Here is a 57,541-nt window from a genome sequence, read left to right as displayed (position 1 = left end):
GCCTGGCCGGCCACTCCGGTTCCATGCCGGGCTTCCTGGCCACGGTGTGGGCCGACCCGGCCGACCGGGTGGGCGTGCTGTTCATGGCCAACACCACCTCCGGGGTGAGCCGCACCCTGCTGACCGAGCTGCTGGCCGTCCTCGACGAGCACGAGCCGCGCCTGCCGGCCGAGTGGGAGCCCGTCGCGGCGGACGCCGACCTGCTGGAGCTGACCGGCCCGTGGCACTGGGGGCCCAGCGCCTACACGCTGCGGCTGCTGCCGGAGCGCGGCATCTCCCTCGACCCGATCGGCGGCACCGGCCGGGCCTCCCGGTTCGCCGCCCAGGCCGACGGCACCTGGCTCGGGCTGGACGGCTACTACGCCGGTGAGACGCTGCGCCTGGTCCGCCGGGCCGACGGCTCGCCCGGCCACCTCGACCTCAACACCTTCGTCTTCACCCGCACCCCCTACGACCCCACCGCCGAGGTCCCGGGCGGGGTGGACGGCGGCGGCTGGCGCGGCTGAGCCGGTCCGGGAGACCGCCGCCTCGCCACGGCGGTCTCCCGGACCGTACCCCGCTCCCCCGGCGACACCGAAGACAGCGGGGATCAGGGACAGGAGGTGACCGTGGAGGGGATCGTCCCGGTGCCGTACGCCGGGGCGCCGGTGTCGTTGACGACGTGGTCGTAGCGGCCCTTGCCGCCGAGTGAGACGACCAGGAGGCTGTGGAACCTCACGCCGGGCTTCACCGGGACCTCGAAGCCGTGGTCCACCTCGATGGTCGGGTCGGAGGTGAAGACGCAGTAGCTGCCCAGGCCCCAGCCCTCGTGGACGTTCACCGAATCGGCGACCTTGCAGGCGGCCCAGCCCTTGATGTTCCCGTTCATGAACGCGGCCTGGTCGGGCGGGTCGTAGGGCAGCTCGTTCCGGAAGAAGGTCGTCCGGCCTCGCTCGCCGGACCACTCCACGCCGTACTTCTTGAAGTGCTCGACGGACAGGCCCGTGGCCGGCACGTCGTCCCCGGCAGCCCGCTCTCGGTCCGGGTACGGCTGCGCAACACCGGCGGGCGGGCCGGGCGCGAGACCGTCCAGGTCTACCTGTCCCGGCCGGAGACGGCCGTGGCCCGGCCCGAGCGCTGGCTGGCCGGCTACGCCCCGGTCGAGATCGAGGTCGACCTCCCAGCACGGGCCTTCCAGCACTGGTCGGCCGGGCGGCGCGCCTGGCACGCCGAGGAGGGCGCCTTCATGGTGCTCGCCGGACGCTCGGCCGCCGACCTGCCGTTGAACGCCACCGTGCGCCTCGCCGCGCGGGCGCCGATCGGGTGAACGGTGGCCGGCCTGCCCGGCGCGCGCGTCCCGCTCACCGCCGGCCCGCGTCGACGTGGTAGAGCGTGGTGAACAGCGGCCAGGTCAGGGCGGCCATCTCGGCCGGAGACCGCGGGCATCCGCGCTGCAGCCAGTCGGCGGCCACGCCGATGAGCGCCCCGGCGGTGAACGCGGCCGGGACGTCGTGCGGGATGTCCAGCGGCGGACCGGTCCGCTCCGGGAGGTCGCCGCCGGCGGTGGCCCGGCGCAGGTGGTCGTGGACGGTCGCGGCGATACGGCGGCGGATGTGGTCGACGACACGCGCGCTGCCCTGCGGCCCCAGCAGGCCGCGGTAGAGCCCGGTGTGCTCGGCGAGGCTGGCGAAGAACGCCTCCAGCGACCGGGTCGCCTCCGGCTCCGGGTCCGCCGAGCCGGGGTCAGGGCCGGGCAAGGACTCGATCAAGTCGTCGATCATCGCGGTGCAGGCGACCTCGGCCAGCTCGTGGACGTCCCGATAGTGGTCGTAGAAGGTCGAGCGGCTCACGCCGGCGCGTTCGGCGACGTCGGCGACGCCGATCCGGGACAGGTCCTGCTCCTCGACGAGCTGGATCAGCGCGTGCGCGAGGGCCGCGTGGGTGCGGCGCACGCGCCGGTCGCCCGATGGGGTGCTGCCGTCTTTTGTCGTGGCCACGCCTCTCACCCTACCGTCAACCTACACATGTACGATTACCTACACGTGTAGGTTAACCTGGTGACGTGGGACGATCGGAAGGACCACGACATATGCGGATACGTTTGGGGCGGCCCGCCGCCCTCCACCTGAGCGACGTCCCGTGACCCCGCCCGGGAGCGTCCTGATCGTCGGCGCGTCGGCCGCCGGTCTGAGCACGGCGGAGGCACTGCGGCGGCACGGCTACCAGGGCAGGCTGACGTTTCTGGACGCCGAACCCCATCTCCCCTACGACCGGCCGCCGCTGTCGAAGCAGGTCCTGGCCGGCGCCTGGGAACCGTCCCGCGCCCGGCTCCGCAGCCAGGCGCAGCTGGAGGCCCTGCACGCCGAGTCCGTGCCGGGTGAGGCCGCCGTCGAGCTGGACGCCGCCGCCCGCGAGGTGCGCACGGCCTCCGGCCGCGTGCTACATGGCGACGCGCTGGTCGTCGCCACCGGCCTGACCCCCCGCCGGCTGCCCGGCCAGGAGGGGCTGGCGGGCGTGCACGTACTGCGTGCCCTGGACGACGCGCTCGCGCTCCGCCGCGACCTGGCCGCCGCCGAGCGGCTCGTGGTCGTGGGCGAGGGGGTGCTGGGCGCGGAGATCGCCGCCACCGCCCGCGGCATGGGCCTCGACGTCACCCTCGCCGGGATGGGCCCGGCCCCCCTGGCCGACCAGCTCGGCGGCGTGGTCGGCGCGATGCTCGCCCGGGTGCACGCCGAGCGCGGGGTCCGGCTGCGGCTCGGCGTCACGGTCGAAGGGCTGACGGGCGCCGGCGGACAGGTCACGGGAGTACGGCTGGTCACCGGCGAGCTCCTGCCCGCCGACGCGGTCGTGGTGGCCATCGGTTCCCGCCCGGCGACCGGCTGGCTGGAGGGCAGCGGGCTCACCGTGGGCGACGGGGTGGAGTGCGACTCGCGCTGCCGCGCCGCCGAGGGCGTCTACGCCGTCGGGGACGTCGCCTCCTGGGATCATGAGGGGCTCGGCAGGCGGCTGCGCCTGGAGAACCGCACCAACGCCACCGAACAGGCCCAGGTGGTGGCGGCCAACATCCTCGGCGCCGACCGCCCCTACACGCCGGTCCCCTACTTCTGGACAGACCAGTACGACGTCAAGATCCAGGCCCACGGCCTGCCGTCGCCGGCGGCCGAGGTGACCATCGCCGAAGGCGACCCCGCGCAGCACCGCTTCGCCGCCCTCTACCGCGAGGGCGGCCGGGTCACCGGCGTGCTCGGCTGGAACATGGCCAAGCAGGCCCGCCTGCTGAGGCAGCGGGCCCTCGGCAGCCGGCAGGACGCCCAGCCCCTCGCGCCGGCGTGACGGCGGCGGGGACGAACCGACCAGCCGCCTGTCCGCAGGCGGCCGACCATCCGTTCAAAGCCGACCATCCGTTCAAAGGAGATGCCGAATGAGTCTCGACGAGCAGGTCCTGAACTACCCGATCCCCAACGACACGGCGCTGGAGCCGCCCGCCGAATGGGCGCGGCTGCGCGGCGAGTGTCCGGCGGCCCGGGTGACGCTGCCCAGCGGTGACCAGGCGACGCTGCTGACCCGCTACGAGGACGTCAAGCGGGTCCTCGCCGACCCGCGCTTCACCCGCCAGCTCACCGCGCCCGACGCGGCCCGGCTGTCGGCCGAGGGGGGCGGGGTGTTCAACAGCGAGATGTCGCAGATCATCCCCGACGGAGGCGAGGAGCACCAGCACTGGCGGCGCCTGGTGGGCAAGTGGTTCACCGCCAAGCGGATGGCCGCGCTGCGGCCCACGATGGCGGAGATCGCCGAGCGGCTCATCGACGACATGGTCAAGCGCGGCCGGCCCGGCGACCTCAGGGCCGACCTGGGCTTCCCGCTGCCGGTCTACGTCATCTGCGACATGCTCGGCGTGCCGGCCGCGGATCGGGACCGGTTCTCCTACTGGTCCGACACCATGCTCAACCTCACCCGCTACAGCCAGGCCGAGATCGAGGCCGCCCAGGGCGAGTTCGTCCAGTACATGTCCGGTCACATCGCCGCCAAGCGCGCCGAGCCGGGCGAGGACCTGCTCAGCGAGCTGATCGCGGCCGGCGGCCCCGAGGACGGCGGGCTGTCCGACATCCAGATCCTGGTCACCGGCATGGCTCTGCTGGTGGCCGGGCACGAGACCACCGCCAACATGATCGGCAAGATGGTCTCCATGCTGCTGGCCGACCGCAGCCGGTGGGAGCGGCTGCTGACCGACCCGTCGCTGATCCGCACGGCGGTGGAGGAGACGCTGCGGCTCGACGCCAACTCCGGCTTCGGCCTGCCCCGCTACCTGCGCGAGCAGACCGAGGTCAGCGGCACGGTCCTGCCCCGCGGCACCACCGTGGTGTGCAGCATGGCCGCGGCCAACCGCGACGAGAGCGCTTTCGAGGCCGCCGCCGAGATGGACCTGGGCCGCAGCCCGAACCCGCACCTGGCCTTCGGCTCCGGGGCCCACTCCTGCCTGGGCCAGGCGCTGGCCCGCACCGAGCTGCAGGTCGTGCTCGAGGTGCTGCTGCGCAGACTCCCGTCCCTGGAGCTGGCCGTCCCCGTGGCGGAGCTGGAACGCGTGGAAGGGCTGGCCGTCGGCGGCCTGCGCAAGGTCCCGGTCCGCTGGTGACCCGGCACCGCCACACCCGACAGAGAGGAACCCGGTATGAAAGTCACCGTTGACGAGGCCAAGTGCTGCGGCGCGGGCCAGTGCGTGCTGATCGCGCCGGAGGTCTTCGACCAGCGGGAGGAGGACGGCATCGTCATCCTGCTCGATCCCGAGCCGGGCGAGGACCAGCACGTCCTGGTCCGCGAGGCCGCCGCCGTCTGTCCCGCCGCCGCCATCGAGCTGAGCGCCTGACCCCGGCCGGGCCGGTCGGCCGCCGCCCACGGCGCGACGCCCGCCGTCGGACCGCCGCCTCCGGGGTCGCTCGCCCCCGGAGGCGGCGGTCCGGCACTTCCGGCCCTCCCCCGCCGATCTCCGCCCTCGGCCTCCCCGAAGGCCCGCCGGCGCCCGGCCGGTCACAGACCCCGGATGAGTGAGCGCTCCCTCATGTCGCCGGCATCGGGATGGGCCGCCACGTTGCCGCCGGAGAGGACGGCCACCACGGGTCCGGCCGGCAGCGTGGCCCGGTGGGCGAAGTAGGCCGCGGTGGTCACCGCGCCGCTGGGCTCGGCGCGTTCCCCCAGCTCCTGCCAGAGCAGGTCGGCGGCGGCCCCGATGTCGTCCTCGCTCACGGTCACCATGTCGTCCACGTACCGGTGGATGTGCTCCCAGGCCAGGGCGCCCAGGACCGGGGCGCGCAGCCCGTCGGCCCGGGTGCGATAGGTCTGCTGCACCGGCCACGCGGTGCGCCGGCCGGAGCGGAAGCTGGCCACGCCGTCGGCGGCCAGCTCGGGCTCGACGCCGATCACCCTGATCGCCGGGTCGACGGCCTTGGCCGCGACCGCGACGCCGGCCAGCAGGCCGCCGTTGCAGACCGGCACCAGGATCGTGCCCGCGCGGGGCAGATCCCGGCAGATCTCGGTCCCGGCGCTGCCGTGCCCGGCGATGATGTCGAAATCGTCGGAGCGGACCACCGTGGCCGCGAGCCGGTCGGCCAGGGCCAGGCAGGTGACCTCCCGCAGGGCCGGCGGTGCGATCACCACCTCGGCGCCGAGCCTGCGGGCGGCCAGCACCTTCAGCTCCGGCGCGGTGTCGGGCAGGACCACGGTCGCCCGCAGGCCGTGCTCGCCGGCGGCGTAGGCGATGGCCTGGGCGTGGTTGCCGGAGGACTGGGCGATGACGTGCCCGACGCCCCGCTCGGCCAGCAGTCCCACGGCGTTCACCGCGCCCCGCACCTTGAACGAGCGGGTGGGCTGCCGGTTCTCCGGTTTGACCCAGAGCCGTTCGCCGGGCAGGCGCAGCAGCGGTGTGCGCAGCACGGAGGGCGCGATCCGGGCCGTGGCAGCGGCCACGTCGGCCGCCGTTACCAGGCTCATCTGCTCAGCACCCCGTCCTGGATGGCGTCCAGGTCGGCCTCGGCCTCGGGCGGCGGCGCGCTGTCGGGGACCAGGTCCTCCAGGTGGTGCAGCGGGCGGTAGCGCAGCCCGAGCAGCCCCCAGATCGCCAGGAACACGCCGCTGACCAGCAGCACCGCCGCCGCGCCCCGGCCGGGGCCCGAGGTGTACGACTGTGCCCAGTCGGCCAGCGGACCGGCGGTCAGGAAGCCCAGCGGCTGCATGGCCGTGGCCAGCATGACGTTGACGGCCAGGACCCGGCCCTGCAGCTCCGGCCCCACCTTCACCTGGATGATGGACAGCCAGTGCGCGTTGCCGATGCTCATGCAGGCCAGCCGGAGGAACAGGCCGGCCGCGACCAGCCACACCGCCGGCCACGCGCCCATCAGCACCACGCCGATCCCGGACCCGACCACGAAGCCGATCATGCCGGTGGCCCGGCGCCGGGTCCCGCCCCACACCAGCACCACCGCGGTGCCCACGGCCGCGCCGAGGCCGCCGACCGCGGTCACCGTACCCAGGGCGGCCGGGGAGCCGATGGCCAGCACGACCGGGGTGACCAGTACCCACATCAGCGCGGTGCAGAAGTTGACCACCGCGAAGTAGACCGCCATCACCAGCAGCGGCCGGCGCCGACGGAGGAACCGCCAGCCGCCGGTCAGCGCCGCCCGGAACGTCTCCTCCTGCCGGTGGAACAGCCGGTCGGGGAACCGGACCGCCAGCAGGGTCACCACCCCGATCCCGAACGAGACCACGTCGATGGCCACCACCGCGGACAGCCCGAACATGCCGATCAACGCGCCGCCGGCGAGCGGGGCCACCACGTTGCCGACCCCGAAACCCAGGTTGGCCACGGCGTTGGCCTGCGGCAGGTACGGCTTGGGCACCAGCTGCGCGATCGCGGCCAGATAGGCGGGCTGCTGGAAGGCGGTGGTCAGTGAGGTGAGGCCGACGATGAGGCACACGTTCCACAGCGCCAGCCGGTCGGTGACCAGCAGCAGGACCAGCGCCGCCATGGCCAGCCCGGAGACCGCGTCGCTGACCAGCATGATCCGGCGCCGGTCCACCCGGTCGGCCAGCGCGCCGCCCAGCGGGGTGAGCAGCACGGCCGGGATCTGGGACAGCATCACGACCAGGGCCAGATCCAGGATCCGGCCGCTGCCCTGGTAGGCCCAGACGCCGAGGGCGAACGAGCTCAGCGCCGTGCCCACCGCCGAGACGAACTGCCCGCCCGCGACGGCGTAGAAGGGGCGCAGGCCGGTCCGGTCGGGTGGGCGCACCGGGCCGGGCAGCCGCCCGGACGCCCAGCTCCGCAGGTGTTCGATCATCAGGGCGGCCAGCGGCTCGGCCTGGTGCCGCAGGAAGTAGTGGCCGGCGCGGGGCAGCACGGCCACCTCGGCCCTGGGCGCGAAGGCCGCCCACTCGGCGTACCGCTCCTGGTACAGCTCGGTGGCCCGGTCCCGCTCCCCCACCACGCACAGGATCGGGGCGCGCAGCGGCGTTCCCGCGCCGGCCAGCTCGCGGCCGAACCACTCCCGCGCCTGGCCGGCGTCGTGGCGCATCGCCCGCACCGCGACCTGCTTGGCAGCCTCGTCCATGTCCTCCAGCAGCCCGCCCGTGGCCCGCAGCGCGTCCCGGAACATCCGGTCGGAGACCAGGCGGTCACCGCGGAAGAGCCGCCGGCCGATGCCGGGCAGCTGGGCGGTGGGGAAGCTCGCGGCGGCGATCACGCCCAGCACGGGGACCCCGTCCGCCTCCAGCCTGCGGGCCAGGGCGACTGCGGGGGCGGAACCCACGCAGTGACCGTAGATCGCGATCGGGCCGGACGCGGTCTTGGCCACCTCCGCGGCCAGCACCTCCACCAGCTCCTCCAGCGGCAGCGGCAGCTCCTCCGGCCGGGCCGGGTCGTGGCCCGGCAACTCCACCGAAAGCACCTCCACCCGCTCGCCCAGCGCCCAGGCCAGCGGCTGGTAGACCGCCGCCGATCCGCCGCCGTACGGCACGCACACCAGAGTGAACTCGCTGGTACGGCCACCGCCCAGGCGGTGCAGCAGCCCGCCGCCGTCCTCGCGCTCCAGGAACGCGGCCAGCTCGGCGACCGTGGGCCGGGTGAACAGGTCGATCACCCGCAGGCCGCAGCCGATCTCCTTGACCGCGCGCACCGCGGCGAAGGAGTCCCCACCCAGGGCGAAGAAGTCGTCGTGCGCCCCGACCTCGGCCACGCCGAGCACCTGGGCCCAGGCCCGGGCGACCAGCTCCTCGCCGGCGGTGGAGGGCGGCACGAACTCGGTGGTCTCCGGCTGCGGCGCGGGCAGGGCGGCCCGGTCGATCTTCCCGTTCGGGTTGAGCGGGAGCCGGTCGAGCACGACGAGCTGGGCCGGGACCATGTAGTCGGGCAGCCGCTCCCGCAGCGCGGACCGGACCGCCGAGGTGTCCACGGTGGACGGTGTCACCCAGGCGGCGAGCTGCCGGGCCTTCCCCTCGCCCACCGGAAGCACCACGGCCTCGGCGACCTGGGGCAGGGCCCGCAGCGCGGTGGTGACCTCGCCCAGCTCGACCCGGTAGCCGCGCACCTTGACCTGGTCGTCCACCCGGCCGCGGAACTCCACCCGCCCGTCGGCCGTGACCCGCAGCAGGTCGCCGCTGCGGTAGCAGCGTCCCTGCCCGGTCAGCGGGTCGGGCACGAACCGTTCCGCGGTCAGCTCGGGCAGGCCGATGTAGCCGCGGGTGACCCCCGGGCCGCCGACCACCAGCTCGCCCGGCACCCCGACCGGCACCGGCCGCATGTCCGCGTCCACCAGGTGCCCGTACACCCCGGGCAGGGGCCGGCCCAGCGGCACGATCCCGGTCCGGTGCTCGACCGGGATCTCCTCGGTGTCGCAGACCAGGCAGATCATCGTGGACTCGGTGTGCCCGTAGTGGCTCTGGATCCGCAGTCCCGGCCGCGCGGCCCTGGCCCGCTCCACCAGATCCCAGGGACAGGCCTCTCCCGCCAGGATCAGCAGCTTGTCCGGCAGCACCGCGGCCAGGTCACCGCCGGAGGCCAGCAGCTCCAGGTGGCTGGGCACGCACTTGACCACGTCGATGTGGTGCGCGCTCAGGTATCCGGCGAACGCGTCGGGGTCCATCGCGGTCTCCCGCGCCACCAGGTGCACCGTCCCGCCCGTGGTCAGGGCGCCGAACACGCAGGTGAGCCCGAAGTCGGCGGCGGGAGTGGACACCACCGCGTACGATCCGCCCGGCACGTTGATCCGCGGCAGCATGCCGCCCAGGTAGCCCACCACGCTGCGGTGCTCGGCGGCCACGGCCTTGGGCGTGCCGGTGGAGCCCGAGGTGAAGATCACGTGGTGCAGGTGCTCCGGCCGCACGTCGACCTCCGGCCTGGTCGGCGGCAGGGACGGGAGCCGGTCGAGCGCCAGCACCCGGCGGCCGGGACCGATCAGGCCGACGAACTCGGCCGTGGTGACCACCGCGCGCACCCCGGCGGCGTCGAGCATGGTGGCGATCCTCACGGCCGGATAGGCCGGATCCAGGGGCAGGTAGCCACCGCCCGACTTCTGGATCCCGAACAGGGCGCAGGCCAGGTCGGCCCCCGGCTCCAGAAGGACGCCGACCGGCTCGTCGGCGCCGACCCCCGCGTCCAGCAGCCAGTGGGCGATCCGGTTGGCGGCCGTCTCCAGCTCGGCGTAGGTCAGGCTCCGGTCCGCGCTCACCACGGCCGGCGCGTCGGGGCTGGCGTCCACCCAGCGCTCGATCAGCCGGTGCACCGGAGTGTCCGCCGTGGACAGCAGCGGGTCACCGGCCAGGAGCGGGCCGGTCACCGGCTCCAGCGGCACCGCGCCCACGGGCGCGTCCAGCTCGGCCAGCATCCCGTCGAGCAGGGTCAGGTACCAGCGGGTGAACCGGGCCGCGGTGGCCGCCTCGAACAGGTCGGTGCGGTAGCTGAGCCCGCCGCGCAGCGGCCGGCCGGGCCCGCTGTCGACCACATGCCAGTTCAGGTCGAACTTCGCCGTCTGTTCGGTCAGGCCGATCTCGGCCGCCTCGAGGCCGGGCAGCTGCGGCCGGCCCGCGTCGGGGACGTAGTTCAGCATCACCTGGAACAGCGGGGTCGCGGCCAGGTTCCGCTCCGGCCGCAGCAGGTCCACCACCCGGTCGAACGGCGCGCTCGCGTGTGCCAGGGCGCCCAGCGCCGCCTCCCGGACCCGGGCCAGCAGTTCGTGGCCGGTCGGTCCGCCGCCCACGTCGGTCCGCACCACCACGGTGTTGAGGAAACAGCCCACCACGCCCTCGGTGTCGGGGTGGTCCCGGCCCGCGACCGGCACACCCACCGCGATGTCGGTGCCGGCCGACAGCCTCGCCAGCAGGGCCTGCAGAGCGGCCATCAGGACGATGAACGGCGTCGCCCGGTAGGCGGTGGCCACCGCCCTGACCCGCTCGCTCAGCTCCGCCGGCAGCTCCAGCTCCACCGAGGCGCCGCCCGGGTCGGCCACCGCGGGGCGCGGCCTGTCGGTGGGCAGGTCCAGCACCGGCGGCAGGCCGCGCAGCTGCTCGGCCCACCAGTCCAGCTCGGCCAGGTCGGGGACCGGGGCCACCTCGGCGTACTGGGCCGGCGGCGGCTCCGGCGGTGGCCGCAGGCCGAGCCTGGCGGCGTACAGCGCCGACAGCTCGGACAGCAGCAGTCCACGGGTCCAGGCGTCGGTGGCGATGTGGTGGAAGGTGAGCGAGAGCACGTGCTCCCGGTCGCCGACCGTGAGCAGCACCGCCCGCATCGGCGGCTCCCGGTCCAGCGCGAACGGCGTGGCCAGGTGCGCGGCCAGCACGGCCTCGACTCCGGAGCCGTCGACGTCCGCGGTGGACACCGGCACCTCCGCGGCCGGCCGTACCACCAGGACCGGCTCGGCGCCGGAGTCGTCGATCACGCTGCGCAGCACCTGGTGCCGCTCGGCCAGGTCGCGTACCGCGCCCAGCAGCGCCTCCACCTGGAGCGGCCCGTCCAGCCGCAGCGCCACCGGCACGTTGTAGGCCGTGCTCTCCGGCTCCAGCTGCGCCAGGAACCACAGCCTGGCCTGCGCCCCGGACAGCGGGGCCGGGCCGTCCGCCCGTTCTCGCCGCGCCCTGGCCTCCGGTGCCTGGCGGGGCAGGTTCGCGGCCAGATCGGCGAGCACCGGATGCTCGAACAGCAGCCGCACCGCGACCGGCACGCCCAGCCGTTCGCGCAGCCGGCCGACCGTCCGGGTGGCGGCGAAGGAGTGCCCGCCCAGGGCGAAGAAGTCGTCGTCCGCCCAGACCTGCGGCAGGTCAAGCACCTCGGCCCAGATCCCGGCGACCAGGTGCTCCTGTGGCGTGCCCGGCGGCACCCGCACCGCGGGGGCGGTCTCGGGGACCGGCAGCGCCGCCCGGTCCACCTTGCCGTTCGGGGTGAGCGGCAACGTCTCCAGCGCGCCGATCGCGGCCGGCACCATGTAGTCGGGCAGCCGCTCCCGCAGCAGCGCCCGCACCTGCGCGACGTCCACCGCGGAGGGGGTCACCCAGGCGGCCAGGCGTCGCTGCGCCCCGGTGCCGACCGGCTGCACGAAGGCCTCCGCCACCTGCGGAAGGGCTCGCAGCGCCGCGGTGACCTCGCCGAGTTCCACCCGGAACCCGCGCACCTTCACCTGGTCGTCGACCCGGCCCAGGAACTCCACCAGCCCGGCCTGGTTCACCCGCACCCGGTCTCCGGTGCGGTACCAGCCGTCCACGAACCGCTGCGCCGTCAGGTCGGGCCGGCCCAGGTAACCGCGGGCCAGGCTGGGCCCGCCGATCCACAGCTCCCCCGGCACGCCGTACGGCAGCGGCCGGCCGGTGGGGTCCACCACCCGGCACTCCACGTCGGGCAGCGGCCGGCCCAGCGGCGCCACCCCGGCGGGCACCTCGTCCACGTCGCAGGTCAGCACCGACACCGTGGTCTCGGTGGGCCCGTAGTGGATCTGCACCGCCAGGTCGGGCCGGGCCAGCCGGACCCGTTCGAGCAGATCCGACGGCACGGCCTCACCGGCCAGGATCAGCAGTCTCCCCGGCAGGGCGTCCATGCCCAGCAGCTCCAACTGGCTGGGCACCATCTTGACCGCGTCCACCGGATGCGCGGCCAGGTAGGCGGCGTACGCGGCCGGGTCGGTGGCCGTCTCGTGGTTGATCAGGTGCAGGGTGGCGCCCGAGGTCAGCGCGCACAGCACGTTGGTCAGCCCCAGGTCGGCCGCGGCGGTCGACACCAGGGCGAAGGAGGCCGTCCCGGCGGGGATCCGTCCGGCCACCGCGCCCAGGTAGTGGGTGATCTGCCGGTGCTCGACCGCGACCCCCTTGGGCTCCCCGGTGGAGCCGGAGGTGTAGATCACGTACGCCAGGTGGTCGGGCGGCACGGCCACGTCCGGGCGGCGCTCCGGCCCGCCCTCGGCGGCGGTGATCTCGGACTCGGTGAGCACGATCCGGACACCCGCGCCGGCCAGAATGGCCTCGGTCCGCCGCGCCGGGTAGACCGGGTCCAGCGGCAGGTAGGCCGCGCCGGCCTTGAGCACCCCCAGCAGGGCGACCACCAGCTCGGGCCGCCGCTCCATCAGCACGCCGACCGGCTCCTGCGGCCGCACCCCGCGGGCCAGCAGCCAGTGCGCCACCTGGTTGGCCCGCCGGTCCAGCTCCGCGTAGCTGAGCGAGCCGACCGCGAGCGCGTCGGGGCCGGCGTCGGCCATCCGCTCGACCAGCGTGTGCAGCGGCACGTCCGTCGGCAGGTCCTCGGCCGGGCCGCGCAGGTCAGGGCCTACGGGCAGCCGGACCGGCGCGTCCTGGTCGGTGAGCATCCCCTCCAGCAGCGCCAGGTACCACTCCACCAGCTGCCGGGCGGTGACCTCGTCGAACAGATCGGTCCGGTAGCGCAGCTCGCCGGTGAACCGGTCCCCGTCGTCGCCGAGCGTCAGGTTCAGGTCGAACTTGGCCGTCGGCGAGGGCACCGGTTCGGTCCGGACGTCCACCCCGGGCAGGCTCACCGGCGCGCCGACGTCGTAGACGTTCAGCATCACCTGGAACAGCGGGGTCACCGACAGGTTCCGCTCCGGTCGCAGCCGTTCCACGATCCGCTCGAACGGCGTGCGGGAGTGGGCGAACGCCTCCAGCGCGGCCGTTCGGACCCTGTCCAGCAGCTCCGCGCCGGTGGGGTCACCGGAGGTGTCGGTCCGCACCACCAGGGTGTTGATGAAACAGCCCACCACCCGCTCGGCGTCCGGGTGGTGCCGTCCGGCGTGCGGTACCCCGACGGCGACGTCGTCGCCGCCGGACAGGCGGGCCAGCAGCGCCTGCAGGCCGGCCATGAACACCATGAACGGTGTCACGCCCGCCGCCGCGCGCACCCTGGCGGACAGGGACTCGGGCACCTCGACCTCGACCGCGGCCCCCTGCCAGGTGGGGACGGCCGGGCGGGGCCGGGCGGTGGGCAGGTCCAGCACCGGCGGCAGGCCGGCCAGGTGCTCGGTCCACCAGTCCAGATCGGCCTCGGGCCGCCCGGCCTCCCACGCGACCACGTCGGCGTAGTGCAGGGCCGGGGGCTCCGGCTGCGGCGCCAGGCCGAGCCGGGCCGCGTACAGGGCCGCGAGGTCCTGCAGCAGCAGCCGTTCGGACCAGGCGTCGGTGGCGATGTGGTGCAGGGTCAGCGCGAGTACGCACTCGTCCCCGTCGAGCCGGAACACCGTGGCCCGCATCGGAGGCTCGGCGTCCAACCGGAACGGGCGCCAGGCATGGTCGGCCAGCTCCCGCTCCAGCGCCGCGGGCTCCACGTCCACCACGGAGACGGGCACGCCGCCGGCCTGCCGTACCCTCGTCCCGTCGATGACGCCGCGCAGGATCCAGTGCCGGTCGGCCAGCTCGGCCACCGCGGCGGTAAGGGCGGCGACGTCCACCGGCCCGCTCAGCCGCAGTGCCAGCGGCACGTTGTAGGCGGGGGAGTCCGGCTCCAGCTGGGCCAGGAACCACAGCCGCTCCTGGGCGGGCGACAGCGGCATCTCCGCTGTGGACAGCGCCGGGATGCCCCCGGCGCCGGGGGTCTCCGCCGCGGCCCGGGCAGCGGCGAACCGGGACCGGACCAACTCGGCGATCCGGTCCTGACGAACTTCGGTCATGCGTCGTTCCCGCCCATCAGTTCGGCGATCAACAGTTCTTCCAGTCCGGCGGCGAAGTCGGCGAGTACCGGTCGCTCGAACAGCGACCGCACCGGGACGGCCAGATCCAACGTCTCCTTGAGCCGGCCGATCACGCGGGTCGCGGCGAAGGAGTGCCCACCCAGGGCGAAGAAATCGTCGTCGGCCCAGATCGTGGGCCGTTCAAGCACGTCGGCCCAGATGGTGGCCACCAGACCTTCGGCGTCGGTGCCGGGTGCGACCCGTTCGGCCTCCGGGCCGTCGACCGGCTCGGGCAGGGCCTCCCGATCCACCTTGCCGCTGGGCAGGGTGGGCAGGGCCGGCAGCGCGACCCACCGCCGGGGCACCATGTGGCCGGGCAGCCGCGACCGGACGTGCCGCTCGACCGCGGCCAGGTCGGTCGTTTCCGGGGCGACATAGCCGACCAGGTGCGCCTGCGCGCCCGAGCCGGCCACGGTCACCGCCCCGTCGGCCACCTCGCGCAGCACCGCCTCGATCTCGCCCGGCTCGATCCGGTATCCGCGCACCTTCACCTGGTGGTCCCTGCGGCCGTGGAACTCCAGCGTCCCGTCCGGCCGCCACCGCACCAGGTCGCCGGTCCGGTAACACCGGCCACCGGGGACGAACGGGTCGTCGACGAACGCGGTCGCGGTCAGGTCGGGCCGGCCCCGGTACCCCCGGGCCACACCGGCCCCGCCCAACAGCAGCTCGCCCACCGCGCCCGGCGGCGCCAGCCGCAGTTCGGAGTCGACCACGTAGGCCCGCTCCCCCGGCATCGGCAGCCCGATCGGCACCCGGCCGTCCTCGTGCGCGCGGACCCGATGCAGGGTCGAGGCAACGCTGGCCTCGGTGGGACCGTAGGCGTTCCACAGCTCGCCGACCCGGGCCAGGATCTGCCCGGCCAGGGCCGGATCCAGGCTCTCCCCGCCGATGACGGCCCGCAGTGCCGGGTCACCGGCCCAGCCGGCGGCCAGCAGCATCCGGTACGTGGTGGGCACCAGGAGGGCCACCGTGGCCTTGCTGGCCGCGATCAGCTCGGCCAGCGCGTGCCCGTCCACGGCCGTGGCCCGGTCCACCACTACGCAGGCGCCGCCATGGGCCAGAACGCTCCACAGCTCGTACGCGGAGGCGTCGAAGGTCAAGGGCGCCACGGCCGGCTGGATGTCCCCCGGGCCCAGCCGCAGCGCGGAGGCCATCCCGGCCACGAGGGCGGCCAGGCCGCCGTGGGTGACCTCCACGCCCTTGGGAGCTCCGGTGGAGCCGGAGGTGTAGAGCACATACGCCAGATCCTCGGCCCGCACCTCCGGCAGCTCCGCCTGTCCGCCGTGGACGGCCGCCAGGTGGTCCAGGTCCAGGGCGGGCAGGCCCGCGACGGCCACGCCGCCCCGGGTGAGCACCACGCGCGCCCCGGCGTCCTCGGCCAGCCAGCGCAGCCGCTCGACCGGGTGCTCCGGGTCCAGCGGCAGATACGCCGCGCCGGCCCGCCACACCGCCAGCAGGACCGCCGGCATCAGGTGGTCCCGCGGCAGGCAGACCCCGACCACCTCGCCCGGCGCCACCCCGTGTTCCAGCAGCGCCGCCGCCACCCGGCCGGACCAGTCGTTCAGTTCGGCGTAGTCGATCGAGGTGCCGTCCGGGCCGATCACGGCCGTTCCTTCGGTGTGGGCCGCCAGCGCCTCGGGCACCGTCCGGAGAACCTCCGGCAGCTCCGGCCCTGCCGCGGCGGCCAGCAGGGCCGCGCGTTCGTCCGGGGTGACCAGCTCGAACGCCGACAGCGGCCGGTCCGGGTCGGCCAGCGCGCAGCGCAGCAGCCACATCAGCCGGTCCAGGTACGCCTCGGCCTGCGGCGGATCGAGGCGGGCGGTGCCGTACTCCAGCTGCAGCTCGGTGCCGGCCACGGTCCGGTCGACGAGCACGCTGAACTCGTGGACCGCGGCGCCCGAGCCCAGGTCGGTGAGCAGTTCCAGGTTGCCCAGGCGCACCGGTACCTCGGCGTGCTGCATGGCCAGCAGCACCGGGGCGCGGGGGAGGTCGGCGTGCGGGATCTCCTGGTGGACCAGTGCCCGCGTGGTCGCTGCGGCGGCCTGCCGGACCAGATCCCGGAAGGTCAGCGTGCCGGTCGGCCGCAGCCGCGCCGGCACCGTGTCCACCAGCGGGCCGATGACCTCGGTCAGCTCCGGCCGGGCCCGCCGTGCCGCGACCACCCCGACCAGCGTGTCGGGCTCGCCGCTCGCCAGGGCCAGAGCGGCCAGGTACACCGCGAACGGGGTGGCACCGCAGTCCCGGGACAGCGCGGCCACGTCCGTCACGAACTCCTCGGGCAGCGGCCGGATCACCCTGCCCGACGTCAGGTCCGCGGGCGCGGGGTCCGCCACCGGAGCACCGGCCAGCTCGGCCTGCCAGAACTCCCGCAGCCGCGCCGGATCCGGCTGTTCCCGCTGCTGCACGGCCACATCGCCGACCTGGACCGCCGGCCCGGGGACCGGCTCGCCGGCCAGCTCGGCGGCCAGCTCGCCCATCAGCACCCCGACCGAGCCACCGTCGAAGGCGATGTGGTCCACCACGACCACCAGCTCGGCCTCCGCGTCGCCGAGCCAGCACAGCTCGGCCCGGAGCAGCGGCACCTCGGCCGTCACGTCGAACACGTGCGCCGCGGCGGCCCGGGCCACCTTCTCCGGGTCCTCCCCCACTGCGTGCTCGACCAGGGGCACCGCGGCCGGCGGGTGGACCACGGCGTACGGCACGCCGTCCTCGTCGACGGCCACGGTGCTGCGCAGCACCTCGTGCCGGCGCACGACCTCGTTCAGGGCCTTGCTCAGCGGCGCGGCCTCGGGCAGGTCGCGCACGCGCAGCCGGATCCCCAGCGTGGTGACCGGGCTGTCGGGGTGGAGCCGGCTCAGGGTCCAGAACTCGCGCTGCATGTCGGTGAGCGGATGCCGGGTCCGGCCGTCCTGCCGCACCAGCTCGGGCCCGGCCTGGCGTAACCGGGTGGCCAGGCCCGCCGCGGTGGGGGCGGTCAGGAAAGCCGCCAGCGGCACGGTGTGCCCCAGCCTGCGGGACAGCTCGGTGACCACTCTGGCCGCGGCCAGGGAGTGCCCGCCCAGGTCGGTGAATCGATCGTGCACGCCGACCTGCGGCAGGCCGAGAACGCCGGCGATCACCTCGGCCACCAGGCGTTCGTCGTCGGTGCGGGGCGCGACCAGTGCCGCGCCGGCCGACCGGGAGGCGCCGAGTCTGGGCAGGGCCGCCCGGTCCACCTTTCCGTTGGGGCCGAGCGGAAGCTCCTCGGCCACGCCGATCCGGGTCGGCACCAGGTGGTCGGGCAGGCGGGCGCGCAGCCAGTCCCGCAGCTCCTGCCCGCTCACCCCGGAGGCCGCCACATGGCCGACCAGGTAGGCGGCCCCGTCGTCGTCGGTCGCGGCCAGCACGGTGGCCCGGCGTACCTCGGGATGGCGGGCCAGCGTGGCCTCCACCTCGCCCAGCTCCACCCGGTAGCCGCGGATCTTGATCTGGTCGTCGGTCCGGCCGGCGAAGCGCAGCTCGCCGTCCACCCGGCGGACCAGGTCACCGCTGCGGTAGACCCGGCCGCCGTCCGGTCCGGTGCGGAAGGCGGACGACTCACGCCCCAGGTAGCCGCGGGTCACCACCGGCCCGCCGATCCACAGCTCGCCCGCTTCTCCGTCCGGGACGGGGTTGCCCGCCGCGTCGCGCACCGAGAACACCGCGCCGGCGATCGGTCCGCCCAGGGGCGGCTCACCCTCGTGGTCCCGGCCGACCTCGGCGACGGCGCAGGTGGTGGTGCACTCGGTCGGGCCGTACAGATTCAGCACCCGGCGCACGCCGGGATTGGCGTAGATCCGCCGGACCAGGGCGCCGGTCAGCGGCTCGCCGCCGGAGAACACCGCGCGCACCCCGCTCGGCAGCGGCTCACGCAGCAGCACCGCCAGCGCGGAGGGGACCCCGTAGACGGTGGTCACCTCCTCGCGGGCGGGCAGGCTCGGCAGCGCCAGCAGGTTGTCGGCCAGGATCACCGTCCCACCGGCGACCAGCGGCAGGAAGAGCTGGCTGATCGACGGGTCGAAACAGACCGAGGCGGTGGCCAGCATGCCGCTCAGTTCCTCGGCGGTGTACGCCGACGCCTCCCAGCGCAGCAGGTTCAGGGTGTTGCGGTGCTCCACCACCACGCCCTTGGGCGTTCCGGTGGAGCCGGAGGTGTAGATGACGTACGCCGCGTCGCCCGGGTCTCCGGCCACGTGGGGCGCCCCCTCGCCCGGCGCCACGTCGTCGACGAGGATGGGCTCGGCCCCGGTCAGGGTGGCGGTCCGGCGCAGCGCGGCCGAGGTGAGCACCGCGGTCACCGCGGAGTCCTCGGCCATGAACCGCAACCGCTCGGCCGGGTAGGCGGGGTCCAGCGGCACGTAGGCCGCCCCCGCCTTCCACACCCCCACCAGCGCGGGAACCAGCCACTCGTCGCGATCCAGGCAGACTCCGACCAGGTGGCCGCCTCCGATGCCCCGTCCGGCCAGGGTGCGCGCGATGTCGTCGGCCCGGCGGTCCAACTCGGCGTAGCTGAGCCGGCTGGTGCCCGCCACGACGGCGGTGCGTGCCGGGGTACGCCGGCTCTGGGCCTGTATCGCCTCGTGGACGCGACCTGCCGCGTCGAACCTCTCGGCCACCGTTCCGGGAAGGCGGCCTACCAGATCGACGCGTGTCACATCAACGGTCACTTCGTCCTCTTTCCCAGCCAAGATCACATCTTTCCCAGCCAAGATCACGTCTGATGACGGGAAGTTGTTCGGATTGCCCAAGATTGTCGTAATGATCAAAGTCTATGATCAAGAGCGTGGGCCACATGCCTTGCAGCCGTCTTGGAAGCGAGTTGGACGGCCTCCGGCGCTGCGCCCGCCCCGGCCCCGGCCCCGGCCCCGGCCCCGGCCCCGGCCCCGAAAAGCGTCTTCCGTTCCGGCATCGTCATGCGACTCTTTCCAGGCCGACCTGGCCGGACAAATAGTTCGTGCCACGAATCACAAGGCGGTCCGATGGTAGGCTGGCCGTATGAGCAAGGACGCCGGCGAGCAGCCGGGGATCGTGGCCGCACTGGTGCGTTCCTCGTTCCTGGTCAACGCCGTGTACGCCGAGGCGGCCCGGGAATACGGGCTGACCCCGCAGCAGGGGCAGCTGCTCTGCGTGCTGATGGCCCAGCCGTACGGCATGAGCGAGCTGGGCGCGATGCTGCGGCTGGCGAAGTCGAGCCTCACCGAGCTGGTGGACCGGACCACCCGGCGGGGCCTGGCCCGGCGGGAGCCCGACCCGCGAGACGGGCGCGTGGTCCGGGTCGCGCTCACCGCGCAGGGCGGCAAGCTGGCCGAGGCGTTCTACACCGAGACGTGCCGGCGGATCGAGGAGCTCCCGGCGGGCCTCGGCGGCGCCGATCGCGACACGCTCACCGAGCTGCTGGGCCGGGTGGTGCGGGACAACAAGGTGCCACCGGTCTTCGGCGAGCGGGACCAGAGCGCCGCACACGGGCGCTGACGGCGCCGCGGCGCGCCCCACGCCTTTCGCCCCCAGCGGCACGGTATGCACTTTGTTCGCCTCACGAATGATATTAGTTCGTGTGGCGAACTTTCAGTGGCCGGTCCCGGCCGGCTCGCGGGGCGGATGTCCGGCCCGCTGTCACGGGGTGGGGCCGGGACTCCAGCCGAGCCGCTCGGCGACGGCCCTGGCCGGGCCGGTGGCGAGGGGGTCGCACAGCATCTCCACCCGGTGCACCACGCGCGGCGCGGTCAGCGGCACCCCGGCCGTCACCGACGAGGGCAGCAGGGTCAGGCCGTGCCCGGCCGCGGCGAGGTTCAACACCGTGTGCAGGTCGTCGCCGTCGTAGCGGAACCCGATGCGGAACCCGCCCACGCCCGTCACCTCGCGCAACCGTTCCACCGGCACGGCGGCCGGGGCCTGCAGCCACAGCGCGTCGGCCAGGTCGGCCAGGGCCAGCCCGCGCCGGCCGGACAGCGGGTGGCCGGCGGGCAGGACCACCACCAGCCCGTCCTCGGCCACGCCGATACCGGTCGCCGCTCCCACGTCCGGCAGACGGAGTGGATCGCTGGGCGCGGCGATCCCGTCGACGAACCCCAGGTCGGCCGCGCCCGAGGCGACCTGCTCGGCGACGCGTTCGCGGCCGGCGGTGCTCAGCGTCACCGACAGCCGGGCCTGGGCCAGGCTCCGGGCGACCGCCGGGGTGCACGCCAGCGGGGAGGCGACCACGGTCAGCCGCTCGACCGGGTCGGCGGCGGCGCGCAGCACGTCGGCGCGGGCCGCCTGGTGGCGCAGCAGCAGCGGCGCGGCGTGTTCCAGCAGGCGCTCCCCGGCCGGGGTGGGCGCCACCGGCCGGCGGCGCAGCAGCGCCAGGCCCAGGTCCGCCTCAAGCGCGGCGATCTGCTGGGACACCGCCGACTGGGTGTAGCCGAGTTCCTCGGCGGCGGCGGAGAAGGACCGCCAACGGACGACGGTCACGAACGTGCGCAGCAGATGCGGATCCACAGTGCATCAGTATCGCTTATCGACCCAGCAGGGATCATCGTTGGCGCTTACCTCGGGAGCCCGTGAAGATGAGTCCATGACCACCGCGAGAATCGCCCTGGTGGGCGACAGATCCCCCGGCGTCCAGGCCCACGTGCGCATCCCCTCCATCCTCGAGGGGCTGCGCGAGCGTGACGGGCTGACGCTGGACGCTTACTGGATCCCCACGACCGAGGCCGAGGGCCTGGAGGGGTTCGACGGCATCTGGATGCTGCCCGGCAGCCCCTACCGCAGCGAGGCCGGCGCGGTGAACGCCGCCCGCACCGCGCGTGAGCACGGCATCCCGTTCCTGGGCACCTGCGGCGGCTTCCAGCACACCCTGCTGGAGTACGCGCGCAACGTCCTCGGCCTGCCGGTCGCCCACGCCGAGAACACCCCCGGCGCCGACGACTTCCTGCTGCTGCCGCTGGCCTGCTCGCTCGTCGGTCACGAGGGCACGGTACTGCTGGCGCCCGGATCGCTGGCCGAGAAGATCATCGGCGCCGAGCGGAGCATGGAGAGATACTCCTGCAACTTCGGCCTCAACCCCGGCTACCTGCCCGTGCTGGAGGAGGGCGGCCTGAGCTTCACCGGCCACGACGAGGACGGAGCCGTGCGGGTGCTGGAGCTGCCCGGCCACCCGTTCTTCCTGGCCACGCTCTTCCAGCCCGAGCTGGCCGGGGACGGCACCCGGCCGCACCCGATCATCACCGCGTTCGCCGCGGCCTCCGTCGCCCGCGCCGCGTCAGCCGTGTCAGCCGCGTCAGCCGTGTCATCGGCCTCATGACCGCATACGCCTAGTACTCCAGTGACACTTCGCGATCATGATTGGGATCTGCGCCGGTAGTGGCCGTGCCCCCCAGCGGCTCCAGGGGCCGGCGGCCTCTGCGGCGATCAGCGGCGGTCGCGGTCGGTCGGGCTCGGCCCGCAGCACGACGAGCTGCGGGACGGGATCAGCGGCGAGCTGGAACGGTTGCGCTCGGCCGGCTGACGGCCGCTACCGTGCGAGCAACGGGAGCGCCGGGAAGGTGTGGTCCTGCCACAGCAGCCGCGAGGTCTCTTCCGGGTAGGCGGTGACCATCGACGGCGTGTCGAAGAGCTGTGCGAGGCGGTGGTCGGCGTCGTAGGCAGGCCAGCCCGGATCGCCGTGAGCGGCGAACGCCGTCCACGCCCTGCGGATCTGCGCGGACAGCTCCTCCGCCGCCGGGGAGGGCGGGTCGCCGATCAGCATGGCGGGCTGTCCGCTGCTCAGGTTGCCGAAGACGAGCGGCACGTCCAGACCGTGGCAGGCGCCGAGGGCACCGCCCAATCCCGGGGCGGACCAGGTCAGCTCGTACAGGTGGGCCCGGCCGCCGCCGGCGATCTGCGCGTCGGCGAGGTGGAGGCTCGGCATGCGGAACAGCCAGTCCGCGTTGACCAGTTCGTACAGCTCCTCATCGGCCGCGGCCGGGAACGCCTCCCGGTATCGGCGTGCGCCGTCCGGCCCGGGGGCGAGCAGGTGCAGAGCGGTCTCGGTCTGCTCGTGCGTGACCTGGCCGAGCACGCCGTCGATCAGGCTGAACAACCGGTGCTCGTCACGGGTGTGCCCGACGAGAAGTCCGACGTCCCGGGCGGCGCCGTCAGCCAGCGCCTGCCAAGGGGTCGCCGGCAGGACGTCACCGTCGACAACCGGTGCGAACGGGGTCGGCCGGTGTGTGATCTGCCCCCAGCGCTCCCGCCATTGGACCGTCTTGGCGGAGATCGCGTCGCCCACGCCGGGCAGCCGGGCCGGAGCCACCGCCGACAGGCCGGACACCGTTGGCCGTATCCCCAGCTCGACGGCGCAGGCGGCGGCGATGTCGGCGGCCAGCTCCGGGGAGAAGAACGTCCCCGGCACGCTCTGCGCGATCGCCCGGCGGAAGAGCCCGGCGGCGCGCGGCATGGCGAGCAGCGCGGCGACCGATCCGCCGCCCGCCGACTCCCCGAAGACCGTGACCCGATCCGGGTCGCCGCCGAACACCCGGATGTTGTCCCGCACCCACTGCAAGGCCGCGACCTGGTCGAGCAGTCCCCGGTTGGCCGGGGCTCCGTCGATCTGCGCGAAACCCTCGATACCGAGACGGTAGTTGAGGGTCACGACCACGGCCCCGCTCCCGGCCAGGCGCCCGGCGTCGTATTCCGGGAGGCTGGAGTTGCCCGCGACGTAACCGCCGCCGGGGATCCACACCATCACCGGGAGCCCTGCCGCCGGATCCGGATCCGGTGTCCAGACGTTGAGCGTCAACCAGTCGTCGCCGGCGGTGTCCTGGGACGCCCCGAGCAGGCCGGACTGCGGGGGCGGCGGGCCGTACGCGACCGCCGGGCGCACACCGTCCCAGCTGCGCACCGGCTGCGGCGCGGCGAAACGGAGGGCGCCGACCGGCGGCTCGGCAAACGGGATGCCGCGGAAGACCGCCAGGCCCGCCTCCCGGCCGCCGCGGAGGACGCCGGCCGCCGTGCCGACTTCCGGCTCAGACTCGGACGGTTTGCTCGATGCGGTGAGGGCCACTTTGCGGTTTCCTCTCTGCTCCTGCTCATCGGAGCATCCCCGTACGCGCCATCTGCGGGCAAGCCATTTATTCAGGGGGCAGAACCGGTAAGAGGAAAAGGGGCAACGGTCACGCGGTGACCGGCGGGTTCCTTCTTGTTATCCGCTGAGTCCAGTTCGGGGTTTGACGACCGTCCGGTATCGGTTTCCGGAGTCCTCTGCACTGATTCCCGAAGTCGTCTTCACCGGCTGACGCACAGTGGTGGGATCACGTCGGTCTCCGAGACCGTGGCCACTGGTAATCCAGTGACGTTTTGCGATCTTGCTGGTCAGGTCACATGAAGACGGCCACCGCGTGATCATCGAGTGTTGTGTGCTGGCCGTTTTCCTGTTCAGTCCGGCCCGGCTGATCAACGAGGTCCTGCGCTGGTCACAATGGCGTCGTTGTCATCAGGCCCGAGCCCGGCAATGCCACTACCAGCGCAGATCTGACCATGATCTCAAAACGTCACTGGAGTACTAGACGTTTTCCGGCAGCTCGCGGAGGCTCCGCAGCGGCGAGAACATGATCGGAATCCAGCTCACCGCGAGCACCGCCGCGCCCGTCCACAGCGCCGCGCGCACGCTCACCAGGTCTCCGACCAGCCCGGCCACCCCGGCCCCGATCGCCAGGGCCCCGGTGAACAGAAACCGCATCGTCGCGGTCACCCGCCCCAGCATCTCGTCCGGGGTGACCCGCTGGCGGAAGCTCACCTTGATCACATTGCCGACGCCGACCTTGTAGGTGAGCACCAGCCACGCGGCGGCGGACGGCCACAGCCACGGGCCCTCGTCCAGCAGCGGGATCAGCGGGACGGACGGCACGAAGGCCACGCTGGTCAGCCGGATCGTCCGGCCCTCCCCCAGCCGCCGCCCGAGCCGCCGGGCACCGGCCGAGCCGAGGAAGACCCCGATCCCGCCGACGGTCAGGAAGGCGCCCAGCCAGAGCGGGGACAGACCGAGCTCCCGGACGAACAGGACGGGGAGCATCGTCTGGACGATCTGTATCCCGAGGTTCGTCAGCGCCCCCTCCACGGCGATGGCCCGCAGGATCGGATGCCCGGTCACCAGACGGAGCCCCTGGGCGATGTCCCTGCCGAGGCCGGCCTCCGCCCTCACCTCCGGGCGCGGCTCCACCCGGCGGATGGAGCGCAGGCACAGTGCCGACCACAGATAGCTCAGCGCGTCCACGGCGATCGCCGCCGGGGCCGACAGCAGCTGGATCAGGTAACCGCCGACGCCGCGCCCGGCGAGCTGGTTGGCCGCGTCCATGCTGACCAGCGCGGTGTTGGCCGCCATCAGCCGCTCGGGACCGACCAGGTGGGGCAGGTAGCTCTGGTCGGCGACCTCGAAGAACACCGTGGCCGCCCCGCACAGCAGCACCACGGCGTAGAGGTGGGGCAGGGTGAGCGCCCCCAGCCACCAGACCACCGGCACCGACCCCAGCAGTACGGCCCGTACCAGGTCGGCTGTGATCATCACGGGCCGGCGCCGCATCCGGTCCACCCAGGCGCCCGCGGGCAGGCCGATCAGCAGGAACGCCAGCGTGCTCAGCATCGCCAGCAGCCCGACCTCGCCGGGGGTGGCCCGCAGCGCCGTCACCGCGGCGAGCGGGAGTGCCAGGTAACCGATCGAGGTGCCCAGCCTGCTGGCCGCGGCCGCGGCGAACAGCCTGCGGAAGTCGGCGTCGGCGAAGAGCGGCCGGTGAGATGTCGTCGTGGTGGTCATGCGCCGACCCTGCCGCCGCCCCGGTGGCCTCTCCATTAATTTAGGCAGGAGCGAATCGGCCGGGGCGGCGTGGAGACGCCGGCGGGCTCCGCACCCGCGGGCCACCCGCCGCCACCGCCGCGCCGGGTGGGCCGGTGGCGGCGCCGAGGACGCCGTGGACGCGCGGCGCGGAGGGAGTGCGCTGTGCTGGAGCTGGAGTTCGGGCTGGCGGACCTGGCGTGCACGCGGTTCGCGTTCTCCCCGCTGTGGGAGGTGGTGGCCAGCGTCCGGGTGCTGAAGAGCCCTGGTGAGCACCCCCTGCACCGGCCGTGGGTGACCGCCGTCCTGCCGAGGCTGCGGACCTCCGGGCTGGACTGGGGGATGCTGGCGGATCTGGTGCCCGTGCCCACCCGCAGGATCCCGGCGTTCGTCTGCCCGCCGCCGGTCAGCACCGCACCTCACCTGGAGGTGGAGTTGGCCACGATGTGCGCGACCCCGCCCGGACGGGTCCGCGTCGAGCTGGCGGACATGGAGAGCCCCCGTCTCCAGCCGCTCCGCGACGATCCGGCCCGCGGCCTGGTACGGCTGGCCGAGGTGATCCGGGACTACTGGGCCGTCGCGCTGGCACCGTACTGGCCGAAGATCCGCGCCCTCCTCGAAGGCGACGTGCTCCACCGGGCCCGGCTGCTGGCCGAAGGGGGCGCCGGCCGGCTGCTCAACGACCTCGATCCGGCCGTCAGATGGGAGAAGGACACCCTGTTCATCCAGCACCGTCACGTGTCGGGCAGCAGGGAGCTGGGCGGGCGGGGACTGCTGCTGGTGCCCTCGGTCTTCGTGTGGCCGAGGCTGTTCTCGGTCACCACACCGCCCTGGCAGCCCACGGTGCGCTACTCGCCCCGGGGCGTCGCCACCCTCTGGGAGCGCCGGGCGACCGGCGTTCCGGAGGCACTGGCCGCGGTGCTCGGCCGCTCCCGCGCCCTGCTGCTGGCCGAGCTGGACGCCCCGGCCTCCACCACCGACCTGAGCCTGCGCACCGGCATGTCGATGGGCGGGGTGTCGCAGCACCTGACCGCGCTGCGGGCGGCGGGGCTGGTCGGCGCCCACCGGAGCGGAAGGTATGTGCTCTACGCCCGCAGCGAGATCGCCGAGGCCCTGCTCGCGGGGACGGGAGCGTGAGGAGCGGGAGCCTGGGGGCGCCGGTGCCGGCCGTCCCGGGCGGGCCCGGGGGTCGATCCACCGGGCCCGTCCGGAGCGGGAGTGCGCGGGGCGCGGCTACGGCAGGCCGTTGCGCTGCTTGTAGTCGTTCCACACCTGGGTGCAGTAACCGTGGCGCCAGTCGCTCTGCTGGAAGTGCCGGCAGGCGTAGGCGGCACTGAGCCGGTCGCCGGGGCTGTCGGGGACGACGGAAGTGTCGGGGATCGCGGAGGTCCTGGGGATCCGTGGGGTTCTGGAGGGCCGAGGGGTCCTGGGAGGTCTGGGGGTCCGGGGAGTGACCGAGGGCTCGGGGGTGGTGAGGGCGTCGGCGCTGACGCCGGTGCCGGTCTCCTCGCCGGGCGACGGGCGACGCGCCCGTGGGGCCGGCGACGTCTGCGGAGGCTCCGGCGGCTCCGGCTCGGCGGTCCTGGGCGCCGGTCTCCGGACGGCCTTCGGCGCGCCGGCCTCCCGGTGGCGCCGTCCGTCCTGACCGGCCCGGATGTCAGGGATCACGTGGCGCCGGGGATGCTCGGCCGCGCGCGCCGGCGCCGGCTCCCGGCCGTGGGGGCGCCTGTCCGGAGTGGCGGGGACGGCCTGCGGCGTGTCACGGGGCACGTGACCGGTGGCCGGTGCGGTCGCCGACGGAGTGACCACCACGTCGTGGCCGGCCATCCGGGACGGGGCGGGCACCGCGGCCTTGAGGGTGGCCGGCCGGGACACCGGCGACCATCCGGAGGACCAGAAGCCGACCCCGGCGGCCGCGAGGAATCCGCAGATCAGCGCGGGCCGCAGGAGCCGCTCACGGGGGATCTGCGGCCATGGCCACGGCCGGCGCGACCTAGCCGGGGGCGGTGGGGGCGGCGGCTGGGGCGGCCAGACCTGCCTGATGTCGACGTTGATCCGGGATCCGTACACGAACGGGTCGCCGGCGGTGCCGTAGCGCGGGCCGCGGGCGTCGGCCCGGTGCTTGTCCGGAGATGTCGCCGGCTCGGGCGGTGGATCCGGCGGGGCGCCGTACGGCCTGCGGCCGCGTGGTCCCGGTCCCGGGCCGCGTCGGTGAGCCGGGCCGTGATCATCGTGCATCTCGCCTCCCATGTCACGTCTTGATCTGCCCCAGCCTGTCGAATGTCACGCACCGTACGGGCAAGGTAACGGGAGGCTCTTATGGAGCTGTTATCAGGGTCACGGAGCGAAGCCCCGCGAACGCCCGCAAAGCGCCCAGCGGATCCGCTGTCCCACGGCGGCCGGCCGCACGGGCCCGCCCGGCCGCACGGGCCCGCCCGGTCGCGCGGCGCGGCCGGCCGCGCCAAGTACGGCCCGCACGGCGCGGCCGGCCCGGCCGCTCAGCCGATCAACCGCTCAGCCGATCAGCCGCCGGACCTTGAGGACGCTGTCCGTACGGGTGGCCGGCTGCCCGTCGGGGCCGGTCTGGCTCCGCTGGTGCTCTTCGCACAGCTGCACCTCCCACTGCCCGTCGGGGAGGTCGAGGGCTTCGAGGACCTCCTTCGGCGTGGGCAAGCGCATCTGGGGATGGGAATCGTGCTCCCAGGAGGGATGCCCCGCGTGTCCGACGACAAGGAGCACCCCGCCGGGCGCGACGGCCGAGGCGGCGGTCCGCAGGATCCTCTCCCGCGGCATGTCTCCGCGGGAGTGCAGGAACTGGGCGGAGACGAGATCGAAGTCGCCGGCGGGGAAGGACGCTCCGAGGTCGTGCCGTTGCCAGTCGATGCGTCCGTCGACCTCCGCCGCCGTCGCGTGCCGGGCCGCGCGGTCGAGGGCGACGCGGGAGATGTCGGTGGCGGTGACACGCCACCCCTGGCGCGCGAGCCAGATCGCGTCGGCCCCCTCACCGCACCCCAGGTCCAGGGCTCTGCCCGGCGCCAGGCCGGTGATCTCACGGACCAGGACGGCGTTGGGATTCCCGCTCCAGATCTGGTCGCTCTCCCCGTAACGGGCGTCCCAGAACTCCTCCTCCGAGATGGTGCCATCCGTCATCAGTGCGTCCTCCTACGTGCCTTCGTGCCGGGCGGGACCACGGTCCGCACCGGCGGTCACCGCGTCTCCGTTCACGAGAGATGGTCCGCCCGGACCCCGGTGCTTGACAAAATTCATTGCCAGTCCGGCAAAAAGGACGGCCCCATGAGCGGGCCGGCGGCCCGCCGGTCGGCGCGCCGGCGACCGGCGGTCCCCACGTCCGCCCCCGCGCCGGTCACCGGCCGGCAGGCCAGGCCCGTAGCGCCGTCTCGGCGACCCGGAGCAGATCTTCCCTGTCGCAGCCGCCGGGCCGATCAGTATCGGCGTCGTCGGCGCCGACCCCGACCGGGGCGCCGTCCGCTCCGGCGAGGACGGCCCGTCACACCGCTCTGACCGGTGGAGTCCCCGGAGATCACCGCTCCGGTACCGTCACGGGGTGGGTCAGCCGCGACCGGCGGGGCCGCCGGCCGCGGGCACCCAGGCGGTGTGCCGTACGGCCGGCGGCATGGCCGGGAGGTGGACCACCGCCTGGGGCCGGCCGGTCAGGTGGAGCGCGTCGAGCACCAGCAGCTCGCTGCGCCGCTGTACGGCGTTCCGCGTGAGGACCACGATCCAGCCGTCGCCCTCGGCGCGGCCGCGGGGGACGAATACCGGCCGGTCGGCGCTCCAGCCCGGCGGCAGCTCCCGCACTTGGGTGCTGTCGGCCGCGAGGTCGTGGCCGACCAGCGCCCGCCCGCCGGGGGTGCGGCCGAAGACCAGCTGATGCCTGCGGCCGGCCCGCCGGGAGTCCACCGAGGCCAGTTCCAGGGAGTCGACCAGCGGCCGCTCGCACGCCGTACCGCTGTCCAGGTCGAGGGTCCACCGGTGCACCCGCGGCGATCCGGTGGCGGCGGCTCCGGACCGCGCCGGGCCGTCGAAGGCCCGGTCGTGGCGGACCGCGTCAACGACCACCCGGTGGCCGTCGTCGTAGGCGTTCACCGACTGGAACACGTAACAAGGGTCGATCGGGAACCAGCGCGGTTCCGCGGTGTCGCCCGGCCGCCGCGACAGCAGCCCGATGCGGGCCGGCCGGTCCCGCCGCCAACGGTAGGGGGAACCGGCACCGACCATGGCGGCCGCCCGGTGGTAGGTCACGGGCAGGTCGAACACCACGACGAACCGTTCGGTGAGCGCGACCGCGTGCATGAGCGGCGCGCCGTCGAGCGCGAACGGCCGGACGGCGCGGACGGCGCCGTCCGGTCCGATGGTCAGGTGTTCGGCGCGGCTCAGACCGGGATGGGTGGCGATCGTGTGCCACTCGGCCGTGGCCGGGTCCTGGACCGGCAGCGCGAGGCCGCTCCGGCCCGGTCCGGCCGGGGTCGCGGTGGACCCGGCGTGCCGGGGCCAGGTCATGGGACTCGCCGCCCAGTCCAGCGGGTGGCCGTGGAACTCCCCGGCGGAGGCCCTGAGCCGTCGGGCCGTGCCGCCGCCGAGCCGCACGCCGGACAGGAGAGCCGGCCCGTCCGTGGCGTACGGCCGTGCCGGATGCGGGCCCGCCTGCACGAGGGCGCCGTCCAGGCCGGCGGGTATGGCGCCGTCGACGGGCAGCCACTCGCCGAACGGCAGGTGGCAGTGGGACGCGGGGGCGGTCATGGTGATCGGGTCGATGTGCTCTGTGATGGTCATATCGGCACCTCCCTGTGGGGCCTGACGGGTAGCATAACAGCGTTATGCTAAACATAACGCTGTTATGCCATACTGTCAAGGTGAGTCCACGCAGATCGAACCCGCAGACAGGGCCCGTCCTCGTCGACATCGCCGCACGGCTGCTCGCCGACGAGGGGCCCCAGGCTCTGTCGGCCCGCCGCATCGCCACGGAGGCCGGCAGCTCGACGATGGCGGTCTACACCAACTTCGGCGGGATGAGCGGCCTGGTCCGCGAGATGGTGTACGAGGGGTTCGCCCGCCTGCAGAGCTATTTCTCGCACGTCGCCCAGACCACCGACCCCGTCGCCGACATCGCGCTGTTCGGCCGGGCCTACCGGCACAACGCCCTGACCAACCCGCACCTGTACGCGGTCATGTTCGGCGGGGCGTCGCTGGCCGGGTTCTCCCTGACCGCGGAGGACCGCCAGTACGGCCGCTACACCCTGAGCACCGTGGTCGAGTGCGCGACCCGCTGCATCACGGCGGGCCGGTTCCGGACCGGCGACGCCGAGCTCGTCGCCCACCAGCTGTGGACCGCGATCCACGGGCTGGTCACGCTCGAACTCGGCGACTACCTGATCGCCCCGTGCGACGCCGACCGGGTCTTCGAGGCCCAGCTGACCGGCCTGATGGTCGGCGCCGGTGACGCCCTGGAGGCCGCCACCCGGTCGGTGAAGTCCTCCCAGGGGCGGCTGGAGAAGGTGGTCGAGGAGGTGCGGCCGGTTCCGCAGGACGACGAGCCCGCCGCCGGCCGGGGCCGCCCTCCCCGGCGGGGCGCGCCAGCGCGGTGAGCGGCTCACCGGACGGGTCCGCTCACTCCCAGAACGCGGTGAGCGGCTCACCGGACGGGTCCGCTCACTCCCAGAACGCGGTGAGCGGCCCGCCGGACGGGTCCGCTCACTCCCAGGGCGCCACCGGGAACCAGCCGTAGCCGAAGCGCGCGGGCAGCCGCAGGTCCCAGTAGAGGAAGGTGAAGGCGCCGACGACGATGAAGGCCACGGCCGTGATCGTCGCCACGCGTGCCGGCCTGGCGGTCATCCAGCGGGTGAAGCGGCCTCTGGTCGCGTGCACGAGCACGACGAAGAGCGCCGCCATCAGTGTGATGTTGCCGAGCGACTGCAGGACGAAGACGGCGGCGCCGTAGAACGGATTGTGAGTCTGGGCCGCGTACTCGAACAGTTTGCGGAACAGCGGGAAGGGCCGCCCGACGAGGAAACCGCCGATCAGCGCGCCGATCACGATCAGGCGGGCGTTGGGGAAACGGCGTGACAGACGGGCGAACGGATCGGGCACCACGCGCAGCGCCGCCAGGCCGAGGTAGGTGAACGCCAGGCCGATCACGCCGAAGACGATCGACGCCTGGAGGAGCCTGGGCGGCAGGCCGGAGCCGGCCGCCGCCCCGGACAGCTGGGGCAGCCGCTGGCCCAGGGCCGCGCCGATGGCGCCGTAGGCGCCGGAGATCACGATCATGCCGAGTGCGAGCCAGCCGAGGGGCCGCAGGGTCGCCCCGATCCGGACCGGGGCGGAGGCGTCCGCACGGCCGCCGGCGCGGCCGCCCCCGGCGTCCGCCATGGGGGCGATCGCGCCGAAGGCGGCGATGTTGCACGCGGTGAAGGTGCCGGCCAGGCCCGAGACGAAGGCGAAGATCGTCCCCGCGACCAGGCCCCCGATCTGCGTCTGCTTGGCGTCATAGCCGAGCAGCGTGTTCGCGACGTTGTCGCCGATCACGCTGTCGACGAGCCGGAAGGACCACAGCGAGGCGATCAACGCTCCCGCCAGCACGCTGAGAAGGATGATCAGTCCTCGGTGACGGGGCAGATCCGCGGCATGAGTGTCGGGCGAGGAAACGGAGATGGGGACGCTCCGGGCCATGAGGCACCTTTCTCGAGTCAGACGCGCTGGTGGGTTGCGGGGCATGACTGAGCTGCGACCGGCTGGTCCTGGGGCCGGTGATCAGGGGGTGGTGGACGCGCTCTCGGCGGAGGTGGCCGGGCGGTCTCCCGACGGAGAGGGGATCGGGCCCTGGATCACCGGTCCGTCCGGGTCGAGGGCCGCACGGGGCATGGACGCTCCCTACCTGCGAGGACGAGGTATCTCTCTCACACACAGCTTCAGCGAACAGCTCCACCCGATGACGCTCATGATCGCTACAGCGGTGCAGGCTGTCAACAGCCCGCCCTCCAGGGGCGACAGCCTGCCCTCCAGGGGCCTGCGGGCTGCCGACAGCCGGCCTTTTCAGGAGCTGGGGCGAGCACGATCAGAGCCTGTCCGGCGGACGCGACGATCACGGCCGAGGCCGGGCCGGCTCCGGGACGAGTGCGGTCAGAGCCGGACCGGCGGACGCGACGAACACGGCCGGGGCCGGACTGACTCCGGGACAGGCGCGCCCAGGCGCGGGGCGCCGGGCGCGGCGGGGAACGCTCAGGCGCTCTCCCCCATGCTGCGCTCGTGCCAGTCCGCCAGCTCCACGAGCAGGCCGTCAGCGGCGCCGCCGAACATCTCGGTGAGGACCTGCGGGCTGTCGACGATGACGACGCTGTCGAGCAGGCTGGCGCGGAGCTTGGCCGCCCGCGAGTCGCCGGCGCCGTCGGGGTCGAAGGCCGTGGCGGCGAGGAACAGCCCGCCGACGCCCGTGGACGCCGCCGCGTCCGCGGCGGCGGTGCCGGTCACGCTGGAGGCGTCGTCGGGGACGGCCGGCAGGGCGGGCCGGCCGTCACGGGCCAGGAGCGTCAGCGGGCGTGCCGGGGCGGTCTCCGGGACGCTGCCCTCAGGCACGTGGGTCTCCCCGGTGACGAGCCGCGCCTGGTCGGCGGGGTAACCCCACGGCCGGCCCTCGGCCTCATCCGCCCGGCCGGCGCGGGTGAACAGGCCGCCCGCGGCGTCCAGGACGAGATCGCCCGGCTGCCACTGCTCGCCCTCGATCGGGTGGTGCGCGTCGCTCATACCGGCACGCTACCCACCAGCTCCGACAAATGACTCCCGAGAAGTGATCAATCGATGGGACGGGGCCCGCCGGCCACGGCGCACCGGACGGACCCGGCCGCGGCCGGCGGGCTCGGCGCCCGCGGTCACCTCAGCTCGGGTGCCCGCGGTCCCCCTGCGGTCCCGCCGGATCTGACAGGGCCACCGGGCCTGACGGGTCCGCCGGCTCCGGCCCGACCCCTCCCCCGATCTGGCCCCCAGCCCATTCGGCCCATTCCCGCTGCATGGCGCTGAAGCGCAGGCCCCACTCCAGGGCGAGCCGGCCGTAGACGGACAGGTCGCTCTCCTCCCGCTCCACGACCTGCTTCAGCGCCGCCAGCCGCTCGCGCTGCCGCTCCGCCACCTCCGCCTCCCGCCGCAGGTAGCCACGTGCCTGGTCAGGATGGGTCTGCCCCAGGAAGAAAACCCGCAGCAGCATCTCGCTACGGCCGGTGCGGGCGGGCTCGACCTCCGTCAGCCAGTGGCGGAGCTCGGCGAGCCCCCGCTCGGCGATGCTGTACTCCTTGCGTCCGCGGGGGCCTCCGGCGGCGACCTTCACCAGATCCGCGTCCGCGAGGCGGGCCAGCTCGGCGTAGACCTGGCTCTGCGTGGCGGGCCACACGTTGGCCAGGGAGATCTCGAAGACCTTCAGCAGGTCGTAACCGCTGGCGGGGCCCTGCGCGAGCAGGCCCAGCAGCGCGTGGCGGAGGCTCATGGCAGCGATCCTATATTCCAATATTGACATGTCATTTCTGTCAGTTCTACCTTCGACATGTCTGGATAGGAATATCGAGACGTGCCGGTCCCCTCGACGGCCGCCTCTCCCCCTGACCACCCGGAGCTGACGATGACCACTGCCGCACCCGCGTATCTCACCGGTGACCTGGCCCCCGTCCCCGACGAGATCGGCGCCGTCGACCTGCCCGTCACCGGGACGCTGCCGGCCGAGCTCACCGGACGTTACTTCCGCAACGGCCCCAATCCGCTGCCCGGCCAGGACCCGGGCCACTGGTTCGCCGGCCACGGAATGATCCACGGCCTGCGGCTGCGCGACGGCCGCGCCGAGTGGTATCGCAACCGGTGGGTCCGGACCCGGGCCTTCACCGACGACGCCCCCTTCGCCGGCCCGGACGGCCTCGACCTGACCGCCGTCAGGGCCAACACCCACATCGTCCGGCACGCCGACAGGATCCTCGCCCTGGTCGAGAACGGCCTGCCGTACGAGATGACGCCCGAGCTGGAGACGGTCGGGCCGTGCGACTTCGGCGGGCGGCTGACCACCGCGATGACGGCCCATCCGAAGCGGGACCCGGTCACCGGAGAGCTGCACCTGTTCGGGTACGGCTTCTTCGCTCCCTACCTGACCTACCATCGCCTGTCGGCGGCGGGGGCGCTGGTGGAGAGCCGCGTCGTGGACGTCCCGGGACCGACGATGATCCACGACTTCGCGATCACCGAGAACCACGTCGTCTGGCTGGACCTGCCCGTCGTCTTCGACCTGGAGACGCTCGGGCGCGGCATGCCGTTCCGGTGGGACGACTCCTACGGCGCCAGGATCGGCGTGATGGACCGCGCCGGCCGGGTGACCTGGTTCGACGTCGACCCGTGCTACATCTTCCACGTCGGCAACGCCCACGAGGACGCCTCCGGCCGCGTGGTGCTGGAGGCCGTCCGCTACACGCGGGAGGCCTTCACCTCGGCCTGGTCCCGCATCGGCGACAGCGCCAACCCCGTGGCCGAGACGGACGGCGCCGTGGTGCACCGGTGGGTGCTCGACCCCGCGCGCGGCACGGTGCGGGAGGAGCAGCTCGACGACCGCGCGGTGGAGTTCCCGACGTTCAACGAGGACCGGCTCGGCCGCGCCAGCCGGTTCCTGTACGCGGTGACCGACGGCGCGGTCGTGAAGTACGACACCGAGACCAGCGCGGGCCTTGGCCGGGAGCTCGGCGGGCGGCCGGGTGAGGCGGTCTTCGTGCCCGCCGCCGGGGCCGCCGCCGAGGACGACGGCTGGCTGCTGTCGATCGTCACCGACCACGCGGGCGACGGCTCGGAGCTGCTCGTCCTCGACGCCGCCGGCCTGGACTCCGTCGCCTCCGTACGGCTCCCGCGCCGCGTCCCGGCTGGTTTCCACGGCTCCTGGCTCCCCGACAGCTGACGGCCGCTCCCCCGCGGCACGGCGGAGCGGCCGGATACGGCGGGTCAGGCGGGAGAGACCGCGGGAGCGTCCAACGCCTCCCGCAGGAATGCCAGCTGGTGCCGGAGCAGCCCCTCCACGGCCGCCTCGGCGGTCGGCGTGTGGGTGGCCCCCGGCAGCGGGAGCACCTGGTGCGGACGGCCCGCCGCCAGTAGCGCCGCCGACATCCGCAGCGTGTGCGCGGCCACCACGTTGTCGTCGGCCAGGCCGTGCACCAGCAGCAGCGGGCGGCGCAGCCGGGCCGCGTCACCGATCGGCGAGGAGCGCTCGTAGCCCTCCGGCTCCTCGTCCGGGTGGCCGAGGAAGCGCTCCCGCCAGTGGGTGTCGTACAGCCGCTGGTCACTCGGCGCCGCACCCGAGACGGCGGCGTGGAAGACCTCCGGCATGCGCAGCACCGCGGCTGCCGCGAGCGTGCCGCCGTAGCTCCAGCCACGGATGCCCACCCGGCCCAGATCGAGGTCGGGGCAGTGCTCGGCGGCCGCGCGCAGCGCCACCACCTGGTCCTCCAGCGGCGCGGTGAGGGTGTCACGGTGCACCGTCTTCTCCCAGGCCGGGCCACGCCCCCGGGTGCCTCGGCCGTCGGCCACCACCACCGCGAAGCCGGACTCGGCGAACCACTGCGCCTCGCACAGCCAGGCACTCCGGGCCCGGGTCGCCAGCCGCATCGCCGGCCCCGCGTACGGGGCCATCAGCACCGGCAGCGGACCGCCGCCCGGCCGGTGCCAGGACGGCAGCAGCAGCGCGGTACGGATCTCCCGCTCGCCCGCCCGCAGCCAGGTGACGCGCGGCAGGACCAGCGGCTCGGCGTCCAGCGAGGCGATCTCCGTGTCCGGCCGCCCGTCCCGCACCACCCGGAAGGCGCGCCCGTCCTCGGTGTGCGAGGCGAGCAGCAGCGTGCCGTCCGCCCGGTGGCCGGTGTGCAGCCCGGGCCCGTCGCTCAGCCGCACCGGCCCGCGCTCGGCGTCGTATGCCCACAGGTGCTCCTCGGTGGGCTCGTCGCCCGCGACGAACAGCACCGACTCGCCCGTCACCTCCAGGACTCCGTGGATCTGCAGCCCCTCCGGCGTGACCGGCCGGCCGTCCACGACCAGCCGCCGGGTGCCGTCGGTGTCGTCGGTGTGCACCAGCGCGCCCGACGCGGTCCGCGCGGGCGTGCCCGCGATCAGCTCCACCCACGCCGGATCGCGCTGCTCGTGCAGGAGCGTCGTCGCGCCCGTGTCCGGATCGGCCGCCAGCACCCGCAGCGTGCGCTGGTCCCGGCTCTGCACGCTGATCAGCGGGCCGTGCGCGTCCCAGCCGGCGGTGGCCACGTACTCGTACGCCACCCGGTCCCAGTCCAGCTCCACGGAGGTGCCGTCGAGCCCGAGCACATGCAGCGAGACCTCCGCGTTGGCGGTCCCGGCGGCCGGGTAGGCGATCTCACGGGGCGGCCTGGACGGATCGGCCGGGTCGGCGATCCACCAGCGCTGCACCGGTGTGGTGTCCACCCTGGCCGCCAGCAGCCGGGTCCCGTCCGGGGACCACCAGTGGCCGCGCGTCCGGCGCATGGACTCCGCCGCCACGTGTTCGGCGAGACCCCAGACCACCTCCGGGTCCTCCGGCGCGGCCAGCCGGCGGTCACGGCCGCCGGCGAGCTCCACCACGTGCAGGGCACCGCCTGTCACATACGCCACCCGGCTGCCGGTGGGGTCCGGGCGGGGATCGGTCACCGGTCCCGCGGTGGGCACGGGCCGCGGGTCGCCTCCGTCGGTGTCCACCGCCCACAGCCTGCCGTCCACGGCGAAGACGGCGGTACGCAGCGCGGCGTCGGCCGCGTAGGCGACCACACCCGCCGCGCGCTCGCGTGCCCGCTCCCGGCGGATCCGTTCCGCCTCGGGGACCGGTCCCGCCGCGCCGAGCGTCTCCGGGGCGGCGAGCAGCCGCTCCCGGTCACCGTCCAGCAGCCACAGGCAGCTCGTACGGTCCTCGCCACCCCGGGTGCGGAGGAAGAGCGCCCGATGACCGTCCGGGGAGAGGGTGAAGGCCCGCGGGACGCCGAGGGAGAAGCGCTGGGTGCGGGCAAGCTGGAGTGGGAATCTGTTGGTGTCCATAGTGGGACTCTGCGCAGGATGACCGGGGATGACGGTGGGGAGATGCGACGGGGATCCGTCACGCGGCACACCTGCGTGAGGGCGGATCGGCGCCCGGCGCCGTAGCGGCCGACGATCGCGGCACGTATGCGGTGAGATCCACCGGCGGCTGAGGCCTTGGTCCCGGCCTGACCATCGGTCCGGCGCGCTCATCGGCGACACCGGATGGTCCTGACAAGATCATATCATGTCAGAGCGGCCACCGGAGCCCGCGACCGCTCGGCCACCGGAGCCCATGGCCGCTCGCCACCGGCGCCCGCGACCGCCCGGCCACGGCGCGCCCCCCTGCCCGTCATGCCTCCGGCCGGCCGGCGCCGCGCGGCCGTCGCATCGGCGCCGGGGCGAGAGGCCGGGGTGGCCGGAGCGAGAGGCGGGGGTGCACCCGGCACCGCCTTCAGCTGTCGAGGTAGGCGAGAACGGCGAGGACGCGGCGGTGCCCGTCGGCGGCCGGCGGGAGGTCGAGCTTGGCGAGGATGCTCGCGATGTGCTTGGCGACCGCCGCGTCGGTGACGGACAGCTCACGGGCGATCGAGGCGTTGGAGCGCCCCTCGGCGATGAGCGCCAGCACCTCGAGCTCCCGAGGGGTGAGCCGTTCCAGCGGATCACGGCGCCGGCGGAGGAGCTGGCGCACCACCTCGGGGTCGACGACGGTGCCGCCCCCGGCCACCCGCGTGAGCGCGTCGACGAACTCGGTCACGTCCCCGATCCGGTCCTTCAGCAGGTAGCCGACGCCGACGCCACGGCCCGAGTCGAGCAGTTCGGCGGCATAGGTCTGCTCGACGTACTGGCTGAGCACGAGCACGGCGAGGCCGGCGTGTTCCCTGCGCAGCGCGATCGCGGCACGCAGCCCCTCGTCGGTGAAGCCGGGTGGCATCCGCACATCGGTCACCACGGCGTCGGGCCGGTGCTCGCGCACCGCGGCGACGAGAGCCTCGGCGTCGCCCACCGACGCGGCGACCGTGTGCCCGAACCGCTCCAGCAGGCCGACGAGCCCCTCACGGAGCAGGACGTCGTCCTCGGCGATCACTACGCGCACGGGATCTCCACTCGCATCAACGTCGGTCCACCCGCCGGGCTGGACAGCGACATTCTGCCATCGACCACCGCGAGCCGGTCCGACAGCCCGGTCAGCCCCGTACCCTTCGAGGGGTCCGCGCCCCCCACGCCGTCGTCGCGGATCTCCAGAAGCAGCACCCGGCCGGTGACCTGGCCGTGCACCGAGGCCCGGCCCGCCCGGCTGTGCTTGGCGATGTTCGCCAGGGCCTCGGAGACGACGTAGTAGGCGGCGACCTCTACGGCCGCGGGCAACCGGTCGTCCAGCGCGACGTTCACATCCACCGGGATCGGGGAGCGTCCCGCCGCCTCCCGCACGGCGGCGGGCAGGCCGCGGTCGGTGAGCACCTGCGTGTGCACACCACGGATCAACTCCCGCAGCTCGCTCAGCGCCCGCTTGGCCTCCTGGTGGGCCTGGGCGAGCTGCTCCCCCGCCGGGGAGTCGGGGGGCAGGTCGAGCCTGGCCAGCCCCAGCCTCATGGAGAGCGCGACCAGCCGCTGCTGGGCGCCGTCGTGCAGATCCCGCTCGATCCTGCGCCGCTCCGTCTCGAAGGCGTCCACGAGCCTGGCCCGCGACCGCAGGACCTGGCTCAGCTCCGCGTCCCGGGAGGCGAGCAGGCCCCTGGCCATCGCCCCGCGTGCCCCCGCCCAGGCGGTGAAGGTGTAGACGGCCGGGAGGAGCAGGAGCACGCTCGCCGCCGAGACGGCCAGCGCCTGAGCCAGAGTCAGCTCGCCCTCCGGCTCCAGCGGCTGTACGGCGGGCGAGAGGATCAGCAGGACCGGGCCTCCGACGGTGAGGCCGACCATCACCACGTCGATCCACCACAGGGCCAGCAGCGAGGCGACGGCCAGGCCGACGCCGCGCCACCGCCCGTCCGGCGGCTGCGCTATCGGGACGGCGTCCACCAGCCGCAGCCGGCGGCGTTCGAACCCGGCCACCAGCGGGACCGCCGCCACGAAGGCGGCCAGCCCGGCGACCACCTGGACCGGTACCGGCTCCAGGAGACCGATGACCGCCGCGACCAGCCCGACACCGCCGCAGAGCAGGACGCTCGACGCCAGGTACGCCAGCGATCTCCACGGCCACGACGACCGCAGGAAGGCCTGCGGCCGCAGGGAAATGGCCTCAAGGGCAGTCCGCGGATGCACGATGAGACGGTATCGCCCCTCATGGATCACCCAGACGGCGTCGGTGCCCGGCCGCCCGGACCGCGGCTCCGGAGCCGGCGTACGAGCTGCCGCTGTGCCGGAGCCGGCGTAGAAGCCGCAGGTGCCCTCGTCCGGCCCCGGATGCTCCGGTGTCCCCGGCCGGGCATTTACCGCCGGTCCTTGCGATGTGGCACTATCACGCAGGTGACCAGCAGACCCGCCGCGGCGCAGCAGTTGCGCGACCTGGCGCGGCTGCGCCGTGTCCGCGACCGGATCGACCGGGAGTACGCGCAGCCGCTGGACGTCGAGGCGCTCGCCCGCGGCGCGCACATGTCGGCCGGGCACCTCAGCCGCGAGTTCCGGCGTGCCTACGGCGAGTCGCCGTACGCCTATCTGATGACGCGGCGCGTCGAGCGCGCGATGGCGCTGCTGCGCCGTGGCGACCTGAGCGTCACCGAGGTCTGCTTCGCGGTCGGCTGCTCGTCGCTGGGCACCTTCAGCACCCGCTTCACCGAGCTGGTCGGCATGTCGCCCAGCGCCTACCGGCGCCAGGCGGCGCGCGCGACGGCGGGGCTGCCGTCGTGCGTGGCCAAGCAGGTGACCCGACCGGTCAGGAATCGAGAAGCGCCGGTCGCCGAGCCGCGGCTAGCGTGACCGCCATGGAAATCACCATTCACACGAGCTTCCTCCCGCACGACGACCCGGACGCCTCCCTGGCCTTCTACCGCGACGTCCTCGGCTTCGAGGTCCGCAACGACGTCGGGCAGGGCAAGATGCGCTGGATCACGGTCGGCCCCGCCGGGCAGCCCGACACCTCCATCCTCCTGGCGCCGCCGGCCGTCGACCCCGGTATCACCGACGACGAGCGCCGCACCATCGCCGAGATGATGGCCAAGGGCACCTACGGCTGGATCCTGCTGGCCACCCGCGACCTCGACGGCACTTTCGAGAAGGTGCAGGCCGGCGACACCGAGGTCGTCCAGGAGCCGACCGAGCAGCCGTACGGCGTCCGCGACTGCGCCTTCCGCGACCCCGCGGGCAACCTGGTCCGCATCCAGCAGCTCCGCTGAGCCGTCCGGCTGTCGCGGCCGCGCCCCGCTCGGACGGCGCCGTGAAGGAGCCCGCGCACGGCGCCGGCGCCGGCCGCCCGGTGGCCCCGTCGGACGAGCCGCTCGACCGCGAGCTGATGCGCGGCGGCCGCTGGTTGGTCTGACGCCGCGCCACCCCGGCCGCACCGCTCAGGTAGCCGGCGGACCGTTGCCGCGACCGTGCCGAAAAGGGCGGACCGGATCTATTGCTCGAAACTGGTTAGATCAAGCGAGGCGACGCCGACGGAGACCGCGGACGCGGTCCGCGTAACAGATACAGATGGAGACACGATGAGTATGGCCACGAGGACGGATACGCAGTCGCCTGCGCTGCACGTTGCCGACTGCCACGATCTGATCCGCGTGCAGGGCGCGCGCGAGAACAACCTCAAGGACGTCAGCGTCGAGATCCCGAAGCGCCGGCTGACGGTGTTCACCGGCGTCTCCGGCTCGGGCAAGAGCTCTCTGGTGTTCGGCACGATCGCCGCGGAGTCGCAGCGACTGATCAACGAGACCTACAGCACCTTCGTGCAGGGCTTCATGCCGACGCTGGCGCGGCCGGAGGTCGACCTGCTGGAGGGGCTGACAACGGCGATCATCGTCGACCAGGAGCGGATGGGCGCCAACTCCCGCTCCACCGTCGGCACCGCCACCGACGCCAACGCGATGCTGCGGATCATCTTCAGCCGGCTCGGCGAGCCGAGTGCCGGACCGGCGTTCCACTACAGCTTCAACCTGCCCGCCGGCGCCTGCCCCCACTGCGAGGGACTGGGCCAGGTCACCGACATCGACCCGTCCCAGCTCTACGACGACTCCAAGTCGCTCAACGAGGGTGCGCTCACGGTCCCCGGCTACAGCGTGGACGGCTGGTACGGCCGGATCTTCAGCGGCTGCGGCTTCTTCGACCCCGACAAGCCGATCCGCGAGTACACCAAGGCCGAGCTCCACGACCTGCTCCGCAAGGAGCCGACCAAGATCAAGGTCGACGGCATCAACCTGACGTACGAGGGCCTGATCCCGAAGATCCAGAAGTCGATGCTGTCCAAGGACAAGGAGGCGCTGCAGCCGCACATCCGGGCCTTCGTGGAGCGGGCCGTGACGTTCACCGCCTGTCCCGAGTGCGGCGGCAGCCGGCTCAACGAGGCGGCCCGGTCGTCGCGGATCGGCGGGATCAACATCGCCGAAGCGTGCGCGATGCAGATCAGTGACCTGGCCGAATGGATCCGCGGCGTCGACGAGCCGTCGGTGGCGCCGCTGCTCGCCACGTTGCAGCAGACCCTCGCCTCGTTCGTGGAGATCGGGCTGGGCTATCTCTCGCTCGACCGGCCCTCGGGCACGCTGTCGGGCGGCGAGGCGCAGCGCACCAAGATGATCCGCCACCTCGGCTCCTCGCTCACCGACGTCACCTACGTCTTCGACGAGCCCACCACGGGCCTGCACCCCCATGACATCCAGCGGATGAACGACCTGCTGCTGCGGCTGCGGGACAAGGGCAACACGGTGCTCGTCGTGGAGCACAAGCCGGAGACGATCGCGATCGCCGACCACGTCGTCGACCTCGGCCCCGGCGCCGGTACGGCGGGCGGCACCGTCTGTTTCGAGGGCACCGTCGAGGGGCTACGGGCCAGCGGCACCATCACCGGCCGCCATTTCGACGACCGGGCCGCCCTCAAGGAGACGGTGCGCAAGCCCACCGGCACGCTGGAGATCCGCGGCGCGACGGCGCACAACCTGCGCGACGTCGACGTCGACATCCCGCTCGGGGTGCTTGTCGTCGTCACCGGCGTGGCCGGCTCCGGCAAGAGCTCGCTCGTGCACGGGTCGATCCCCGCCGGCGCGGGTGTGGTGTCGATCGACCAGGGCGCGATCCGCGGCTCGCGGCGGAGCAACCCGGCGACCTACACCGGACTGCTCGACCCGATCCGCAAGGCGTTCGCGAAGGCCAACGGCGTGAAGCCGGCGCTGTTCAGCGCCAACTCCGAGGGCGCCTGCCCCAACTGCAACGGCGCCGGCGTCCTCTACACCGACCTGGCGATGATGGCCGGCGTCGCCACCATCTGCGAGGAGTGCGAGGGGAAGCGGTTCCAGGCATCGGTGCTGGACCACCACCTCGGCGGCCGCGACATCAGCGAGGTGCTCGCGATGTCGGTGACCGAGGCCGAGGAGTTCTTCGGCGCCGGTCCGGCGCGCACGCCGGCCGCGCACGCCGTCCTCGCCCGGCTCGCCGACGTCGGGCTCGGCTATCTCAGCCTCGGCCAGCCGCTCACCACGCTGTCCGGCGGCGAGCGGCAGCGGCTCAAGCTGGCCACCCACATGGCCGAGAAGGGCGGCGTCTACGTCCTCGACGAGCCGACCACCGGCCTCCACCTCGCCGACGTCGAGCAGCTGCTCGGCCTGCTCGACCGGCTCGTCGACTCCGGAAAGTCGGTCATCGTCATCGAGCATCACCAGGCGGTCATGGCGCACGCCGACTGGATCATCGACCTCGGCCCCGGCGCCGGTCACGACGGCGGCCGGATCGTCTTCGAGGGCACACCCGCCGACCTCGTCGCCGCCCGCTCCACCCTCACCGGCGAGCACCTCGCGGCCTACATCGGCGCCTGACCGGGGCCCTCGCGGACACCGTGAGACGAGTTCTCTCGCCTGTTCCGACTCGTCTCACTCGACTGGCGGGCTCGGGAGTGGACGAGCCGGGCGACGGCCCGGGAAAGCGCGGACGTGCGACACAACCGCCCGACGCACGAGGAGGTCGTGATTCCGCGGCGTCCGCGTGGTCCGGCCGGCCGCGCCTCGACCGGACCGACCGGGAGCAGGCGCAGCCGCTGGACCTCGAGACGCTCGCCCGCGGCGCGCGCCGGCCAGCAGGGGTGGCTCCGGCCGGGGCGGGGTCCCGGGGCGTCCCGTCCGGCCCGTAGGCCTTTTCTCAAATCTGAGATATTCTCCCGCATATGGGAAAGGTCAGGGAGACCGCGTTCCAGAGCTCCGATTCCGAGCAGGTGGAGATCCGCCTGGCGGGTCGGCTCGCGCAACTGCGGGTGGAGCACGGTTGGTCGCTGGAGGAGCTGGCGCAGCGCGCGGACGTGAGCCGCTCGACGTTGTCGCGGCTGGAGCGGGCGGAGATCAGCCCGACGGCGGCGTTGCTGGGCAGGCTGTGCGCGGTCTACGGGCGGACGATGTCGCAGTTGCTGGCCGAGGTGGAGTCGGAACCGCCGCAGCTGGTGCGGGCCGATCGGCAGGTGGTGTGGCGGGATGAGACCTCGGGATTCACCCGGCGGTCGGTGTCCCCGCCCCATCCTGGACTACGTGGCGAGCTCGTCGAGGGCGTGCTGCGGCCGGGCGCCGACATCTCCTACGACGGGCCGCCCGTGCCGGGGCTGGAGCAGCACATCTGGGTGCTGGAGGGCGTGCTGGAGGTCACCACCGGCGGCGGCGTGCACGAGATCCGGGCAGGCGACTGCCTGCGTTTCCGGCTGTGGGACCGGTCGCGGTTCCACTGCCCGGGCCCCGATCCGGTCCGCTACGCCCTGATGATCGTCCTACCGTGAGCGGCACGGACGGCGACAGGCACGGCCCGGCGCGTCCGCGGTGCGGCGCCAGGTGCGTCCACGGTGCGGCACCAAGCGCGGCCGCTGTGCGGCACCAGGCACAGTCCGGCGCGTCCGCGGTGCGGCGCCAGACACGTCCGCGGTGCGGCACCGGTCCCGGACCGGCCCCGCTCCTTGGGCACCAGCCACCTCAGAACCGCGGCCGGACCGCCCCCACCCCGCACGCTCCCGGCCGTCCCCTTCCGCGCGTGACAGAGGAACCCCATGTCGCACCCCATCACCCGCCTGTCCGCAGATGACTTCCGCAGCAGCGTGAAGGGCCTGGCCGACCTCCTCGTCGACGTCGTCGCCGGCGGTTCCTCCCTCGGCTTCCTGTCCCCCTTCGACCAGGACGCGGCGGCGGCCTGGTGGCGCACCCGGCAGCCCGCCGTGTCCGACGGCAGCCTCCGCGTCTGGGCCGCCCACGGGCCCGACGGCATCACCGGCACCGTCGGTCTCGCCCTGGAACGCAAGCCCAACGGCCGGCACCGCGCCGAGATCGTCAAGCTCATGGTCCACCGCGACGCCCGCGGCCGGGGACTGGCCCGCGCGCTCCTCGCCACCGCCGAGCAGGCCGCCGCACGGGCCGGAGTCACCCTCCTGCTCCTGGACACCGCGACCGGCAGCGCCGCCGACCACCTCTACCGCGCCGCCGGCTGGACGAGGTACGGCATCGTCCCCGACTACGCGGCCGCCCCGGACGGCTCCCTCGAAGACTGCAGCTTCTACTACAAGCAGCTCACCTGATCCCCCGGCCCTGCCCGGCCCACCGCACCGCACCGGGCGGGCGCCGTGGCGCGACCCGGCACAGAGGCTGCACCGGTCAGGCGGCTGTCCGCAGCCCGTCACCTCGGCCGCATGACCGGCCGCGGCCTCCGCGACCGCGGCCGAGCCGCGTCAGTCCAGGCAAAACTCATTGCCCTCGGGGTCGGTCATCACGATGAAGCCGGCGCTCATCGGAGGAGCGGGCTCGTGGCGACGTACTCGCGTCGCTCCCAGCGCGACGAGCCGGTCGCACTCGACCTCCAGCGCCGCCATCCGCTCCTCTCCCCGCAGTCCGGGAGCCGCGCGGACGTCGAGGTGGACGCGGTTCTTGGCGACCTTGTCCTCCGGGACCTGCTGGAAGAACAGCCGTGGGCCGTGCCCGTCTGGGTCCTCGATGGCCGATCTCGTGTTGCGCTGCCCCTCCGGTACGCCGACCCGCGCGAGGAAGTCGTCCCACGCGGCCAGCGGGTCGGCGCCGTCGGGCAGGTCGACCCCGGGCGGGCCGGGATGGACGTAGCCCAGTACTTCACGCCAGAAGGACGACAGCGCCCGCGGGTCGTGGGCGTCGAAGGTGACCTGGACGTGGCGGCTCATCGGGTTGCTCCGTCCGTAGCGGGTTCCGTGTGCGGGTAGAGGTCGCGCAGCAGGCAGACCTCGGACAGGTGGTGGATCAGCTCGCGGTGGATGTGCAGCACCAGATCGGCCATGGGCGCCTCGGGGAAGGGCTCCTTCGCGCCGATCGGGACCCGGAGCCCGGCCTCGCCGAGGCCGCGCACCCCGGCCAGCCAGACGTCGAGCTGGGCCTCGAGCTGGCCGAGCGCGGTGGCCGCGTCGGCGGCGTACTCCCAGGTCTCGTACGACGCCGCCGGCGCGCCGAAGTGCGCCGCGTTGCGCGCGGCGAGCACGCCGACGATGACGTGACCGAGTCGCCAGGCGATCGTGGTGAAGGCCGCCGGGACCGGCTGGGGGAAGGCGAAGTCTATTGTGAAGTCCCCGGCACCGGCCTGCACGGGCGCCGTCGAGCTGCCGCGCGGCCGTACGCTCCAGGCGTCCGGCACCGGCGACCAGAAATACTCGTCGTCGGTGAGGCCGTCGAGCCGGGCTCGGAGCTGGTGGTTCCAGTGGAACTCCCACTGCTCGCGCAGCGTCCGGTTCCAGTCGAGTTCGTCTGCGTCCATGGAGCCACCCTGACGCTCCTAGCGGACAGGATCAGTCCGCTATCTGGCAGAGTGGGCGACATGGACGTGGCGAGCGGTGACGAGCGGGGCACGACGGAGCGGGTGCTCACCCTGCTCGGGCTGCTGCAGCAGCGTCAGGTCTGGACCGGCCCCGAACTGGCCGACCGGCTCGGGGTCACGGCGCGCACGGTACGGCGTGATGTCGAACGGCTGCGCGCGCTCGGCTATCCGGTGCATGCCGGCCAGGGCGTCGGCGGCGGCTACCGGCTCGGCCCGGGGAAGGACCTGCCACCGCTGCTGCTCGACGACGAGGAGGCGATCGCCACCGCGGTCTCGCTGCTCGCCGGCGCGGGTGGCGCGGTCGCCGGCGCCGGCGACGCCGCGCTGCGGGCGCTGGCCAAGCTCGACCGGGTGCTGCCCGCCCGGCTGCGGCACGAGGTGCGCGCGCTCTCCGGCTCGGTGGAGTCCTTCGGCGGCGGCGGCCGCACGCCGGTGGATCCCGAGGTGCTCATGACGCTGGCCAGAGCCTGCCGCGACGAGGTCGAAGCCGGCTTCGACTACCCGTCCGGGAACGAGGTGCGACGGCGGCGGGTCGAGCCCTACCGCCTGGTCGCCTCCGAGCGGCGCTGGTACCTCCTCGCCTACGACCTCGATCGCGACGGCTGGCGCAGCTTCCGCGTCGACCGGATGACCGATGCGACTGCGCGGACCTGGCGCTTCCGCCCGCGCGCGGCGCCCGACGCGGCGGCGTACGTGCAGGAGAGTGTGGCGAGCCGGGTCTACCCGCACCAGGCGCGCTTCCTCGTGCACGCGTCGGCCGACACGGTGCGCGCGCAGATCCCGGCGTCGGCGGCCGTCGTACGACGGCGAGGGAGCGAGCTGTGCGAGGTGCTCAGCGGCGCCGGCAGCCTCGACTCCGTGCTCATGCACGTGCTCCTGCTGGGGCACGACTTCGAGGTGCTCGACCCTCCGGAGCTCGGGGGGCGCTGCCGCGCGCTGGCGGAGAGACTGCTGTCGGCCGGTGCGTCGATCTCACCGGCGCCGTGAAGTCCGGGATGCCGTCAGCCCGGCTTGCGGGCCTCGATGAGGAAGCGCTGCGAATAGGCCACGAAGGGTCCGTGGCGCTCCATGAAGTCATGGAGTTCGGCCAGCCGGTCCCGGTAGGCGTCCACGGTGAAGCCCGGGACGATCCAGATCACCTTGCGGAGGAAGTGGACGACCGCCGCGATGTCGTGGAACTCCATCCGGAGCGCTTCCTGGCGCAGGTCGACCACTTCCAGGCCGGCCGCCTCCGCCTCGGCCACGGCCCTCATCGGGCTCCGGGACGGGTGGACCGGCTGCGGTCCCATCATGAAATCGGTCAGTTCGCGGACCGAACCGGCGCCTACGTCCTGGGAGAGGTAGGCGCCGCTCGGACGCAGGACCCGATGGATCTCGTCCCAGCGGGTCGCCACCGGGTGCCTGCCGACCACCAGGTCGAAGCGGTCGGCGGGGAACGGCAGGTCGTCGGTGTCACCGACTTCGACGACGGTGGCGTTGAACCTGGCGAGGTTGCGGCGGGCGATCTCCAGGTTCGGCGGCCAGGACTCCGTCGCCGCGAGGAACGGTGGGGCGACCGGGATCGAGGCCAGCACTTCACCTCCGCCGGTCTGGATGTCGAGCGCGGCCTCGGCCTCCGCCATCCGTTCGGCCAGCAGTTTCGCGTAGCCCCAGGACGGGCGCTGCTCGCTCGCGCGCCCGGCGAACCAGGAGAAGTCCCAGCCCTCGGTCGGGACGGCTGAGCCCTCGGCCAGAAGATCCTCGAACGTCGACATGGGGTGAGGATGGCAGACGGCCGTGATGTCCGCACCTGATTAGATCTTGGGCTCCGGCCGGGCGGGCGAGATCGGTCAGTCGTGATGACGGAGGGCTGCTCTGCCCCTCACCGTGGCCCGGGTCACTCCACCCACTCGTAACCCGAGTAGAGGGTACCGCCGAACCAGAGATAGCGGCCGGCGGCGTCGACATAGCGGTAGGTCTGCGCCTGCGCCTTCGTCTGGTGCCAGCCGGGACCGCACGGGGTGTATTCCTTGTACACAGAGGGTCCGGTGAGGCCGAATTCGTTCACGCCCGTCGTGCCGTAGACCCAGTCCGCGGTCGCGCACACCTCCCACACGCTTCGGGACTCGTTCCACTTCTGCACCTCCAGCCGGACCCTGGCCTGCATGACCCGCCCGGTGACGCAGTCCGCCGCGAGCGCGTAGGCCGTGGCCGACGCGATGTTCCCCGACAGCTGGCCGGGTACGCGGTGGTCGATGCCCGCATCGGCCTTGACGCAGAAGGTGGCCCCCTGCTCCACCGTGACGTGGGTCTGCCGGGTGTACGCCTGCGCCGACTGCGGCACCGCCACGGTCAGCAGCAGGAAGAGTGCGGACAGCGGGCCGAGGAGCAGGGCTTTCCGTCTCGACATGGTGTCTCCGTCAGGTCGTCGGATGGTTTCCGGTGATGGATCCGGCGTGCGGCACCGGCGGCGCGGGGCGAGGCGGCCGCCGGGGAACACCGGCCGGGGAGGGCCGGCGCCCTTCCAGGCCGGCGATCGTCCTCCAGGCCGGGACCGCGCCCACGTCCCCCTTCCGCGGTCGGATCCGCTGTGATCTTCACAACCCGGAGGACCTGTCCCGGCCGGCCCCGTTGTCGCCTCCCAGGCTGCGTTGCGGCCCGCTGGTCGCGGGACCCCGCAACTGTGTGATAGGCGGCCCAGAAATACCCCCATTTGAGGGGTTGTGCGGACATATTCGAACGTTCATGCTCGAACGATGGAGTCAGCCTTACGCGGCGCGGCGGCCCGGCACACGTTCGAGCGGATCCAGCGGTTGACTCGGACAGGCGTCGCCGACAGTGAGTTCCTGGCCAAACTCTCGCACCTGCTGCGGGAGATCGTCCCTTTCGACGCCTCGTTCTGGACGGGGGCCGATCCGGTGACGATGCTCGCCACCTCGCCCTCGCGGCTGGAGAACCTGGGCTCGGGTGAATACTGCGACCGGTACTGGGAGAACGAGTTCTTCGTCGAGGACGTCAATCACTTTCACACGCTGGCCGGTATGCCGACTCCGACCGCGTCCCTGTATCGCGTCACAGGCGGGCATCCGGCGCGGAGCTCCCGCTACCACAACGTGAACCTCTTACAGGGACTCGGTGACGAGCTGCGGTGCGTGTTCCGGGCCGGCCGCGACGTGTGGGGCTACATGTGCCTGTGGCGAGCCGCCGACGCGCAGCCGTTCACCCTCGGGGAGGAACACCTGATCGCCGGCCTCTCCGCTCCGATCGGCGAGACCTTCCGGCGCTCGGCGCTGCTGCGGCAGGACCCGGTGATCGGTGTGCCCGACGGCCCCGGGCTGCTCATGTTCGACCGGACCGGAGCGCTCGAATCGCTCAACGAGCCCGCGGAGGCATGGCTGCGACGGCTGCCGTTCACCCGGTTGAGCCACGACGATCCCGGCGCCACCCCCATACCCGCCGAACTGCGCTCGGTGGTGAACAAGGCCCGTGCCGTCGCCGCCGGGCGTGACACGGGTATCGCCCGGGCCCGGCTGCAGGTCGGTGGCCGGTGGGTGGTGATCCACGGCTTCGCGCTGCGCGAGGTCGGCAGCGAGGTCGGCCGGACGGCTCTGGTGATCGAGTCGGCCAAGGCCGCGGAGATGGCACCCCTGATCGTCAGGGCGTATCAGCTAGGGCGACGGGAACAGCAGGTCATCCGCCTGATCGCGGCGGGCCTGACCACTGCCGAGATCGCAGCGAGGCTCTCCCTGTCCACCCACACCATCCGCGGCTATCTCAAGCGGATATTCGAGAAGGTCAGGGTGTCGACCCGCGGCGAACTCACCGCGAAGATCTTCGCTGACCACTACAAGGAGACGATGAACCCGGACTTCGCCGTCGACCTGTGACGACCCGCCGACGGGGAACGGCCGCTCCGCCGGCGGGGGTGCCTGCCGGGCGAGACCTCGCGCCATCGTCTTGTAGCGGCCCCGGCAGTAGGCCACCACCTCGACGCCCTCGGGCAACTCGGCCAGCCGCGCGGGCAGCTGGTCCAAGGGGATGCCCAGGGCCGCCGGAGATGTGGCCGGCGGCGTACTCGGTGGCGGGCCGTACGTCCACGACGACCGCTTGGCCGTCGGCCAGGCGGCGGGCGAGCTCATCACGGCCGATCGGCCGCAGGGCGGCGGCGTCGCCCAGCCAGGCGTCGGCCGCCTGCCGCGCCGCGGGCAGCAGATCATGGGCCAGGCGCTTGACCTGTTCGGCCAGGAGGGCGACGCGTGGGTCGGCGAGCCGGTAGATCACCCGGGTGCCGCTCTTGCGCCAGGCGACGAGCCCGGCCGCGGCCATGGCCTTGAAGGGATGTCGGCACCGCTCCCCGACCGGCGCGCTGTCACCAGACCGCCAGACCGTCAGAGCGCCAGGTCACCAGGCCACCTGGCGTCCCGAGCGCCGTTACCGCGTCTGGCACGACCGGGCCGTCTTCCACTTCCTGACCCGCCCGGCCGAGCGCGCCGCCCATCCGGCCGTCGCCCGGCGGGCGCTAACGCCATAGCCGGTCATCGGCGCAGACCTTGATCTCCGCGATCCGGCTGATGTGCCGGCCACCGCACCGGTCACCCGGCACCACCAGATGCGGGCCCTCCTCGTCGAGGTCACGGCAGTCCATGCTGACGGCCAGCAGCGCCGCGGTGTTACCGAACTCCGGGTCGATCTCCCCCCACGACAGCACCGCACGATGCCCGTCGTGGCCCAGCACCGAGACCAGGAAGCGCAGCCGATCCTTGCGCTCGTCCGCATCGAACAGCGGCCCCGCCGCCCGCAGCACCTCCAGCAGCAGCGGCCCGCTGAAGTAGTGACGCCGCAGCCCGGAGGTGCGGCACTCGAAGCTCACCGTCAGCTCCCGCTGAGGCATCAACCGCAGCGCGGCCACGCTCAACCAGGCCGGCTCGCGCAGCGCCCCCGACAGGGGCACCCGGCCGTCGACAGCACGATCGGTCGACGTGGACTCCACAGGCTCTCCTCGTCTGATCCGCCTGATCCGCCTGATCCGCCCATACCCCCGACCACAGGCCCTCACACTCATCTGCGAGGAACTATGCTTTCTTCAGCCGTAAATGCCATGGCGATGATGTGCCTGGACTTGCTGATGCGTGTCCGCGCCTTACACCGTGTCGCGCCACAGGTCATCCCCCGCGCCCCCGACGGGCCGCGATCAGAGCGCGGCGGAACCAGCTCTAGGTCGGACCGGAACCTTCGGCGAAGTGCAGCAGAACCATCTCGACCAGTGCGGTGACATCGGCGTCGACCATCGGCTCGCCGGTCATGCCCATCCGGTGGAGCAGGGTTCCGACGACGACGTCGACGAAGAACAGGACCCGCTTCTCCGGCTCGTCGAGCGCCTCCTGGAGCGCGAGCCGGTAGGGGTCCTGCAAGCGTGCGGACAGGATCTCGCGCAGGGCCGGGTCGCTGACGGCGTCGCTGAACACGCCCGCGAAGGCGTCGCCCACCCCGGGCTCACCAATCTTCGCCGCGATCCAGTGAATGGCCGAGGACATGAGCTCGGCTCGAGTGGTGCCCTCCAGCGGCGCCGGGCCGAACGCGTCGAGGAGGCAGTCCACGATCAGCGCGCCCTTCGACGGCCAGCGACGGTAGATCGTCGTCTTGGCGATTCCGGCCGCGGCGGCGATGCGCTCGACGGTGGCGCGCGCGTAGCCGAGCTCGTGGACCGTGCTCAGCGTCGCGGCGAAGACCACGGCGTTGACGCCGGAGCGCGGGCGACCGGGCGGTCTGGCGGATGTGGTCGCTCGAGTCATGCCCACACGATACCGTTTTGCGCTACCGTTGGTATCGATACTCGCAGTAGCGAAACTACTGGGCCGAGGAGGACACATGAGCGAGGTCACCGATACTGAGCGGCCGCCGCTGGGCATCCGGTTGCTGCGCGCCCTGGGAAGGGAGCCGGACTGGTCGGCGATGACGGTCGAGGAACTGGCCGCCTACCGCGACGCGGAGAACCGCAAGCGGGCATCCCGTCTGGCACGGGTGATCACCGGATTTCCGGACCGCGGCGCCGCGATCCAGTGGCAACAGGTGGCGCTGCCCGGCCGCGGGCTCCCGGTCCGGGTGTACCGGCCCTCGTCCGGGCGCGGCGGCAGGGGCGCGGGCCGGGCCGAGCTGCCGCTCGTGCTCCACGTGCACGGAGGCGGCTTCGTGGGTACGGCGGTGCAGTGCGACTGGGTGAACAGCCACCTCGCCGCCCGGCTGCCCGCGGTCGTCGTCTCGGTCGAGCACCGCCTCATCGCCCCGGGGACTCCGCTGTCGGCGGCCGTCGACGACGGCTGGGACGCGCTCCGGCACGTGGTGCGGCACGCCGCGCGGTGGGGCATCGACCCGGCGCGGACCGCCGTCTTCGGCGAGAGCTGCGGCGCGTTGATCAGCGCCCTGGCCGCGATCCGGGCCCGCGAGGCCGGCCTGCGCCTGCGGGCCCAGGTGCTGGTCAACCCCGCTGTCGACGTGACCGAGACGATGCTCGACCACGCCTCGGTCACCCGGCACGCCCACAGCCCGACCCTCACCCTGCCGCAGCTGCGGCTGTTCCACCGGTTCGCCGTTCCGCCGGGGACCGATCCTCGCGCGCTGTCGCCGCTGTACGCCGACGACCTGAGCGGGCTGGCCCCAGCGCTCGTGGTGGTGCCGACCGCTGACCCGGTGGCCGATCACGGCCGCCGCTACGCCGAACGGCTGCGGGCGGCCGGGACGCCCGCGCGGCTCACCGAATACCCCGGAGCGGGCCACGCCTTCCTCAGCATGCCGGGCGTGGCGCCGCAGGCCAAGGCCGCGCGGACGGAGATCCTCGAGTTCCTCCGAGGGACCCTCGCCGGGTGACGGGCCCCGGCCTGCCTGCCCGCGTGTTCCACATCATCGCCGCCATGGACGAGATGACCGTGGGTCGATCGACACCGTCGGCGGGCCGGCCCGGGGACCCGACCGTCGGCTCGACCGCCGGCCTGGCCACGACGAGATCAACGAAGACGGGAGAGCAATGACCACCACTGACCTTGCCGGGGCGAGGGAACAGTCCACACCGTCATCGGATGCCGGTCCCGCGCCGGGACAGAGCATGGCGGGGCTGCTGCGGCCCTACGGATGGAGTTTCGCCGCCGTTGTGCTCCTGCAGGTGATCGGCGCTGTCGCGGGTCTGGCGCCGCTGCTGGCGGTCGTCGAACTGGGTCGCACTCTGCTGTCGCCCAGCCCTGTCGATCAGGGTCATGTCTGGGCTGTGGTGATCGCGGGTGCAGCCGGCCTGTCCGTCCGGCTGCTGTTCACGGCCGCGTCGTCCGGAATCGGACATATTGTCGACGGCCGGGTGCAACTGGCGTTCCGCCGGCAACTGGCCGCGCGGCTGGGGCGCGTACCGATCGGCTGGTTCTCCCGGCGCCGGACCGGCGAGCTGGCCAAGGTGGTGGGGGATGACGTGAGTGCCGTGCATCCGTTCATCGCCCACACCCCCGGCGAGCTCGTCTCCGCGTTCGTGGTGCCGCTGGTGTCGCTGATCTACTTGTTCACCGTCGACTGGCGGCTCACACTGATCACGCTGGTACCGGTGGTGCTGGCAGTTGCGCTGGTCCCCCTGATGATGACCCCGACCCGGCTGCGCGAGCAGAAGGAGTTCGACGGGGCCATGGGACGGATCGCGAGCTCCGTCGTCGAGTTCGTCCAGGGGATCTCGGTGGTCAAGGCGTTCGGCGGGGCCGGGCGCGCCCACCGTGAATTCCTCACGGCCACAGAGGATTTCGTCGGCGTCTTCTACCGGTTCGTGCGCGGTCTCTCCGGGATCGCCGCCGGGATGCAGCTGGCGCTGTCACCGCCGTTCGTGCTGCTGGCCGTGCTGATCGGCGGTGCGACTCTGATCACGACCGGTGGCATGGCCCCGGCCGACCTGCTGCCCTTCCTGCTGCTCGGACTGGGACTGACCGCTCCGGTGGCGGCTCTCGGCCACGGCTTCGACGACACGCAGGCCGCCCGGCGCGCGGTCGGCCGGATCCGGGACGTGCTCGCGGTGCAGTCGCTGCCGGAGCCCGCGCATCCGGTCGCACCACAGGGTCACCGGGTGGAACTGCGTGGCGTTCGATTCGGTTACGGAGCCGATCATGAGGTGCTGCGAGGGATCGACCTGGTGCTCGAACCCGGGACGGTCACCGCGATCGTCGGGCCGTCGGGAAGCGGGAAGTCCACGCTGGTCCAGCTGTTGCCGCGGTTCTTCGACCCGACTCACGGCTCGGTCGTCCTGGGCGGTGTCGATCTGCGCGAGCTCGACAGCCGGGAGCTCTACCGGACGGTCTCCTTCGTCTTCCAGGACGTGCGCCTGCTGCGCGCCTCGGTCGCGGACAACATCGCGCTGGCGGTACCGCACGCCGACCTCGATGACGTGGTCCGGGCCGCCCGGCTGGCGAATATTCATGATCGAATTCTTGAGCTGCCGCGCGGATACGGAACGGTGATCGGTGAAGAGGCCGGGCTGTCGGGTGGCGAGGCGCAGCGGATCGCGCTCGCCCGCGCGCTGCTCGCCGACGCGCCCATTCTGGTGCTGGATGAGGCGACCGCATTCGCCGACCCGCAGACCGAGCAGGCGGTACGGCAGGCATTGGCGGTACTGGAGGGTGATCGCACGATCCTGGTCATCGCCCATCGCCTGGAGACGGTCGCCGACGCCGACACCGTCGTGATGCTGGAGAACGGGGCGATCGTCGAGCGCGGCAGGCCCGCCGAGCTGCTGGCACAGGACGGGAAGTTCGCCGCGTTCTGGCAATCCCACCGATCGGCGACCGCCGGCGAGATCGAGACCCGCCGTGGCGTACCGCAAGGAGACGAGCCCCGATGATCCGAATGCTGCTGCGCGTGCTGGGAGGCGAGTACGCCCGGCCGGTGCGTCGCACCGTGGCCCTGATGACGGCGACCGCGGTGGTCGAGGGTCTGTCCTACGCATTACTGGTCCCCGTTCTGAGGGCACTGTTCGGGAGCAGGCCCGAAGACGCGCGGCCCTGGCTGATCGCGTTCGGGGCCGCGGTCGCGGTCTACGCGGCGCTGCGCTATGTCAGCGATCTGTCCGGTTTCCGTGTCGGGACCACGCTGTTGCGCGGCATGTATCACCGGCTCGGCGATCACCTGGCCCGATTGCCCGTCGGCTGGTACAGCGCGGGCCGCGTCGGGGAGGTGTCCGTCATGGCCAGCCAGGGCGTCCTGCAGGCGATGGGCGTGATCGCGCATCTGCTGGCACCGTCCGTCTCCGCCTGCGTGACTCCCCTGACGATCGTTGTCGTGATGCTTGCCTTCAACTGGCAGATGGGATTGGCCGCGTTGGTCGCCGTACCTGTCGTGGCGGCGATCCAGATCTGGACGGGGCGCTCGATGGCCGCCGCCGACGCGGAGCGCGCCGAACGCGACCATGAGGCCACCGGGCGGGTCATCGAATATCTCCAGGCCCAGCCGGTGCTGCGCGCCGGCGGCCGGAGCGTCGAACGCTTCCGGTTACTCGACGACTCGCTGCGGGAAGTCCAGCGCGCGTCCCGCCGTACCGTGCTGTCGGCGCTGCCCGGCACCCTGGGCTTGGCGCTCACGGTGCAGGCGATGTTCACCGTGCTGCTGGTCCTGGGCGCCTACCTCGCGCTCGGCGGGAACATCGGCGCGGCGGAGGTTCTGGCGATCCTGGTGCTGGCCGCCCGCTGCGCGGATCCGCTGCTGTCGCTGTCGGATATCGGTGGCAAGATGCGCGGCGCCCGTTCCCAGCTGGCGAGACTCGACACGGTGTTGCGCACCGAGCCGCTGCCGGAGCCTCGCGAACCGGTCCGGCCGGTAGGCCATGACCTGGAGTTCGAGTCCGTCACCTTCCGGCACGGCGATCGCACGGTGATCGACGACGTGTCGTTGTCCGTGCCCCAGGGACAGCGGCTTGCCGTCGTCGGGCCGTCGGGCGCGGGCAAGAGCACCCTGCTTCAGCTGCTCGCGCGGTTCTACGACGTGGACGAGGGCGCGGTGCGCATGGGGGGCGTGGACGTGCGCGCCATCGACACGGAGGTGTTGATGGCGCAGATCGCGATCGTCTTCCAGGATGTCTATCTCTTCGACGGCACGATCGAGGACAACGTGCGTCTCGGCCGCCCCGGAGCCGACGGGGCCGAGGTGCGGGCGGCGGCGACCGCGGCGGGGTTGGACGAGGTGATCGAGCGGCTGCCCGGCGGATGGGCCACGGATGTCGGCGAGGGCGGCGCGCTGCTGTCGGGCGGTGAACGCCAGCGTGTCTCGATCGCGCGAGCGCTGCTGAAGAACGCGCCCGTCGTGCTGCTGGACGAGGTGACCTCCGCGCTGGACCCGGTGAACGAGGCGGCCGTCCACGGGGCTGTCGAGCGCCTGATGGCGGGCCGGACGGTGGTGATGGTCGCGCATCGGCTGCGGACCGTCCGACGTGCCGACCGCATCGTCTTCCTGGACGGCGGCCGGATCGTGGAGGACGGCAGCCACGACGAGCTGCTGCGCCGCGGCGGCCGCTACGCCGATTTCTGGAAAATCTCCCTGACCCCGGCAGCGAGTGAATGAGCCGGCATGTCGTCCGGTTCCTCTGCCGCCGGACAGTCGCCACGTCCGCCTCCAGGTCCGCGGTCGCCGCCCCATGACGACCACCACGACGCTCGTCCCCACGGCCTCGACCGGGTGGCGGGGGACGGCCACGCTGCAGCCGGGCCGGCTCGCCTTCACCGGCGACGTCGGGACCACCGAACCGCACGCGCACGCCGCCCTCCAGATCCTCGTCGTGGCCGCCGGGACGGTGGAGTTGGCTGATGCCCACCGCACCCGCCGCCGGGTGCGGGCGGCGATCATCCCGCCCCGGGCCCGGCACACCGTGTACGGCAGCCCCGGCGCCCGGGCCGGCATGCTCTATCTCGACCCGGCCGGCGGCGCGGGCCGCCACCTGCTCACCGCCCTGACCGGGCCGCACCGCGACCGGGTGGACGGCTGGGTGGCCGCCGCCCACGCCCTGCTGCCCGCCGCTCGCGGGGCGGCGGGTACGGTCTTGGACCTGGCCGCCATGGACCCGGCCGCGCTGTCGCGCCGCTGGACCGCCCCCGCCGCAGGCCCGCGCCATCCGGCGCTCCGGCAGGCCCTGGAGTCCCTGCCGGGGCTGCTGGCCGGACCGGTCCGGCTCACCGATCTGGCCGGCGTGGTGGGTCTGTCGGCCAGCCGTCTGGGTCACCTGTTCGCCGCCGAGCTCGCCCTGCCCTTCCCGGCCTACCTGCGCTGGGCGCGGCTGCGGCGCGCCGCCGAACTGGCCCGCGACGGCGCGGATCTCACCCGGGCGGCGCACGGCGCCGGCTTCGCCGACAGCTCCCACCTGACGCGCGTCTGCCACGAGATGTTCGGCCTGGCCCCTTCACACCTGCTCCCCATCGTCCGGGCCCCCTCCGGTCACACCTGACCACGTCTCCCTCCGGTGACACCCGACCACGGCTGAGGTAGGTCAGCGGATCCGTCCAAGCCTCCGGCCCGGCCCGGCCGCGACGCTGACGAGCATGCTGAAATCTGTGGTCCGCTACGGCTACGTGCCGTTCATGCTGCTGGGCGTCAA

At 73.3% G+C, this 57,541-nt stretch carries 46 protein-coding genes (2 of these 46 cut by a window edge); 22 read left to right on the top strand and 24 right to left on the bottom strand.

The genetic code is table 11. The annotated features are described in order from the left end of the window. Positions 1-506, top strand: the final stretch of a protein-coding gene (locus J2S55_RS36790) for a serine hydrolase domain-containing protein (protein ID WP_306870616.1). It extends 850 nt beyond the left edge of the window; the window shows 506 of its 1,356 coding nt (coding positions 851-1,356); the start codon falls outside the window, past its left edge; its stop codon occupies positions 504-506. Between the two features lie 83 nt (positions 507-589). Here J2S55_RS36790 and J2S55_RS36785 read toward each other — a convergent pair whose 3' ends face one another. Further along, the gene (locus tag J2S55_RS36785) at positions 590-994 is read right to left on the bottom strand and encodes a hypothetical protein (RefSeq protein WP_306870613.1); all 405 of its coding nucleotides are present in this window, start codon (positions 992-994) and stop codon (positions 590-592) included. Between J2S55_RS36785 and J2S55_RS36780 the strand changes: the two genes are divergently transcribed. Continuing rightward, positions 965-1,306 carry a fibronectin type III-like domain-contianing protein gene (locus J2S55_RS36780; RefSeq protein ID WP_306870610.1) on the top strand — a complete coding sequence of 114 codons (342 nt, stop codon included), beginning with the start codon at positions 965-967 and terminating at the stop codon, positions 1,304-1,306. The two genes, J2S55_RS36785 and J2S55_RS36780, sit on opposite strands and share 30 nt — an antisense overlap. A 34-nt stretch (positions 1,307-1,340) precedes the next feature. Here the strand turns inward: J2S55_RS36780 and J2S55_RS36775 are convergent, their stop codons facing one another. Continuing rightward, positions 1,341-1,976 carry a TetR/AcrR family transcriptional regulator gene (locus tag J2S55_RS36775; protein ID WP_306870607.1) on the bottom strand — a complete coding sequence of 212 codons (636 nt, stop codon included), beginning with the start codon at positions 1,974-1,976 and terminating at the stop codon, positions 1,341-1,343. Between the two features lie 142 nt (positions 1,977-2,118). Between J2S55_RS36775 and J2S55_RS36770 the strand changes: the two genes are divergently transcribed. From J2S55_RS36770 to J2S55_RS36760, 3 genes are all read left to right on the top strand, one after another. Further along, on the top strand, positions 2,119-3,312 hold the full coding sequence (locus J2S55_RS36770) for an NAD(P)/FAD-dependent oxidoreductase (protein ID WP_306870604.1): 1,194 nt from the start codon (positions 2,119-2,121) through the stop codon (positions 3,310-3,312). An 88-nt stretch (positions 3,313-3,400) separates the two neighbouring features. Next, the gene (locus J2S55_RS36765) at positions 3,401-4,612 is read left to right on the top strand and encodes a cytochrome P450 (protein ID WP_306870600.1); all 1,212 of its coding nucleotides are present in this window, start codon (positions 3,401-3,403) and stop codon (positions 4,610-4,612) included. Between the two features lie 36 nt (positions 4,613-4,648). Further along, positions 4,649-4,843: a ferredoxin gene (locus J2S55_RS36760; RefSeq protein WP_306870597.1), complete on the top strand. Its 195-nt coding sequence runs from the start codon at positions 4,649-4,651 to the stop codon at positions 4,841-4,843. A gap of 161 nt (positions 4,844-5,004) precedes the next feature. Here J2S55_RS36760 and J2S55_RS36755 read toward each other — a convergent pair whose 3' ends face one another. From J2S55_RS36755 to J2S55_RS36745, 3 genes are read right to left on the bottom strand one after another with little or no spacing between them, the layout of a single operon-like run. Next, positions 5,005-5,964 (bottom strand): threonine ammonia-lyase, encoded by a 960-nt coding sequence (locus J2S55_RS36755; protein WP_306870596.1) that lies wholly within the window; start codon positions 5,962-5,964, stop codon positions 5,005-5,007. Next, a complete protein-coding gene (locus J2S55_RS36750) occupies positions 5,961-14,123 on the bottom strand; it encodes a non-ribosomal peptide synthetase/MFS transporter (protein ID WP_306870593.1) in 8,163 nt (2,720 codons plus the stop codon). The genes J2S55_RS36755 and J2S55_RS36750 overlap by 4 nt, the downstream gene beginning before the upstream one ends. After that, on the bottom strand, positions 14,120-18,868 hold the full coding sequence (locus tag J2S55_RS36745) for a non-ribosomal peptide synthetase (protein WP_306870589.1): 4,749 nt from the start codon (positions 18,866-18,868) through the stop codon (positions 14,120-14,122). Before J2S55_RS36745 ends, J2S55_RS36750 begins: the two co-directional genes overlap by 4 nt. Positions 18,869-19,196: 328 nt before the next feature. Between J2S55_RS36745 and J2S55_RS36740 the strand changes: the two genes are divergently transcribed. After that, positions 19,197-19,673, top strand: a complete 477-nt coding sequence (locus tag J2S55_RS36740) for a MarR family winged helix-turn-helix transcriptional regulator (protein WP_306870587.1) — start codon at positions 19,197-19,199, stop codon at positions 19,671-19,673. 141 nt (positions 19,674-19,814) lie between these two features. On the opposite strand, the gene J2S55_RS36735 is transcribed toward J2S55_RS36740, so the two are convergent. Further along, positions 19,815-20,678 (bottom strand): LysR family transcriptional regulator, encoded by an 864-nt coding sequence (locus J2S55_RS36735; RefSeq protein WP_306870584.1) that lies wholly within the window; start codon positions 20,676-20,678, stop codon positions 19,815-19,817. A 76-nt stretch (positions 20,679-20,754) separates the two neighbouring features. On the opposite strand from J2S55_RS36735, the gene J2S55_RS36730 reads away from it, so the two are divergent. Continuing rightward, on the top strand, positions 20,755-21,483 hold the full coding sequence (locus J2S55_RS36730) for a CTP synthase C-terminal region-related (seleno)protein (RefSeq protein ID WP_306870581.1): 729 nt from the start codon (positions 20,755-20,757) through the stop codon (positions 21,481-21,483). Positions 21,484-21,693: 210 nt separating this feature from the next. Here J2S55_RS36730 and J2S55_RS36725 read toward each other — a convergent pair whose 3' ends face one another. Then, positions 21,694-23,223, bottom strand: coding sequence for a carboxylesterase/lipase family protein (locus J2S55_RS36725; RefSeq protein ID WP_306870578.1), 1,530 nt, complete (start codon positions 23,221-23,223; stop codon positions 21,694-21,696). 498 nt (positions 23,224-23,721) lie between these two features. After that, positions 23,722-24,969 carry an MFS transporter gene (locus J2S55_RS36720; RefSeq protein ID WP_306870575.1) on the bottom strand — a complete coding sequence of 416 codons (1,248 nt, stop codon included), beginning with the start codon at positions 24,967-24,969 and terminating at the stop codon, positions 23,722-23,724. Positions 24,970-25,152: 183 nt separating this feature from the next. On the opposite strand from J2S55_RS36720, the gene J2S55_RS36715 reads away from it, so the two are divergent. Beyond that, positions 25,153-26,124, top strand: a complete 972-nt coding sequence (locus J2S55_RS36715; RefSeq protein ID WP_306870572.1) for an ArsR/SmtB family transcription factor — start codon at positions 25,153-25,155, stop codon at positions 26,122-26,124. 96 nt (positions 26,125-26,220) lie between these two features. Here J2S55_RS36715 and J2S55_RS36710 read toward each other — a convergent pair whose 3' ends face one another. The 3 genes from J2S55_RS36710 to J2S55_RS36700 form a co-directional block, all read right to left on the bottom strand. After that, on the bottom strand, positions 26,221-27,225 hold the full coding sequence (locus J2S55_RS36710) for a hypothetical protein (protein WP_306870570.1): 1,005 nt from the start codon (positions 27,223-27,225) through the stop codon (positions 26,221-26,223). 276 nt (positions 27,226-27,501) lie between these two features. After that, entirely contained in the window at positions 27,502-28,137 is a 636-nt protein-coding gene (locus J2S55_RS36705; protein WP_306870567.1) for a class I SAM-dependent methyltransferase, read from the bottom strand. A 420-nt stretch (positions 28,138-28,557) separates the two neighbouring features. Beyond that, a complete protein-coding gene (locus J2S55_RS36700; RefSeq protein WP_306870565.1) occupies positions 28,558-29,781 on the bottom strand; it encodes a carotenoid oxygenase family protein in 1,224 nt (407 codons plus the stop codon). An 80-nt stretch (positions 29,782-29,861) separates the two neighbouring features. Here J2S55_RS36700 and J2S55_RS36695 point away from each other — a divergent pair, with 80 nt between their 5' ends. Continuing rightward, positions 29,862-30,593 (top strand): TetR/AcrR family transcriptional regulator, encoded by a 732-nt coding sequence (locus J2S55_RS36695; protein ID WP_306870563.1) that lies wholly within the window; start codon positions 29,862-29,864, stop codon positions 30,591-30,593. A gap of 106 nt (positions 30,594-30,699) precedes the next feature. Here the strand turns inward: J2S55_RS36695 and J2S55_RS36690 are convergent, their stop codons facing one another. The 3 genes from J2S55_RS36690 to J2S55_RS36680 all read right to left on the bottom strand — a co-directional run bounded on the left by J2S55_RS36690 (position 30,700) and on the right by J2S55_RS36680 (position 33,478). Further along, the gene (locus J2S55_RS36690; protein ID WP_306870561.1) at positions 30,700-31,584 is read right to left on the bottom strand and encodes a hypothetical protein; all 885 of its coding nucleotides are present in this window, start codon (positions 31,582-31,584) and stop codon (positions 30,700-30,702) included. A 639-nt stretch (positions 31,585-32,223) separates the two neighbouring features. Further along, complete coding sequence (locus J2S55_RS36685; protein WP_306870560.1) at positions 32,224-32,745, bottom strand: hypothetical protein; 522 nt, start codon at positions 32,743-32,745, stop codon at positions 32,224-32,226. Between the two features lie 130 nt (positions 32,746-32,875). Beyond that, the gene (locus J2S55_RS36680) at positions 32,876-33,478 is read right to left on the bottom strand and encodes a PadR family transcriptional regulator (protein ID WP_306870559.1); all 603 of its coding nucleotides are present in this window, start codon (positions 33,476-33,478) and stop codon (positions 32,876-32,878) included. A gap of 132 nt (positions 33,479-33,610) precedes the next feature. Here J2S55_RS36680 and J2S55_RS36675 point away from each other — a divergent pair, with 132 nt between their 5' ends. Continuing rightward, entirely contained in the window at positions 33,611-34,918 is a 1,308-nt protein-coding gene (locus J2S55_RS36675) for a carotenoid oxygenase family protein (protein WP_306870556.1), read from the top strand. A gap of 44 nt (positions 34,919-34,962) precedes the next feature. Here J2S55_RS36675 and J2S55_RS36670 read toward each other — a convergent pair whose 3' ends face one another. The 3 genes from J2S55_RS36670 to J2S55_RS36660 form a co-directional block, all read right to left on the bottom strand. After that, complete coding sequence (locus J2S55_RS36670; RefSeq protein WP_306870554.1) at positions 34,963-37,047, bottom strand: S9 family peptidase; 2,085 nt, start codon at positions 37,045-37,047, stop codon at positions 34,963-34,965. A gap of 433 nt (positions 37,048-37,480) precedes the next feature. Further along, on the bottom strand, positions 37,481-38,122 hold the full coding sequence (locus tag J2S55_RS36665) for a response regulator transcription factor (RefSeq protein ID WP_306870551.1): 642 nt from the start codon (positions 38,120-38,122) through the stop codon (positions 37,481-37,483). After that, positions 38,113-39,288, bottom strand: coding sequence for a sensor histidine kinase (locus J2S55_RS36660; protein WP_306870548.1), 1,176 nt, complete (start codon positions 39,286-39,288; stop codon positions 38,113-38,115). Before J2S55_RS36660 ends, J2S55_RS36665 begins: the two co-directional genes overlap by 10 nt. A gap of 204 nt (positions 39,289-39,492) precedes the next feature. Between J2S55_RS36660 and J2S55_RS36655 the strand changes: the two genes are divergently transcribed. The 5 genes from J2S55_RS36655 (at position 39,493) to J2S55_RS36635 (ending at position 44,707) form a co-directional block, all read left to right on the top strand. Beyond that, positions 39,493-39,942, top strand: a complete 450-nt coding sequence (locus J2S55_RS36655) for a helix-turn-helix transcriptional regulator (protein ID WP_306870545.1) — start codon at positions 39,493-39,495, stop codon at positions 39,940-39,942. Between the two features lie 5 nt (positions 39,943-39,947). Continuing rightward, positions 39,948-40,358, top strand: coding sequence for a VOC family protein (locus tag J2S55_RS36650; protein ID WP_306861127.1), 411 nt, complete (start codon positions 39,948-39,950; stop codon positions 40,356-40,358). Between the two features lie 309 nt (positions 40,359-40,667). Next, entirely contained in the window at positions 40,668-42,980 is a 2,313-nt protein-coding gene (locus tag J2S55_RS36645; RefSeq protein ID WP_306870542.1) for an ATP-binding cassette domain-containing protein, read from the top strand. A 344-nt stretch (positions 42,981-43,324) separates the two neighbouring features. Further along, positions 43,325-43,921: a helix-turn-helix domain-containing protein gene (locus J2S55_RS36640; protein WP_306870538.1), complete on the top strand. Its 597-nt coding sequence runs from the start codon at positions 43,325-43,327 to the stop codon at positions 43,919-43,921. A gap of 264 nt (positions 43,922-44,185) precedes the next feature. Further along, positions 44,186-44,707, top strand: coding sequence for a GNAT family N-acetyltransferase (locus tag J2S55_RS36635; protein ID WP_306870535.1), 522 nt, complete (start codon positions 44,186-44,188; stop codon positions 44,705-44,707). A 150-nt stretch (positions 44,708-44,857) separates the two neighbouring features. Here the strand turns inward: J2S55_RS36635 and J2S55_RS36630 are convergent, their stop codons facing one another. Further along, positions 44,858-45,319, bottom strand: a complete 462-nt coding sequence (locus J2S55_RS36630; protein ID WP_306870531.1) for a VOC family protein — start codon at positions 45,317-45,319, stop codon at positions 44,858-44,860. Then, positions 45,316-45,903 carry a DinB family protein gene (locus J2S55_RS36625; protein ID WP_306870527.1) on the bottom strand — a complete coding sequence of 196 codons (588 nt, stop codon included), beginning with the start codon at positions 45,901-45,903 and terminating at the stop codon, positions 45,316-45,318. The genes J2S55_RS36630 and J2S55_RS36625 overlap by 4 nt, the downstream gene beginning before the upstream one ends. 60 nt (positions 45,904-45,963) lie before the next feature. On the opposite strand from J2S55_RS36625, the gene J2S55_RS36620 reads away from it, so the two are divergent. Next, entirely contained in the window at positions 45,964-46,950 is a 987-nt protein-coding gene (locus tag J2S55_RS36620; protein ID WP_306870524.1) for a helix-turn-helix transcriptional regulator, read from the top strand. A gap of 14 nt (positions 46,951-46,964) precedes the next feature. Here the strand turns inward: J2S55_RS36620 and J2S55_RS36615 are convergent, their stop codons facing one another. Together J2S55_RS36615 and J2S55_RS36610 are read right to left on the bottom strand one after the other, a co-directional pair. Then, a complete protein-coding gene (locus J2S55_RS36615; protein WP_306870521.1) occupies positions 46,965-47,717 on the bottom strand; it encodes a class I SAM-dependent methyltransferase in 753 nt (250 codons plus the stop codon). A gap of 122 nt (positions 47,718-47,839) precedes the next feature. Then, a complete protein-coding gene (locus tag J2S55_RS36610; RefSeq protein WP_306870519.1) occupies positions 47,840-48,352 on the bottom strand; it encodes a hypothetical protein in 513 nt (170 codons plus the stop codon). 346 nt (positions 48,353-48,698) lie between these two features. On the opposite strand from J2S55_RS36610, the gene J2S55_RS36605 reads away from it, so the two are divergent. Continuing rightward, complete coding sequence (locus tag J2S55_RS36605) at positions 48,699-49,829, top strand: helix-turn-helix transcriptional regulator (RefSeq protein ID WP_306870517.1); 1,131 nt, start codon at positions 48,699-48,701, stop codon at positions 49,827-49,829. Here J2S55_RS36605 and J2S55_RS48435 read toward each other — a convergent pair. From J2S55_RS48435 to J2S55_RS36595, 3 genes are all read right to left on the bottom strand, one after another. Then, complete coding sequence (locus J2S55_RS48435; RefSeq protein WP_370879733.1) at positions 49,762-50,268, bottom strand: rhodanese-like domain-containing protein; 507 nt, start codon at positions 50,266-50,268, stop codon at positions 49,762-49,764. The two genes, J2S55_RS36605 and J2S55_RS48435, sit on opposite strands and share 68 nt — an antisense overlap. A gap of 193 nt (positions 50,269-50,461) precedes the next feature. Then, positions 50,462-50,932 carry a molybdopterin-binding protein gene (locus J2S55_RS36600; protein ID WP_306870516.1) on the bottom strand — a complete coding sequence of 157 codons (471 nt, stop codon included), beginning with the start codon at positions 50,930-50,932 and terminating at the stop codon, positions 50,462-50,464. 223 nt (positions 50,933-51,155) lie between these two features. Then, a complete protein-coding gene (locus tag J2S55_RS36595) occupies positions 51,156-51,734 on the bottom strand; it encodes a TetR/AcrR family transcriptional regulator (protein ID WP_306870512.1) in 579 nt (192 codons plus the stop codon). Between the two features lie 76 nt (positions 51,735-51,810). Here J2S55_RS36595 and J2S55_RS36590 point away from each other — a divergent pair, with 76 nt between their 5' ends. From J2S55_RS36590 to J2S55_RS36570, 5 genes are all read left to right on the top strand, one after another. Further along, positions 51,811-52,806, top strand: coding sequence for an alpha/beta hydrolase (locus tag J2S55_RS36590; protein ID WP_306870509.1), 996 nt, complete (start codon positions 51,811-51,813; stop codon positions 52,804-52,806). Between the two features lie 235 nt (positions 52,807-53,041). Further along, positions 53,042-54,802: an ABC transporter ATP-binding protein gene (locus J2S55_RS36585; protein ID WP_306870506.1), complete on the top strand. Its 1,761-nt coding sequence runs from the start codon at positions 53,042-53,044 to the stop codon at positions 54,800-54,802. Positions 54,803-54,807: 5 nt separating this feature from the next. After that, positions 54,808-56,514, top strand: coding sequence for an ABC transporter ATP-binding protein (locus tag J2S55_RS36580; protein WP_306870503.1), 1,707 nt, complete (start codon positions 54,808-54,810; stop codon positions 56,512-56,514). Positions 56,515-56,587: 73 nt separating this feature from the next. After that, positions 56,588-57,391 (top strand): helix-turn-helix transcriptional regulator, encoded by an 804-nt coding sequence (locus J2S55_RS36575; RefSeq protein ID WP_306870500.1) that lies wholly within the window; start codon positions 56,588-56,590, stop codon positions 57,389-57,391. A gap of 94 nt (positions 57,392-57,485) precedes the next feature. Further along, positions 57,486-57,541 carry the beginning of a sterol desaturase family protein gene (locus tag J2S55_RS36570; RefSeq protein ID WP_306870498.1) on the top strand. 838 nt of this gene lie beyond the right edge of the window, so only the first 56 of its 894 coding nucleotides appear in the window; the start codon lies at positions 57,486-57,488; its stop codon lies beyond the right edge, outside the window.

Origin of the sequence: Streptosporangium brasiliense (genome assembly GCF_030811595.1) — a bacterium.
Lineage (GTDB): Bacteria > Actinomycetota > Actinomycetes > Streptosporangiales > Streptosporangiaceae > Streptosporangium > Streptosporangium brasiliense.
Note: the sequence above shows the minus strand (reverse complement) of the source record. Positions and strands in the feature narration are given on the sequence as shown.

What these genes read in the sequence shown, in the direction of transcription:
- J2S55_RS36765 (WP_306870600.1), top strand. Translation starts at nt 3,401, where the DNA reads ATGAGTCTCGACGAGCAGGTCCTGAACTACCCGATCCCCAACGACACG.
- J2S55_RS36760 (WP_306870597.1), top strand. Translation starts at nt 4,649, where the DNA reads ATGAAAGTCACCGTTGACGAGGCCAAGTGCTGCGGCGCGGGCCAGTGC.
- J2S55_RS36755 (WP_306870596.1), bottom strand. Translation starts at nt 5,964, where the DNA reads ATGAGCCTGGTAACGGCGGCCGACGTGGCCGCTGCCACGGCCCGGATC.
- J2S55_RS36750 (WP_306870593.1), bottom strand. Translation starts at nt 14,123, where the DNA reads ATGACCGAAGTTCGTCAGGACCGGATCGCCGAGTTGGTCCGGTCCCGG.
- J2S55_RS36740 (WP_306870587.1), top strand. Translation starts at nt 19,197, where the DNA reads ATGAGCAAGGACGCCGGCGAGCAGCCGGGGATCGTGGCCGCACTGGTG.
- J2S55_RS36730 (WP_306870581.1), top strand. Translation starts at nt 20,755, where the DNA reads ATGACCACCGCGAGAATCGCCCTGGTGGGCGACAGATCCCCCGGCGTC.
- J2S55_RS36720 (WP_306870575.1), bottom strand. Translation starts at nt 24,969, where the DNA reads ATGACCACCACGACGACATCTCACCGGCCGCTCTTCGCCGACGCCGAC.
- J2S55_RS36710 (WP_306870570.1), bottom strand. Translation starts at nt 27,225, where the DNA reads ATGCACGATGATCACGGCCCGGCTCACCGACGCGGCCCGGGACCGGGA.
- J2S55_RS36705 (WP_306870567.1), bottom strand. Translation starts at nt 28,137, where the DNA reads ATGACGGATGGCACCATCTCGGAGGAGGAGTTCTGGGACGCCCGTTAC.
- J2S55_RS36700 (WP_306870565.1), bottom strand. Translation starts at nt 29,781, where the DNA reads ATGACCATCACAGAGCACATCGACCCGATCACCATGACCGCCCCCGCG.
- J2S55_RS36685 (WP_306870560.1), bottom strand. Translation starts at nt 32,745, where the DNA reads ATGAGCGACGCGCACCACCCGATCGAGGGCGAGCAGTGGCAGCCGGGC.
- J2S55_RS36680 (WP_306870559.1), bottom strand. Translation starts at nt 33,478, where the DNA reads ATGAGCCTCCGCCACGCGCTGCTGGGCCTGCTCGCGCAGGGCCCCGCC.
- J2S55_RS36675 (WP_306870556.1), top strand. Translation starts at nt 33,611, where the DNA reads ATGACCACTGCCGCACCCGCGTATCTCACCGGTGACCTGGCCCCCGTC.
- J2S55_RS36670 (WP_306870554.1), bottom strand. Translation starts at nt 37,047, where the DNA reads ATGGACACCAACAGATTCCCACTCCAGCTTGCCCGCACCCAGCGCTTC.
- J2S55_RS36650 (WP_306861127.1), top strand. Translation starts at nt 39,948, where the DNA reads ATGGAAATCACCATTCACACGAGCTTCCTCCCGCACGACGACCCGGAC.
- J2S55_RS36645 (WP_306870542.1), top strand. Translation starts at nt 40,668, where the DNA reads ATGAGTATGGCCACGAGGACGGATACGCAGTCGCCTGCGCTGCACGTT.
- J2S55_RS36640 (WP_306870538.1), top strand. Translation starts at nt 43,325, where the DNA reads ATGGGAAAGGTCAGGGAGACCGCGTTCCAGAGCTCCGATTCCGAGCAG.
- J2S55_RS36635 (WP_306870535.1), top strand. Translation starts at nt 44,186, where the DNA reads ATGTCGCACCCCATCACCCGCCTGTCCGCAGATGACTTCCGCAGCAGC.
- J2S55_RS36630 (WP_306870531.1), bottom strand. Translation starts at nt 45,319, where the DNA reads ATGAGCCGCCACGTCCAGGTCACCTTCGACGCCCACGACCCGCGGGCG.
- J2S55_RS36625 (WP_306870527.1), bottom strand. Translation starts at nt 45,903, where the DNA reads ATGGACGCAGACGAACTCGACTGGAACCGGACGCTGCGCGAGCAGTGG.
- J2S55_RS36620 (WP_306870524.1), top strand. Translation starts at nt 45,964, where the DNA reads ATGGACGTGGCGAGCGGTGACGAGCGGGGCACGACGGAGCGGGTGCTC.
- J2S55_RS36615 (WP_306870521.1), bottom strand. Translation starts at nt 47,717, where the DNA reads ATGTCGACGTTCGAGGATCTTCTGGCCGAGGGCTCAGCCGTCCCGACC.
- J2S55_RS36610 (WP_306870519.1), bottom strand. Translation starts at nt 48,352, where the DNA reads ATGTCGAGACGGAAAGCCCTGCTCCTCGGCCCGCTGTCCGCACTCTTC.
- J2S55_RS36605 (WP_306870517.1), top strand. Translation starts at nt 48,699, where the DNA reads ATGGAGTCAGCCTTACGCGGCGCGGCGGCCCGGCACACGTTCGAGCGG.
- J2S55_RS48435 (WP_370879733.1), bottom strand. Translation starts at nt 50,268, where the DNA reads ATGGCCGCGGCCGGGCTCGTCGCCTGGCGCAAGAGCGGCACCCGGGTG.
- J2S55_RS36595 (WP_306870512.1), bottom strand. Translation starts at nt 51,734, where the DNA reads ATGACTCGAGCGACCACATCCGCCAGACCGCCCGGTCGCCCGCGCTCC.
- J2S55_RS36590 (WP_306870509.1), top strand. Translation starts at nt 51,811, where the DNA reads ATGAGCGAGGTCACCGATACTGAGCGGCCGCCGCTGGGCATCCGGTTG.
- J2S55_RS36585 (WP_306870506.1), top strand. Translation starts at nt 53,042, where the DNA reads ATGGCGGGGCTGCTGCGGCCCTACGGATGGAGTTTCGCCGCCGTTGTG.
- J2S55_RS36580 (WP_306870503.1), top strand. Translation starts at nt 54,808, where the DNA reads ATGCTGCTGCGCGTGCTGGGAGGCGAGTACGCCCGGCCGGTGCGTCGC.
- J2S55_RS36575 (WP_306870500.1), top strand. Translation starts at nt 56,588, where the DNA reads ATGACGACCACCACGACGCTCGTCCCCACGGCCTCGACCGGGTGGCGG.